Source organism: Glutamicibacter nicotianae, from assembly GCF_006539525.1.
Lineage (GTDB): Bacteria > Actinomycetota > Actinomycetes > Actinomycetales > Micrococcaceae > Glutamicibacter > Glutamicibacter nicotianae.
In genome coordinates this window covers 171016-228686 of record NZ_BJNE01000001.1, presented here as the reverse complement: position 1 = coordinate 228686, position 57671 = coordinate 171016, and the positions used below count along the sequence as shown (strand labels likewise).

At 63.0% G+C, this 57671-nt stretch carries 48 protein-coding genes and 1 pseudogene (2 of these 49 only partly in view); 13 read left to right on the top strand and 36 right to left on the bottom strand.

The window, feature by feature from the left end; genetic code table 11:
- On the top strand, positions 1 to 829 hold the 3' portion of the coding sequence (gene qcrA / locus ANI01nite_RS01030) for a cytochrome bc1 complex Rieske iron-sulfur subunit (protein ID WP_066138349.1). It extends 221 nt beyond the left edge of the window; only the last 829 of its 1050 coding nucleotides appear in the window; its start codon lies beyond the left edge, outside the window; the stop codon is at positions 827 to 829.
- Between the two features lie 2 nt (positions 830 to 831).
- Positions 832 to 2499 (top strand): cytochrome bc1 complex cytochrome b subunit, encoded by a 1668-nt coding sequence (qcrB, locus tag ANI01nite_RS01025; protein ID WP_141355328.1) that lies wholly within the window; start codon positions 832 to 834, stop codon positions 2497 to 2499.
- A 739-nt stretch (positions 2500 to 3238) separates the two neighbouring features.
- On the opposite strand, the gene ANI01nite_RS01020 is transcribed toward qcrB, so the two are convergent.
- The 6 genes from ANI01nite_RS01020 to ANI01nite_RS00995 form a co-directional block, all read right to left on the bottom strand.
- Positions 3239 to 4021, bottom strand: coding sequence for a GntR family transcriptional regulator (locus ANI01nite_RS01020; RefSeq protein WP_038991078.1), 783 nt, complete (start codon positions 4019 to 4021; stop codon positions 3239 to 3241).
- Positions 4022 to 4134: 113 nt separating this feature from the next.
- Positions 4135 to 4536, bottom strand: coding sequence for a cytochrome c oxidase subunit 4 (locus tag ANI01nite_RS01015; RefSeq protein WP_038991079.1), 402 nt, complete (start codon positions 4534 to 4536; stop codon positions 4135 to 4137).
- Between the two features lie 2 nt (positions 4537 to 4538).
- Complete coding sequence (gene ctaD / locus ANI01nite_RS01010; protein ID WP_066138358.1) at positions 4539 to 6257, bottom strand: aa3-type cytochrome oxidase subunit I; 1719 nt, start codon at positions 6255 to 6257, stop codon at positions 4539 to 4541.
- Positions 6258 to 6259: 2 nt separating this feature from the next.
- Positions 6260 to 7141, bottom strand: a complete 882-nt coding sequence (ctaC, locus tag ANI01nite_RS01005; RefSeq protein WP_066138361.1) for an aa3-type cytochrome oxidase subunit II — start codon at positions 7139 to 7141, stop codon at positions 6260 to 6262.
- A gap of 214 nt (positions 7142 to 7355) precedes the next feature.
- A complete protein-coding gene (locus tag ANI01nite_RS01000) occupies positions 7356 to 7730 on the bottom strand; it encodes a HesB/IscA family protein (RefSeq protein ID WP_141355326.1) in 375 nt (124 codons plus the stop codon).
- Positions 7731 to 7863: 133 nt separating this feature from the next.
- Positions 7864 to 9273: a M20/M25/M40 family metallo-hydrolase gene (locus ANI01nite_RS00995; RefSeq protein WP_141355324.1), complete on the bottom strand. Its 1410-nt coding sequence runs from the start codon at positions 9271 to 9273 to the stop codon at positions 7864 to 7866.
- 69 nt (positions 9274 to 9342) lie between these two features.
- Between ANI01nite_RS00995 and ANI01nite_RS00990 the strand changes: the two genes are divergently transcribed.
- Positions 9343 to 9936 (top strand): DUF3043 domain-containing protein, encoded by a 594-nt coding sequence (locus ANI01nite_RS00990; RefSeq protein WP_038991084.1) that lies wholly within the window; start codon positions 9343 to 9345, stop codon positions 9934 to 9936.
- Between the two features lie 405 nt (positions 9937 to 10341).
- Here the strand turns inward: ANI01nite_RS00990 and ANI01nite_RS00985 are convergent, their stop codons facing one another.
- Positions 10342 to 11406 (bottom strand): quinone-dependent dihydroorotate dehydrogenase, encoded by a 1065-nt coding sequence (locus ANI01nite_RS00985; RefSeq protein ID WP_073706234.1) that lies wholly within the window; start codon positions 11404 to 11406, stop codon positions 10342 to 10344.
- Here ANI01nite_RS00985 and ANI01nite_RS00980 point away from each other — a divergent pair.
- Positions 11377 to 12504: an alpha/beta hydrolase gene (locus tag ANI01nite_RS00980; protein ID WP_170214525.1), complete on the top strand. Its 1128-nt coding sequence runs from the start codon at positions 11377 to 11379 to the stop codon at positions 12502 to 12504. The two genes, ANI01nite_RS00985 and ANI01nite_RS00980, sit on opposite strands and share 30 nt — an antisense overlap.
- A gap of 5 nt (positions 12505 to 12509) precedes the next feature.
- On the opposite strand, the gene ANI01nite_RS00975 is transcribed toward ANI01nite_RS00980, so the two are convergent.
- The 3 genes from ANI01nite_RS00975 to leuA all read right to left on the bottom strand — a co-directional run bounded on the left by ANI01nite_RS00975 (position 12510) and on the right by leuA (position 16052).
- Positions 12510 to 13316, bottom strand: coding sequence for an isoprenyl transferase (locus ANI01nite_RS00975; protein ID WP_073706233.1), 807 nt, complete (start codon positions 13314 to 13316; stop codon positions 12510 to 12512).
- Positions 13313 to 14062, bottom strand: coding sequence for a DNA repair protein RecO (gene recO, locus ANI01nite_RS00970; RefSeq protein WP_141355320.1), 750 nt, complete (start codon positions 14060 to 14062; stop codon positions 13313 to 13315). The genes ANI01nite_RS00975 and recO overlap by 4 nt, the downstream gene beginning before the upstream one ends.
- Before the next feature lie 247 nt (positions 14063 to 14309).
- A complete protein-coding gene (gene leuA, locus ANI01nite_RS00965) occupies positions 14310 to 16052 on the bottom strand; it encodes a 2-isopropylmalate synthase (protein WP_066138379.1) in 1743 nt (580 codons plus the stop codon).
- Positions 16053 to 16350: 298 nt separating this feature from the next.
- Here leuA and ANI01nite_RS00960 point away from each other — a divergent pair, with 298 nt between their 5' ends.
- A complete protein-coding gene (locus ANI01nite_RS00960; protein WP_141355318.1) occupies positions 16351 to 17523 on the top strand; it encodes an FAD-dependent monooxygenase in 1173 nt (390 codons plus the stop codon).
- Positions 17524 to 17607: 84 nt separating this feature from the next.
- Here the strand turns inward: ANI01nite_RS00960 and era are convergent, their stop codons facing one another.
- Genes era through ANI01nite_RS00940 form a run of 4 tightly spaced genes read right to left on the bottom strand, consistent with a single transcriptional unit; the run spans position 17608 to position 21352 of the window.
- Positions 17608 to 18570 carry a GTPase Era gene (era, locus tag ANI01nite_RS00955; RefSeq protein ID WP_073706229.1) on the bottom strand — a complete coding sequence of 321 codons (963 nt, stop codon included), beginning with the start codon at positions 18568 to 18570 and terminating at the stop codon, positions 17608 to 17610.
- Entirely contained in the window at positions 18563 to 19849 is a 1287-nt protein-coding gene (locus ANI01nite_RS00950; RefSeq protein WP_038991090.1) for a hemolysin family protein, read from the bottom strand. Before ANI01nite_RS00950 ends, era begins: the two co-directional genes overlap by 8 nt.
- A 4-nt stretch (positions 19850 to 19853) precedes the next feature.
- Positions 19854 to 20327, bottom strand: coding sequence for an rRNA maturation RNase YbeY (gene ybeY / locus ANI01nite_RS00945; RefSeq protein WP_038991091.1), 474 nt, complete (start codon positions 20325 to 20327; stop codon positions 19854 to 19856).
- Entirely contained in the window at positions 20324 to 21352 is a 1029-nt protein-coding gene (locus tag ANI01nite_RS00940) for a PhoH family protein (RefSeq protein ID WP_141355316.1), read from the bottom strand. The genes ybeY and ANI01nite_RS00940 overlap by 4 nt, the downstream gene beginning before the upstream one ends.
- A gap of 310 nt (positions 21353 to 21662) precedes the next feature.
- Here ANI01nite_RS00940 and ANI01nite_RS00935 point away from each other — a divergent pair, with 310 nt between their 5' ends.
- Positions 21663 to 22574 carry a GerMN domain-containing protein gene (locus ANI01nite_RS00935; RefSeq protein WP_141355314.1) on the top strand — a complete coding sequence of 304 codons (912 nt, stop codon included), beginning with the start codon at positions 21663 to 21665 and terminating at the stop codon, positions 22572 to 22574.
- Between the two features lie 351 nt (positions 22575 to 22925).
- On the opposite strand, the gene ANI01nite_RS00930 is transcribed toward ANI01nite_RS00935, so the two are convergent.
- The 3 genes from ANI01nite_RS00930 to hrcA all read right to left on the bottom strand — a co-directional run bounded on the left by ANI01nite_RS00930 (position 22926) and on the right by hrcA (position 25907).
- Positions 22926 to 23699 carry a 16S rRNA (uracil(1498)-N(3))-methyltransferase gene (locus ANI01nite_RS00930; RefSeq protein ID WP_141355312.1) on the bottom strand — a complete coding sequence of 258 codons (774 nt, stop codon included), beginning with the start codon at positions 23697 to 23699 and terminating at the stop codon, positions 22926 to 22928.
- Between the two features lie 3 nt (positions 23700 to 23702).
- A complete protein-coding gene (gene dnaJ, locus ANI01nite_RS00925; RefSeq protein ID WP_038991094.1) occupies positions 23703 to 24827 on the bottom strand; it encodes a molecular chaperone DnaJ in 1125 nt (374 codons plus the stop codon).
- Between the two features lie 66 nt (positions 24828 to 24893).
- Complete coding sequence (hrcA, locus tag ANI01nite_RS00920; protein ID WP_141355311.1) at positions 24894 to 25907, bottom strand: heat-inducible transcriptional repressor HrcA; 1014 nt, start codon at positions 25905 to 25907, stop codon at positions 24894 to 24896.
- Positions 25908 to 26034: 127 nt separating this feature from the next.
- Between hrcA and ANI01nite_RS00915 the strand changes: the two genes are divergently transcribed.
- Both ANI01nite_RS00915 and ANI01nite_RS00910 read left to right on the top strand, forming a co-directional pair.
- The gene (locus tag ANI01nite_RS00915) at positions 26035 to 26904 is read left to right on the top strand and encodes a DUF3097 domain-containing protein (protein ID WP_141355310.1); all 870 of its coding nucleotides are present in this window, start codon (positions 26035 to 26037) and stop codon (positions 26902 to 26904) included.
- A gap of 91 nt (positions 26905 to 26995) precedes the next feature.
- Positions 26996 to 27397, top strand: a complete 402-nt coding sequence (locus ANI01nite_RS00910) for a DUF4870 domain-containing protein (RefSeq protein ID WP_038991097.1) — start codon at positions 26996 to 26998, stop codon at positions 27395 to 27397.
- A gap of 16 nt (positions 27398 to 27413) precedes the next feature.
- Here ANI01nite_RS00910 and hemW read toward each other — a convergent pair whose 3' ends face one another.
- Complete coding sequence (gene hemW / locus ANI01nite_RS00905; RefSeq protein WP_141355309.1) at positions 27414 to 28643, bottom strand: radical SAM family heme chaperone HemW; 1230 nt, start codon at positions 28641 to 28643, stop codon at positions 27414 to 27416.
- Complete coding sequence (gene lepA, locus ANI01nite_RS00900; protein WP_038991100.1) at positions 28644 to 30491, bottom strand: translation elongation factor 4; 1848 nt, start codon at positions 30489 to 30491, stop codon at positions 28644 to 28646.
- 112 nt (positions 30492 to 30603) lie between these two features.
- Here lepA and ANI01nite_RS00895 point away from each other — a divergent pair, with 112 nt between their 5' ends.
- Both ANI01nite_RS00895 and rpsT read left to right on the top strand, forming a co-directional pair.
- Positions 30604 to 31173, top strand: coding sequence for a type II toxin-antitoxin system PemK/MazF family toxin (locus tag ANI01nite_RS00895; RefSeq protein ID WP_141355308.1), 570 nt, complete (start codon positions 30604 to 30606; stop codon positions 31171 to 31173).
- A 170-nt stretch (positions 31174 to 31343) separates the two neighbouring features.
- Positions 31344 to 31604 (top strand): 30S ribosomal protein S20, encoded by a 261-nt coding sequence (rpsT, locus tag ANI01nite_RS00890; RefSeq protein WP_038991103.1) that lies wholly within the window; start codon positions 31344 to 31346, stop codon positions 31602 to 31604.
- Positions 31605 to 31781: 177 nt separating this feature from the next.
- Here rpsT and holA read toward each other — a convergent pair whose 3' ends face one another.
- Genes holA through leuS form a run of 5 tightly spaced genes read right to left on the bottom strand, consistent with a single transcriptional unit; the run spans position 31782 to position 39173 of the window.
- Positions 31782 to 32774 (bottom strand): DNA polymerase III subunit delta, encoded by a 993-nt coding sequence (gene holA / locus ANI01nite_RS00885; protein ID WP_073706221.1) that lies wholly within the window; start codon positions 32772 to 32774, stop codon positions 31782 to 31784.
- Positions 32775 to 32808: 34 nt separating this feature from the next.
- Complete coding sequence (locus ANI01nite_RS00880; RefSeq protein ID WP_141355307.1) at positions 32809 to 35076, bottom strand: ComEC/Rec2 family competence protein; 2268 nt, start codon at positions 35074 to 35076, stop codon at positions 32809 to 32811.
- Positions 35073 to 35720 carry a ComEA family DNA-binding protein gene (locus tag ANI01nite_RS00875; RefSeq protein ID WP_141355306.1) on the bottom strand — a complete coding sequence of 216 codons (648 nt, stop codon included), beginning with the start codon at positions 35718 to 35720 and terminating at the stop codon, positions 35073 to 35075. The genes ANI01nite_RS00880 and ANI01nite_RS00875 overlap by 4 nt, the downstream gene beginning before the upstream one ends.
- A 15-nt stretch (positions 35721 to 35735) precedes the next feature.
- Positions 35736 to 36674, bottom strand: a complete 939-nt coding sequence (locus tag ANI01nite_RS00870; protein ID WP_073706219.1) for a DegV family protein — start codon at positions 36672 to 36674, stop codon at positions 35736 to 35738.
- Between the two features lie 9 nt (positions 36675 to 36683).
- Positions 36684 to 39173 (bottom strand): leucine--tRNA ligase, encoded by a 2490-nt coding sequence (leuS, locus tag ANI01nite_RS00865; RefSeq protein ID WP_141355305.1) that lies wholly within the window; start codon positions 39171 to 39173, stop codon positions 36684 to 36686.
- A gap of 287 nt (positions 39174 to 39460) precedes the next feature.
- Here leuS and ANI01nite_RS00860 point away from each other — a divergent pair, with 287 nt between their 5' ends.
- Positions 39461 to 41335 (top strand): hypothetical protein, encoded by a 1875-nt coding sequence (locus ANI01nite_RS00860; RefSeq protein ID WP_141355304.1) that lies wholly within the window; start codon positions 39461 to 39463, stop codon positions 41333 to 41335.
- 113 nt (positions 41336 to 41448) lie between these two features.
- On the opposite strand, the gene glpK is transcribed toward ANI01nite_RS00860, so the two are convergent.
- Genes glpK through ANI01nite_RS00845 form a run of 3 tightly spaced genes read right to left on the bottom strand, consistent with a single transcriptional unit; the run spans position 41449 to position 45454 of the window.
- On the bottom strand, positions 41449 to 42969 hold the full coding sequence (glpK, locus tag ANI01nite_RS00855) for a glycerol kinase GlpK (protein ID WP_141355303.1): 1521 nt from the start codon (positions 42967 to 42969) through the stop codon (positions 41449 to 41451).
- 17 nt (positions 42970 to 42986) lie between these two features.
- Entirely contained in the window at positions 42987 to 43715 is a 729-nt protein-coding gene (locus ANI01nite_RS00850) for an MIP/aquaporin family protein (RefSeq protein ID WP_141355801.1), read from the bottom strand.
- 59 nt (positions 43716 to 43774) lie between these two features.
- Positions 43775 to 45454, bottom strand: coding sequence for a glycerol-3-phosphate dehydrogenase/oxidase (locus ANI01nite_RS00845; RefSeq protein ID WP_141355302.1), 1680 nt, complete (start codon positions 45452 to 45454; stop codon positions 43775 to 43777).
- A 160-nt stretch (positions 45455 to 45614) separates the two neighbouring features.
- Between ANI01nite_RS00845 and ANI01nite_RS00840 the strand changes: the two genes are divergently transcribed.
- Both ANI01nite_RS00840 and ANI01nite_RS00835 read left to right on the top strand, forming a co-directional pair.
- Positions 45615 to 46568 carry a sugar-binding transcriptional regulator gene (locus ANI01nite_RS00840; protein ID WP_307723192.1) on the top strand — a complete coding sequence of 318 codons (954 nt, stop codon included), beginning with the start codon at positions 45615 to 45617 and terminating at the stop codon, positions 46566 to 46568.
- Between the two features lie 10 nt (positions 46569 to 46578).
- Complete coding sequence (locus tag ANI01nite_RS00835) at positions 46579 to 47454, top strand: alpha/beta fold hydrolase (protein WP_141355301.1); 876 nt, start codon at positions 46579 to 46581, stop codon at positions 47452 to 47454.
- A gap of 15 nt (positions 47455 to 47469) precedes the next feature.
- Here the strand turns inward: ANI01nite_RS00835 and ANI01nite_RS00830 are convergent, their stop codons facing one another.
- From ANI01nite_RS00830 to carA, 9 genes and pseudogenes are all read right to left on the bottom strand, one after another.
- The gene (locus ANI01nite_RS00830; protein WP_141355300.1) at positions 47470 to 49431 is read right to left on the bottom strand and encodes a primosomal protein N' family DNA-binding protein; all 1962 of its coding nucleotides are present in this window, start codon (positions 49429 to 49431) and stop codon (positions 47470 to 47472) included.
- Between the two features lie 5 nt (positions 49432 to 49436).
- The gene (gene metK / locus ANI01nite_RS00825) at positions 49437 to 50642 is read right to left on the bottom strand and encodes a methionine adenosyltransferase (RefSeq protein ID WP_038991113.1); all 1206 of its coding nucleotides are present in this window, start codon (positions 50640 to 50642) and stop codon (positions 49437 to 49439) included.
- A 76-nt stretch (positions 50643 to 50718) separates the two neighbouring features.
- Positions 50719 to 51954 (bottom strand): annotated as a pseudogene (gene coaBC, locus ANI01nite_RS00820) (bifunctional phosphopantothenoylcysteine decarboxylase/phosphopantothenate--cysteine ligase CoaBC); the annotation flags it as partial.
- 87 nt (positions 51955 to 52041) lie between these two features.
- Positions 52042 to 52302: a DNA-directed RNA polymerase subunit omega gene (gene rpoZ / locus ANI01nite_RS00815; protein ID WP_038991115.1), complete on the bottom strand. Its 261-nt coding sequence runs from the start codon at positions 52300 to 52302 to the stop codon at positions 52042 to 52044.
- 8 nt (positions 52303 to 52310) lie between these two features.
- On the bottom strand, positions 52311 to 52877 hold the full coding sequence (gene gmk, locus ANI01nite_RS00810; protein ID WP_066138462.1) for a guanylate kinase: 567 nt from the start codon (positions 52875 to 52877) through the stop codon (positions 52311 to 52313).
- A gap of 3 nt (positions 52878 to 52880) precedes the next feature.
- Positions 52881 to 53216 (bottom strand): integration host factor, actinobacterial type, encoded by a 336-nt coding sequence (gene mihF / locus ANI01nite_RS00805; RefSeq protein ID WP_013349055.1) that lies wholly within the window; start codon positions 53214 to 53216, stop codon positions 52881 to 52883.
- A gap of 147 nt (positions 53217 to 53363) precedes the next feature.
- Positions 53364 to 54206, bottom strand: coding sequence for an orotidine-5'-phosphate decarboxylase (pyrF, locus tag ANI01nite_RS00800; protein WP_141355298.1), 843 nt, complete (start codon positions 54204 to 54206; stop codon positions 53364 to 53366).
- Positions 54199 to 57477 carry a carbamoyl-phosphate synthase large subunit gene (gene carB / locus ANI01nite_RS00795; protein ID WP_141355297.1) on the bottom strand — a complete coding sequence of 1093 codons (3279 nt, stop codon included), beginning with the start codon at positions 57475 to 57477 and terminating at the stop codon, positions 54199 to 54201. Before carB ends, pyrF begins: the two co-directional genes overlap by 8 nt.
- Positions 57477 to 57671, bottom strand: partial view of a glutamine-hydrolyzing carbamoyl-phosphate synthase small subunit gene (gene carA, locus ANI01nite_RS00790; protein ID WP_066138470.1) — the 3' portion only. Its footprint extends 975 nt past the window's final position; the window shows 195 of its 1170 coding nt (coding positions 976–1170); its start codon lies beyond the right edge, outside the window; the stop codon is at positions 57477 to 57479. The genes carB and carA overlap by 1 nt, the downstream gene beginning before the upstream one ends.

The window sequence follows — 57671 nt, the reverse complement described above, 5'->3', positions numbered from 1 at the left end:
GGGCCGCCTAGGCGAGATGACCTTCGCTGAACTGCGTGTGCAGAACGCTGCACTGGGACTGGGCACCGCCTTCGCGATGCTTGGTATCGGTGTGGGTATTGTTCACTGGGCCAAGACCCTGATGCCGGATCACGAGCTCATGGAAATGCGCCACGAGATCCGCTCGGAAGAAGATCGCCAGGATGCCGTCGAGATCATCGATACCGTTATCGAGGAATCCGGCATCAAGCGTCGTCCGCTGATCCGCAATACCCTGATCGGCGCCATTGCCTTGGCTCCAATCCCGGCAATCTTCATGTTCCGCGACCTGGATCGCACCGGCAACACCGCGAGCCAGATGATCGATTCCCTGCGCCACACCATGTGGGACAAGGGCGTCCGTCTGACCCGCGACCCATCCGGTACCCCGATCAAGGCTTCGGACGTGCAGATCGGTTCTGCTTTCCACGTGATCCCAGAAGGCCTGAACGAGGCCGAGCACCCGCTGAACGAAAAGGCCAAGGCCGTCGTTCTGCTGATGCGCATGGATCCAGCGGAAATGCAGATCTCCGAGGGGCGTGAAACCTGGAACGTCGACGGCATCGTCGCGTACTCCAAGATTTGCACCCACGTTGGTTGCCCGATTGCTCTGTACGAGCAGCACACCCACCACTTGCTGTGCCCATGCCACCAGTCGACCTTTGACCTGACGCAGGAATGCAAGGTCATCTTCGGCCCGGCTGGCCACGCACTGCCGCAGCTGCCAATCACCGTGGACTCCGAGGGCTACCTGGTCGCCCAGAGTGACTTCCACGAGCCAGTTGGCCCATCGTACTGGGAGCGTGGTTAATCATGGCTACTAACGAGTACCAAGCATCGACCGCTACCGGTCGCATCGCGAACTTCGTGGACTCCCGCGTTGGCGCGTCGGGCATCGTCAAGGAATTCGGTCGCAAGATCTTCCCTGACCACTGGTCGTTCATGTTCGGTGAAGTGGCGATGTACACCTTCGTGCTGCTGCTGCTCTCCGGCACCTTCCTGACCTTCTTCTTCGATCCGTCGATGGCGCACGTCACCTACAACGGTTCGTATGTACCGATGAAGGGCATCGGCATGTCGACGGCTATGGCCTCGACCATGGAGATCTCCTTCGACGTGCGCGGCGGCCTGTTCATGCGCCAGGTGCACCACTGGTCGGCACTGCTGTTTGTTGCTTCCCTCTCCGTGCACATGCTGCGCGTATTCTTCACCGGCGCATTCCGTCGCCCACGTGAACTGAACTGGGTTGTTGGCGGCGTGCTGCTGATCATGGGTCTGGCTGCCGGTTTCACCGGCTACTCCCTGCCGGATGACCTGCTGTCCGGTAACGGCCTGCGCATTATCGATGGCGTCATGAAGGCTCTGCCAATCGTGGGCACCTACCTGTCGATGTTCTTCTTCGGCGGAGAGTTCCCAGGCGATACGGTGATCCCGCGTCTGTACTCGCTGCACATCATGATCGTTCCTGCGATCATCATCCTGCTGATTGTGATCCACCTGTTCATGGTTGTGACCCACAAGCACACCCAGTACCCAGGCCCAGGCCGCACCAACGACAACGTTGTTGGCTTCCCTGTTGGCCCGGTCTACGCAGCGAAGGCCGGTGGATTCTTCTTCATCGTCTTCGGCATCGTGGCATTGATTGCTGGCCTGTTCCAGATCAACCCGGTATGGAACTACGGGCCTTACGACCCATCCCCTGTATCGGCTGGTACCCAGCCGGACTGGTACATCGGCTTCGTTGATGGCGCTCTGCGCCTGATGCCTGGTGTGCTTGGCAACTTCAGCTTCGAATGGATCATTCCATTCCCATGGGGCGACAACACCCTGGTGCTGTCCGTCCTGCTGCCAGCATTGGTTCCTGCCGGCGCACTGTTCGCAGTGATGTTCGCCTGGCCATGGATCGAACGCTGGGTCACCAAGGATGACCGCGAGCACCACCTGCTCGACCGTCCACGCAACGCTCCATTCCGTACGGCTATGGGTGTTGCCGGTGTGATCTTCTACAGCGTGATGTGGGCAGCTGCATCCTCTGACTTGATCGCAACGCACTTCCACGTGGCGCTGAATGACGTGACCTACTGGTTGCGCGCGCTGTTCTTCCTCGGCCCGATCCTGGGCTTCTGGCTGACTCGCCGTATCTGCCTGTCGCTGCAGCGCAAGGATCGCGAGATCGTCCTGCACGGCCGCGAAGCTGGCATCATCCAGATGTCGCCTGAGGGTGGCTTCTCGGAGAAGCACGAGGAAATTGATGTCTACAAGCGTTACCTGCTGACCAACTACGTTGATCGCCAGTACATCCCGGCTCAGCCTGATGCAGCAGGACACGTCTCCGGTTCGGAGAAGCGTCGTGCGGCACTGTCGAAGTTCTTCTTCGAAGACCGCGTCGCCCCGGTAACCCCATCGGAGCTGGAAGCTGCTCATGCATCCCACGGCCACCATGAGGTCGAAGGCGACAAGCAGGACTCGATCACTAAGTAATAGCGACTCGAGTTAGTCACAAAGGGAGGGACACACCGCAAGGTGTGTCCCTCCCTTCGTTAACCCATCTTTCCTGCGGCCTTGTGTGCACCAGAGCGCCAGCCAATGCCGCGAACATGAGGTCGGGGCCATCCACGGATCTCCCAGTCGATTAGAAGGGCTTCTGGCGCTGTGCCAGCATGCGATGCCGGGGCCAGCAAGGCCTTGCTCTCCCGCCAGGTTCGCAAAAGGCGTTGGGTTACCGGGTGCGGCCAAGAACCTGCTGCGATGGTTGATTCAACCTGTGCGCGTAGGCTCCATTGCTCTTCACCCGCGAGGAAGCGGAATGCCGTCTGCAGATGAATCTGGGAGGCCACCAGCCAGCCGCAATTCCGGATCGGAGCCGCTCACGACTGTGGTTGCTCAAGCTGGTTGCTGCCCAGGCAAGAGTCCAGCTCCAGGAAGCGATCTAGGCCTATTCCCTGCAGCAGCCAACTTGCTGCGTCTCTCCCCTGACACACTTTCAAGAGATCAAGGCCGGCACCGTCGTTGGAATAGTTGATGAGGACCTGGAGATGGCGTTTTGGAGGTTGGGTTGTTGCGATGGATGACGGTCGCCGCCGTGCTTGCGCGGATAGGCCAGTGTGCAGTGGTGCTGCTGACCGTCAACGTGCAGTTCTGTTGGCCATCAGTGGGCATTATTCATGGCCGCTGTTGGGCAGAAACCAATTTCCTTGACACCCGAGTCGCAAGCCTAGGCTCAGAAGGTGTCCGTGTAGCGTGGCGTGCGAGTACCGACTCGCTGCAATGGAACGAACAGCTTGTAGCGGTCCGACCGGTAGAGCGAGACAGAATAGTCGGCCAACCGATCGCCGATGTAGGCGTAGCGCGTGATCTGCAGGAGCGGGAAGCCGGGGTCTACGCCCAAGAGCACCGCTTGCCTCTTGCTGGCTGCAGTGCTTTCCACTTGATCCTCGCCCCATTCAAGCAAGATGCCGTAGCGCTCGTGCAAGGCTTGATATAGCTTGGACGGCGGCTCGCCGTCCACGAAACCCGGCACGAGATCAGCGGGCATATAGTTCTCGTCCAGGCTCATGGGAATGCCATCGGCGAGCAGCAGGCGCTTGAACTGGACGACTGCTGTGCCCTCCTCCACCATCAGCTGCGCCGCAAGGCTGGCGTTGGCCTTGATCTCCGCGAATTCGAGTACGTGGGCATCGGGAACCATGCCGCGGCGCATCATGTCCTCGGAGTAGGAGTGCAGGCGGACACGGAGATCCAGTTTCTCGGGCACGACGAAGGTCCCAATTCCGACTACCCGCTTGAGCACCTGTTCATCGACCAGCGCGTCGATGGCTTGCCGGATGGTTTTGCGGGCCACGCCGAAGTGCTCAGCCAGCACGCGTTCGGGTGGCAGCTTGTAGCCGGGTTTGCAGGCTTCGCGCGCATGGGTCTTGAGAATCTCGCGGATCTGCCGGTACTTGCTTTGCTTGCTCTGCGGATCAAGGTGCGCCTGAACGTGTGGCTGCGGTGCGTGGCGCATGCTGCATCTCCTCGAACTGGATATCCCGAGGGCCAATTGCCTTCGAAGAACTGTTATTAAAAGACTAACGGGGTGGCAAGCAAAAGTGCTTGCCACCCCGTCAGGGTTACTGCTTAGTGAGCGTGATCGCCACGGCTGTATTCGTAAACCCAGCCGGTCACACCAACGACGGCCAAGCCGGCGCCGATGAAGAAGACCCACCAGCCGACAGCCAGGCCAAGGAAGCCAACAGCTGCCGCGGATGCCAGGACCAATGGCCACCAGCTCCATGGGGAGAACATTCCGATATCGCCCGCGTTCTCGTGGATTTCGCCATCCACACGGTCCTCCGGCCGGTTGCCAACGCGCTTAGCGGTGAACAGCAAGTAGCCGCCTACCATTGCCGAGAGTCCAACCAGCATGATCAAGGCCAGCAATCCGACCCATTCTTCCCAGTTGGTCATGTAACCGTAGACAATTGCTACCGGGGTGAAGAAGAAGACGCCACCCAGGAAAATCCAGGATTCAACTTTCATCGTTATACGTCCTTCTGGTCAGCCGAGCCGAAGATCTTCGCAACCGGAGTTTCGGGGGTAACCCGTCCGCTCAGTTCCGGGTGGTGCAGATCCAGTGCTGGACGCTCCGAACGGATGCGAGGGATGGAGTGGAAGTTGTGACGTGGTGGAGGGCAAGAGGTTGCCCACTCCAGCGATGCGCCGAAGCCCCATGGATCGTCAACTTCAACCTTCTTGGCGTTTCGGTGGGTTACCCACACGTTCCAGAAGAATGGAATCATCGATGCACCCAGGATGAATGCGAAGACGGTCGATACCTGGTTCATGGTGGTGAAGCCATCTTCAGGCATGTAGTCGGCGTAGCGACGTGGCATGCCCATGACGCCCAGCCAGTGCTGGATCAGGAAAGTGCCGTGGAAGCCGATGAACAGCAACCAGAAGTGGATCTTGCCAAGGCGCTCGTTGAGCATCTTGCCGGTCCACTTTGGCCACCAGAAGTAGAAGCCAGCGAACATCGCGAACACGACGGTACCGAAGACGACGTAGTGGAAGTGGGCCACAACGAAGTAGGTATCCGATACGTGGAAGTCCAGGGACGGAGCCGACAGGATGATGCCGGTCAGGCCGCCGAACAGGAAGGTGATCATGAAGCCCATGCTCCAGAGCATGGGGGTTTCGAAGGTGATCGAGCCGCGCCACAGGGTACCGATCCAGTTGAAGAACTTCACACCGGTTGGAACCGCGATCAGCATGGTCATGAAGCCGAAGAATGGCAGCATGACCGAGCCGGTGACGTACATGTGGTGTGCCCACACGGAAACCGACAGGGCGGCAATTGCGATGGTCGCGAAGACCAGGCCCTTGTAGCCGAAGATCGGCTTGCGGGAGAACACTGGGAAGATCTCAGAGACGATGCCGAAGAACGGCAAGGCAATGATGTATACCTCAGGGTGGCCGAAGAACCAGAACAGGTGCTGCCAGAGTACGGCACCGCCATTGTCCGGATCGAAGATGTGAGCGCCGAAGCGGCGGTCTGCACCCAGTGCGAACAGGGCAGCTGCCAGCGGCGGGAAGGCCATCAGGACCAGCAACGAGGTGATCAGGGTGTTCCACGAGAAGATCGACATGCGCCACATGGTCATGCCAGGCGCGCGCAGGCAGATGATGGTGGTGATGAAGTTGACGGCGCCAAGGATGGTACCGAAGCCCGACAGTGCAAGGCCGAAGACCCAGAGGTCGCCGCCGATGCCTGGCGAGAAGGTGGTGTTCGACAGCGGTGCGTACGCGAACCAACCGAAGCTAGCTGCACCCTGAGGGGTGAGGTAGCCGGCCAGGGCGATAATCGAGCCCAGCGAGAAGAACCAGAATGCCAAGGCGTTCAGACGTGGGAAGGCCACATCCGGCGAGCCGATCTGCAGAGGCATCATGACGTTGGCGAAACCAGCGAACAGCGGGGTTGCGAACATCAGGAGCATGACGGTGCCGTGCATGGTGAACAGCTGGTTGTACTGTTCCTTGGTCTGCAGGATCTGCATGCCTGGTTCGAACAGCTCTGCACGAATCAGCAGCGCCATCAGGCCGCCGATGCAGAACAGGATGAACGAGCTGATCAGGTACATGTACCCGATCTTCTTGTGGTCGGTCGAAGTGATGTAGTCGACGAACAGACGACCCTTAGACTTCGGCACTACGGCTGGGGCAATCGACTTTACGTCGTCAGTCGCATATTCGAACGTTGTCATGATTACTCTCCTTCCCCGTGCTCTACTACTACGCCGTTTACAGCATTTGGCTGACGGTCGTATTCTTCACCAATGTGGCCATCTTCCATCTTCGCCAGCTGAGCCTTGAACTCGGACTCGCTGACAACCTCGACGTTGAAGAGCATCTCCGAGTGGTACTCGCCGCAAAGCTCGGCGCACTTGCCGTCGTAGCTGCCTTCAACCTGCGGAGTCAGGTAGATGTAGTTGGTCTTGCCTGGGATCATGTCCAGCTTCTGCAAGAAGGCTGGGACCCAGAAGGAGTGGATGACATCGCGGCTATTGAGCTCAAGGGTTACCGACTTGCCTGCTGGCAGGTACAAGGTTGGCAGTTCTTCGCGAACGCCTTCCGAGCCATCGGTGTTCAAGTGAGCCTGTTCGCCGGCAAAGTACTTCTCGGTGCCCTGGTAGCTGTAGTTGAAGTCCCAGGCCCATTGCTTGGCTCGGACGTCCACTACAACCTCAGAATCAACAGGAGCGTTGATCTGCTTTTCCAGGTTGTTGTTGAAGCTAAAGAAGACTAGAACAAGGACCAAAGGAATGGCCGTGTAGAAGATCTCCAATGGCAGGTTGTAGCTCAGCTGACGCGGGTAACCCGTATCGTTCTTGCGGCGACGGTAGGCAATGACGCACCAGAGCATCAATCCCCAGGTCAATACGCCGATGACAATAACAGCGATCCACGAGTTAACCCAGAAATCCTGGATTGCCCCGGTGTGGTTGGTGGTATCGCGCTCCACGTTTGGGAGCCAACCGCGTTTTGCCTCCGCTGTACATCCCGTCAGCAGCAATGCGCCAGTGCCGACTAAAGCCAGTACTTTGGCTTTAGCGGACCCGCGACTGCCGGTTCGGTCTTGCGAACTCACAGACGGCCCTTCCTCTTTGTTGGTGCAGAATGTGGTCTTCATAAGTCACCTCGTGGTTTAAACGAGTTGCACGGTGAGGTGGCTCACGAAGGGAAACATAGTTTTACTACTTAATGTAGAGCTTACCCTCTTTGGGGTCAGAATGCCGAAAAACGCCGCTGTACTAACGAGAAATTTCTTCAACGTTTTAACAGCGGCGTTAGTTCCCTACGGTCTAGTGGAAGGAATCTCCACACGCGCAGGAGCCGGATGCGGCGGGGTTGTCGATGGTGAAGCCCTGCTTCGAGATGGTGTCCTCGAAATCAATGGATGCGCCAGCAAGATAAGGCACGCTCATCTTGTCGACGATGACTTCAACGCCGTCGAAGTCGCGCACAGCGTCGCCATCGAGCATGCGCTCATCGAAATAAAGCTGGTAGATCAGGCCCGAGCAGCCTCCTGGCTGCACTGCGATGCGGAGACGAAGATCATCCCGACCTTCCTGCTCCAGAAGCGAGCGAACTTTGGCCGCTGCCACGTCGGAAATTTCTACCTCGTGGGTTGGAACCTCGGTTGGGTCGCCCTTGGTCTGGTCAACAGATGCAGTCATGATTTTCCTCCCATACTGCTCGACGCGGTACCAAGCCCCAGATTTGTTCTGGAGCTGGCACCTCTGTTCTTACTTCTATCCTACGTCGCTACGCTGAAGATTTCTCCCCTTGCGTCTCTCCGTATGACACGCTTCATAGTCCCTCGGCGTTGATCCTTGCCAGCATCAGTGCTTCAGCTTCAATGGCGTGCTTGAAGTCGCCCAGGTGCAGCGACTCGTTGGCTGAATGCGCGCGCGAATCAGGATCCTCGACGCCAGTGACGAGAATCTGGGCCTGCGGGAAGACTTCCAGCAAATCTGCAATGAATGGAATTGATCCACCCAGCCCCATATTCACTGGTACAACACCCCAAGCTTGTTCCAGTGCCCAGCGCGCAGTGTCATTAGCTGAAGCATCCAAATCGGCCTTGTAGGCGTTGCCCGCTTCCGTAGCCACAAATTCAACTTCGGCGCCACGCAGGTCAATGCTCTTGACATGTGATTCAAGGGCCTTGAGCGCGTCGGCCGGGTCCTGCCCTGGCGCCAGCCGCATCGATACCTTGAAGCGAGTTGCCGGCAGCAAGGTATTCGATGAGTGGTCAACGCTTGGGATATCCATTCCAATCACGCTCAGTGCTGGTTTATTCCATAAGCGGTCGGTGATTTTCCCGGATCCAGCGAGCTGGAAGGAATCCAGTACGCCGGAATCCTTGCGGAACTCGGCTTCATCGAAATCGACTTCGGCAGCGTCGTTGGCGACCAATCCCGCAACGGCCACGGAGCCATCGTCATTGTGGAAACTGGAAATCAGCTTGGCAGCCAGGATGGGGCCATCGAGAACTGGGCCGCCGAACATGCCAGAATGGACCGCATGGTTCAGCGAGCGGACGGTGATCTCTGCCGCGCACATGCCGCGCAATGAACTGGTCAGCGCCGGAGTTCCAACTGACCAGTTGGACGAGTCGGCAACGACGATAACGTCTGCCGCCAGCTTTTCCAGATGCGCTTCCAAGAAGTTGCGGAAGGAAGGAGAGCCTGCTTCTTCTTCGCCTTCGAAGAAGTAGGTTACGCCAACGCCGAAGTCGCTGACGAGATCCAGCACGGCGCGCATCGCAGCGATGTGCACCATGATGCCCGCCTTGTCGTCGGCAGCGCCGCGTCCGAACAGCCGGTCCCCTACCCTCGTGGCTTCGAAGACCGGGGTATTCCAGTCTGCCTCGTTGCCTGGGGGCTGGACGTCGTGGTGCGCGTAGAGCAGCACGGTCGGCTTCCCGGGGGCCGCCTTGCGCTGCGCGACAACGGCAGGTGCGCCCATAGCGCCATTCTGCGCTGGTTCGCGCAGGATTTCCACGGTCTCCATGCCAGCCGACTTCGCCAATTCGGCAGCGGCAGCAGCTGATTTTTCCAGGTTCTGCGGGTCGAAGGATTCCCATGCGATGCTTGGGATCGCGACCAGGGAGGTGAGCTCTTCGAGGATCTTCTCGAAGTTCGTTTCGATGTGGCTCTTGAGCGCGGCAATATCGACACCGTTAGCAGCGGCGTCGAAGGTAGTATTTTCGGTCATGTCTTCAGCCTAGCAATTCCACGGGTATCGAATGTCACGCCGTTGTCGAATCCCGGCTAAGATGGAGGGGTGTTTGGACGTAAGAAGGATGAACCTCAATCCCCCGTAAATGTGGAGCCTGCTCAGCAGGCCCCGGAATCCACCGACGGCCGCAAGACCGGTCCAACGCCCAAGCGCAGTGCGCAGCAGGCGAACCGGCAACGCCCGTTGGTTCCTACTGATCGCAAGGCCGCGAAAGAGGCTGAACGTCAACGACGCATCGAAGCCCAGAACCGTTTACGCTTGGCGAACGAAACTGGCGATGAACGCTACCTGATGCCGCGCGATAAGGGCGAGCAGAAGCGCTACACCCGGAATTTCATTGACTCCCGCTGGATGTTCGGCGAGTTCATGATGTTCATCATCCTGGCCTTCTTGGTCATCTCGCTGGTATTCCAGAGCAATCTGCAGGTTCAGATGTTCGTGCAGCTGGCCCTGTGGGTCGTGATCGCATTGATCATCGTCGAGGCCATCGTGACTTCCATAATCTTGAAGAAGCGCTTGACTGCCAAGTTCGGCCACATGGAGAAGGGCGTACGCATGTACGCTGCGATGCGCGGCATGCAGTTCCGCAAATTGCGCCTGCCGAAGCCGCAGGTCAAGCGCGGCGAAATTATCGACTAGTCGATCCAGCTAGACCACTGAGGGGCAAGCTCGCATGAGCTTGCCCCTTTTCTAATCGAATTCCTCGATGTGGTACAGGGTTATAACTTTGTGAACGTGACTACAAGAAGAATGGAGATCTTCAACTACCGGGCAGTTCCAGCAGGAAATTTTCCATACAGCCTTGTATCTGGAGGTGAGTCTCGTGCTTGTGGACGCGGATACAAGGATTCCTGGAGCCTGTCGCTCTAAATTGCCAGCTTCTCCCCTGCCTCCCTGGCTCTGGATTCACCACGTGCGCGAGATAGCACACGAGGTCATTGTCGGGCCAGCTTCGCAGTAGCTGAACGAGCTTAAAGCTGTACGGCCCCGATTGTGAAAATCGAGGCCGTACCAGAGTGATGAGGGGCTTGCCCGCCCAACGCTCTAGAGCATGCGCTCCAGATCCTTGTTGATGGAACGTGCCCAGAACGGACCCTCGTAGAGGAATGCAGTGTAGCCCTGCACCAAGTCCGCGCCCGCGTCCAGGCGTTCCTTCACATCCGTGGCATTCTCCACGCCGCCGACGGAAATCAACGCCATTTCGGCAGGAACCAATGAACGCAGCTGGCGAAGAACCTCAAGCGATCGCTGCTTGAGCGGAGCCCCTGATAGTCCGCCGGCACCAATTTCTTCAACCTTGGCGGCATCGCTATTCAAGTTCTCGCGACCGATAGTCGTGTTGGTGGCAATGATGCCATCGAGTTCAAGTTCGATGGCCAAGCGCGCGACATCGGCAACGTCCTCATCGCTCAAGTCGGGAGCGATCTTAACCAGCAGCGGGATGTGCCGGCCTGCAACCTTGTCAGCCAGCTGGCCAACTTCCGAAAGCAGCGGGCGAAGAGAATCGACGCTCTGCAGCAGGCGAAGTCCTGGGGTGTTCGGGCTTGAAACGTTCACCACCAGGTAATCCGCGTGGATCGCCAGCTGGCGAGTGGAGGACAGGTAATCCGCGACCGCATCCTCCAACTCCACGACCTTGGTCTTGCCGATATTCACGCCAATCACCGGACGGGTTCCAGCGTAATCAGACTTGAGCTCCTGGCGGGCACCGGCGACGCGGGCAGCCACGCGCTCGGCACCTTCATTGTTGAAGCCCATGCGGTTGATAACCGCGCGGTCGTCAACCAGACGGAAAAGCCTTGGTTGCGGATTGCCGGGCTGGGCCTGTCCGGTAACCGTTCCGATTTCAACGTGGCCGAAACCTATGTCGCTCAACGCCAAGATGCCGGTGGCTCCCTTGTCGAAACCGGCAGCCAATCCAAATGGCGATGGGAAGTCGATACCCATCACGGTGCGATTCAGTTTGGGTGCCGGGGCGAAGAATTTGCGTGCTGCCTTGGTGAGCCCTGCACGTTGCGCAATCTTGATCGCGTTGAAGGCAAAATGGTGAGCCTGTTCAGGATCCATCTTGGTGAAGACGTGCTTGAAGACCAGTGGGTATATGCGCATAGACCCATTTTCCCGCGAAGAGGCCGAAACAGACAACTTGAGGTGGGTAGTATTCAAGATATGAAGCACTTCGTCGTCCCAGAAAGCAGCAACTGGCCCGACTTCATATCTTCCACCTGCCCGGGGCAATGGGTTGAAGATCCGCTGGGACCCGATTTCGAGCACCAAACCCTGGATTTCGGAACCGATGCCGAAGGCCCGGCGGTGGCAACGCTGATTCGGTACCGCCCGGCAGGATTCCGGCAACGTCTCGGGCGCAAGGCGCAGGGAATCGTGCTGAGCGTGCACGGCTGGAGCGACTATTTCTACAACCGTGAACTGGCTGCTTTCTGGCATCACCACGGATACCACTTCTACGCACTGGATCTGCGCAGGCATGGTCGCAGCTTGAGAGCAGAACATGCCTTGCCCGGATACGTTGACGACTTGGCGGACTTCGACGAAGAGCTTGAAGCGACTTTGGAACTGCTGCGCAAGGAGCATCCGCGCCTGCCAGTAGTGGCCCAAGGGCACTCGACCGGCGGACTGATTCTTAGCTTATGGATTGCCCGCCGGCAACCAGAGATCAAGGCTCTGGTGCTGAATGCTCCATGGCTCGAATTCCAGGGAACAGCCTTCTTGCGCATTCCCATTCATGGCCTGATGGAAGCGATCACCCGCACGAATCCGCGCCGGAAGCTCAGCGGGCCAGAATTCGACCATTACTGGCAATCACTGAGTACCGACAGCCACGGCCAGTGGGATGTTCATCGACTGTGGCGGCCAAGAGTCGCTTTTCCGAATACCGCGGGATGGCTGAAAACGATCTTCGATGGCCATGCACTAGTAGCCAAAGGGCTGAAACTCCAGCAGCCGATCTTCGTGCTCACCTCGGACCGGACCCACATCGGCACGACCTACTCCCCCGATATGCAGCATTGCGATTCGGTACTGGACGTTCAGCAGACGCGCCTGCGGGCGATGAAGCTGGGCAGTTTCGTCACCCTGTCCGAAATTCCCGGAGCAATGCACGATGTGTTCACCTCCGGTGAACCGGCCAGAGCCGCGGCGTATCGCGACTTGAGCCTTTGGCTGCGGATGGTGGGCACAGCGCGCTGAACGTCCTACCCCTGGGGCTTGTCGACGGCTCCGCCGTAGCGGCGATCGCGCTTTGCGTATTCTTCCACCGCGGCATACAGCGTCCGCCGGTCGACATCCGGCCACAACTGGTCCAGGAAGACCATCTCCGCGTAGGCCGACTGCCACAGCAGGAAGTTGCTGGTGCGCTGCTCGCCACTGGTCCGCAGGAAGAGATCCACATCTGGGAGTTCTGGCGCATGCAGGTACTTGGCAATGGTCTTTTCGCCAACGGAACTGGCGCGAAGCTTGCCGGCAGCGACATCTTGGGCAATTTGGCTGACTGCGTCGCCAAGTTCTGCCCGACCGCCATAGTTCACGCACATGGTCAGCTGGCATCCCAAGTTGTCCTTGGTCAGCTCTTCGGCTTCTTTGAGCTCGTTGATCACTGACTTCCAGAGCTTGGGCTCCCGGCCCGACCAGCGAATGCGCACGCCCCAAGAATTCAACGTATCGCGTTGGCGGCGCAGGACATCACGCGAAAAGCCCATCAGGAAGCGGACTTCCTCTGGGCTGCGCTTCCAGTTTTCCGTGGAGAACGCATAGACCGAAACATATTTGACACCCAACTCCACGGCGCCTGCCATCACATCGAGCAGCGCGGCTTCGCCTGCACGATGCCCCTCGGTACGCGGCAGTCCGCGCTGGTTGGCCCACCGCCCATTGCCGTCCATGACAATCGCCACGTGCTCAGGGATGAGCTCCTGGGGAATGGCCGGCACCTGTGGATTCTCCGGATGCGCAAAGGGAGCAACGGGGCCTCGGCGGCCGGTGATCTTTGGAAGCTTCTTCAATTTCTCTCCACAAGACGTAGGGAATTCACTGCACGCTCTAGGTGCCATTGCAAGTAATTGGCCACGATATCTGCTGCCTGCTTGCGCGCACGGGGTCCTGCCTGTGCCACGGTGGACCAGTCCCCCTCCAATAGGGCCTGCAGATATTCGATGGTAATGGGGTGCGGGGATAATGACCCGGAAGGGCGGCATTCGGCGCAAACCACGCCGCCAAGCTGGACGTGCAGTGCTTGATGCGGGCCAGGCTTGCCGCAGCGCACGCAATTGGTGAATGACGGTGCCCAACCAGCGACCGACAGCGCCCGCAGAATATAGGAATCGAGCACGGCCCCGGAACCGACCCTCTGCTTGGAGAGCAGCGCGATCGCACCGTGGAAGAGCTGATATTGCTGGAGCGTTGAATCGCTGTCCGTCTCGAGCAGCCTTTCGGCGATCTCCGACATGGCGTTGGCCACCGTATAGCTCGGGTAATCCATGACCAGCAGCTGGCCGTAGGGGTTGCGCAGCTGGGCCTGCGAGACGATATCGAGGTTCCGGCCCATCACCAGCAGGGCATTGACTTCCATGAAAGGTTCCAGCGTTGCGCCCATCCTCGACGAGGTCCGGCGTACGCCCTTGGCCACGGCACGGACAATTCCGTTGGGGGTCAGCAGCGTGATGATCCGGTCGGCTTCACCCAGCTTATGGGTGCGCAAGACCAGACCACGGGTGTGGTAGCTCTTGGAAGCGAAACCTGATCTGGACACAGACAGTATTCTCCCACTTCAACTGCCAAAGTTCTGAATCGCTTGAATACCAGGAGTTCCGATTCGCCGGCGGACATGGCAGTTGCACGAGCAAACCGGCATCTACCGGGCCCGAATCCAAAGGGTTCGAGGCACACCTCGACTTGAACCGGGCAGAAAGGCCGAGAACGCCGTGCAGGACTAAACGCCACGGCCAGCTGAGTGGGCTGGCCGTGGCGTTTTGCTGGCGGCAGGTTCTGCCGGCTGCCTACTTGCTGTCGCGGATTGCGCGGTTGACCGCAGAGACCACGGCCTTCAGCGCCGCGATGTTGGTATTGGTGTCCAGGCCGATGCCCCAGAGGATGCGGTCGCCCACGGCGCATTCGACGAAGGCCGCGGCGCGGGCGTTGCCGCCTTCGCTCATGGCATGCTCGGAGTAGTCCAGCACGCGCAGATCCACGCCATCGTCGTTGAGCAGCTTGACCAGTGCGGAGACCGGACCGTTGCCCTGGGCGCTGCGCTCATGGGCCACGCCGTCGATGATCAGCTTGGTATCCAGGCGGAAGCTGCCATCCTCTGCCGAAGCCGCGGTGGCCGAAGCGATCTGGTAGTAGCCCCACGAGTTCATTCCCGAATCCTCGCTGACCGGCAGGTACTCGTCCTGGAAGACATCCCAGATATGCTGCGAGGAGATCTCGCCGCCCTCGGTATCCGTCTTGCGCTGGATGACGCCGGAGAACTCGATCTGCGCGCGGCGCGGCAGATCCAGGTTGTAGTCGTTCTTCAGCAAGTAGGCCACGCCGCCCTTGCCGGATTGCGAATTGACCCGGATCACTGCTTCGTAGGAGCGGCCGATATCCTTCGGATCGACAGGCAGGTACGGAACAGCCCAGACCAGGTCATTGATGTCCTTGCCTTCAGCCGAAGCCTTGGCTTCCATCGCTTCCAGGCCCTTCTTGATCGCATCCTGGTGCGAGCCGGAGAAGGCGGTGAACACCAGGTCGCCGCCGTACGGGCTGCGCTCGGGCACCGGCAGCTGGTTGCAGTACTCGACGGTGCGGCGGATGTGGTCCATGTCGGAGAAGTCGATCTGCGGGTCCACGCCCTGGCCGAACATGTTCATGCCCAGGGTCACCAGGTCCACGTTGCCGGTGCGTTCGCCGTTGCCGAACAGGCAGCCTTCGATGCGGTCCGCGCCGGCCAGGTAGCCCAGCTCCGCGGCGGCCACGCCGGTGCCGCGGTCGTTGTGCGGGTGCAGCGAGAGGATGATCGAGTCGCGGTTGGCCAGGTTGCGGTGCATCCACTCGATGGAGTCCGCGTACACGTTCGGGGTGGCCATTTCCACGGTGGCCGGCAGGTTCAGGATCATCTTGTTCTCCGGGCTGGCCTCCAGCACTTCGGCGACCGCCTCGGAGATGCGCTTGGCGAATTCCAGCTCGGTGCCGGTGTAGGACTCCGGCGAGTATTCGTAGGTGATCTTGGTGCCGGTCAGCTGTTCCTCGTACTTCTTGCACAGCCGCGCGCCGTTGACGGCGATGTCCACGATGCCGTCCTCGTCCTGGCGGAAGACGACCTCGCGCTGCAGGATCGAGGTGGAGTTGTACAGGTGCACGATGGCCTGCTTGGCGCCTTCCAGCGCCTGGTAGGTGCGCTCGATCAGGTGTTCGCGCGACTGGGTGAGCACCTGGATGGTGACGTCCTCGGGGATGCGGTTCTGCTCGATGAGCTGGCGCACGAAGTCGAAGTCGGTCTGCGAGGCGGACGGGAAGCCGACCTCGATCTCCTTGAAGCCCATCTGCACCAGCAGGTCGAACATCTTGTGCTTGCGTTCGGGGCTCATCGGGTCGATCAGCGCCTGGTTGCCGTCGCGCAGGTCGACCGCGCACCAGCGCGGGGCCTTGGTGATGTACTTGTCAGGCCAGGTGCGATCGGGCAGATTGACCTCGATCTGGTCCTGGAATGGAACATACTTGTGGATTGGCATGTTCGAAGATTTCTGCATGTTCTGCATTTCTTTGGGTCCCCTAGACAAAAATAGTGCTTACTTTGTGGGGCCAGACAAGAGCTACTCCGCGACGAGGGGTCGGCCTGTAGACCACTAGCGGTCCTTTGGATCCTCGCAGCGGCTGAGTAGTAGTAGAAGCTCGAAATGCACGAGATGAGCATAGCACCACGCTGTGCAGGCAGGTGAAACTTGTGTCACCTCCGTGTCACATATTGGACAGGCCGCTGGTGCGCTGCGGTGGACAGGATGATGGCGCCGGCGAAGAATGGGTTCCACCACACCACACGCCAAAGGAGGTTGGTTGATGAGGGCGATTATCGTTGGCGCTGGAATCGCCGGACTGGTCGCGGCCAGGCAATTGGGCTTGGCCGGCTGGGAGGTGCTGGTGCTTGAGCGATCGGATGCCCCGCGCCCGGACGGCTACATGATGGACTTCTTCGGTCCGGGCATTGAAGCGTCCGAGCGCATCGGACTGCTGCCCTATCTCGCCGAGGCCGCCTACCGCGTGCAGGCCGCGCAATATGTGGACCCTCGGGGCAAGCCGACAGCGTCGCTGGATTATTCGAAGTTCTCCGATCTCGCCGGCGGCAGGGTGCTCACCTTGCTGCGCCCGGACATGGAAGCGGCCGCGCGAGCCGCGCTCCAGGATGCCGATCCGTCGCGGGTCCAGCTGCGCTACGGGGTTCATATCGACCAGCTGGACATCCATGGCCAGCGGGCACAGATCCGCATCAAGGGGCACAACCAGCCGGAGCTTGCGGATCTGCTGGTCGGGGCCGACGGCATCCATTCAACGGTCCGGGCAAGGTTCTTCGGTCCGGAAGGGGCGTTCCTGCGCCCCTTGGGAATGCGGGCGGCAGCCTTCATCATCCGGGATCCCGAGCTGAACCGGCGCTTCAAGAACCGCTTCGTGCTCACCGATACGGTTGACCGCACCGCGGGAATCTATGGGCTGCGCAGCGACGAGGTGGCATCTTTCCTGGTCTATCGCCATGAACACGGGGCGCCCCTCGGGCCGGCCCGCGATCGGCTGCGCAGCATTTTCGCCGGTTGCGGCGCGCAGGTGGACCGGCTGCTGATGCAATGCCCGGATGACCCCTATGACGATGCCGTCGCGCAGGTGGTGATGGATTCCTGGCATGCCGGCCCGGTGGTGCTGATCGGGGATGCGGCGGCCTCGGTCTCGCTGCTGGCCGGCCAGGGCGGGGCGATGGCCGTGTGCGCCGCGGCCGCCCTGGGCGATGCGGTGGGCAGTGCCACCGAACCGGGGCAGTTGCCGCCCGCCCTCGCACGGTACGAGAAGGCGATGCGGCCGAAGATCGACACGGCCCAGGCTTCGGGGCGGCGTGCGGCCAACAGCTTCCTGCCGCGAAACCAGCTGGCCCTGCGGATGCGGAGATTCATTATCAACTCCACGCGTCTGCCCGGCGTGGATCGGCTGGTGGCCCGCCAGATCGTCAACCGCCTGGCCAAGTAGGAGGCTGCCTATCCAGCGCGTCCCCAAGACCGGCGCGGTCCTGGGGACGAAGTTGGGCGTTGGCCCGGTGCGGCGGCGCGCGGCCTAGAAGCCCAGGCGCCCGAGCTGCTTTGGGTCGCGCTGCCAGTCCTTGGCGACCTTCACATGCAGGTCAAGGTAGACCTTGGTGCCCAGCAGCTTCTCGATGCCGCGGCGGGCATTGGTTCCGACCTCGCGCAGCCGCGAACCGCCACGGCCGATGATGATGGCCTTCTGGCTGGAGCGCTCGACGAACAGCGAAACGTGGATGTCGATCAGCGGGTTGTTTTCGCTGCGTCCTTCGCGCGGCACCATTTCCTCGACGACCACTGCCAGTGAGTGCGGCAATTCGTCGCGCACGCCTTCCAGCGCGGCTTCGCGGATCAGCTCGGCAACCATCTTGGCTTCCGGCTCGTCGGTCAGCTCGCCATCCGGGTACAGCGGAGGGCCTGCCGGCAGGTGCTCGACCAGCACATTGGCCACCTCTTCGACCTGGAATTCCTTGACCGCGGAGACTGGCACGATCGCGGCGAACCCCTGTTCGCCGAAGTTCTGCGTGCCCATTTCGGCGACGGCGATCAGCTGCTGCGCGAGCTGCTCGCGGTCCACCAGGTCGGCCTTGGTGACCAGCGCGATGATCGGCTTGCGCTGCAGCTGCGCCAGCTGCGTGGCGATGTAGCGGTCGCCCGGGCCGATCTTCTCGTTGGCCGGGATGCAGAAGCCGATCGCGTCCACCTCGGAGAGGGTCTCGGCGACCAGGTCGTTCAGGCGCTGGCCGAGCAGGGTGCGCGGACGGTGCAGGCCGGGGGTGTCGACCAGGATCAGCTGCGCGTCCTCGCGGTGCACGATGCCGCGGATGGTGTGGCGGGTCGTCTGCGGCTTGGCGGAGGTGATGGCCACCTTCTGGCCCACCAGCGCGTTGGTCAGCGTGGACTTGCCGGCGTTCGGGCGGCCTACGAAGGAAGTGAAGCCGGAGCGGAAGCCCTCGGGCCATCCGCTGGAGGCGAGCAGGTTCTGGTTTTCACTCATCTGAGGAATCCTCGTCGTTCTCAATATGGTCGGATGCGTCTGTTTCCAGGCGCTCTACATGGATTTTGCCGATACGGTTGCGGCGGCCGGCGAGGGCCACCACGGTCAGGCGCAGGCCGTGCACATCAGCGGTGGAACCGAGTACCGGCACCGATTCCAGGGCCTTGGAGAGCAGGCCGGCGACGGTATCGACGTCCTCTTCCTCGATGTGCATGCCGAAGTGGTCGGCCACATCGTCAATGGATGCGGCGGCCACGGCGAAGATCGAACCGTCGGGGTTCTCGATCAGTTCGGCCCGGGAACGATCATACTCGTCGTCGATCTCGCCCACGATTTCCTCCAGCAGGTCCTCGAGGGTCACCAGGCCCGCGGTGCCGCCGTATTCGTCGATGACGACTGCCAGGTGGATTGACTCCTGCTGCAGTTCCTGCATCAGCTCTGCCGCGGACTTCGATTCGGGAACGAAGCGGACCTTGCGCGCCAGGTCGGCCAGGGACTGCGCCTGCTGCAGGCCGTGGATCTCGCGGATCAGGTCCTTGAGGTAGATGATCCCCTGGATGTCATCGGTATCCTCGCCGATCAGCGGGATGCGGGAGAAGCCGGAGGCGATGAACAGGTCCATGGCGCTGTGGAATGAATGATCAGCATCCAGCACCACCATGTCGGTGCGCGGCACCATCACCGAGCGGACGCTGGTCTCCTCCAGGTCGATCACCGAGGAGATCAGTTCGGCCGATTCCTCGTCCAGATCCTCGCCTTCGGAGGCGCGATCCACCAGATCGCGCAGGCGTTCCTTGCCCAGGTAGCCTTCGCCGTCCGCGCCGCCGGGGCTCAGCGCCTTGGCGATGGATGCCAGCCAGTTGGTGACCGGACCCAGGACCAAGCGCAGGAAGCGAACCAGGGTGGCCGTGGACTGAACGACCGTCTGCGCGTTGGAGCGCCCATAGCGCCGCGGGGACACGCTGACCAGGACGAAGCCCAGGGCAGCCATGGCAATCGTCGAGATCATCCCGATCAGCCACACATTCTCGATCCACTGCGAAACGAGCAGGGCCACGGCGACCGCCGAAGCGGTCTCGAACCAGATGCGCCAGAACTTCACCGCCTGGGCATGGCTTTCTGCCTCATCCAGGATCGCGGAAAGCGCCTTGGAGTTCGATTCGGCGCGCAGGCGTTCGGCCGCGTGCCGGGATAACGCATAGAAGGCCGAGTCGACTGCGGTCAGCACGGCCGAGAAGGCCATGAAAACCAGGGCCAGGACCAGCAAGACGATTTCCACCGGGCTATTCCACCGTTTCCTTCGGTGCTGGGCGGCCGGTGTAGGACTCCAGCAGCTTGCGCTGCAGTGCGAACATCTCTTCCTTTTCTGCTGGTTCCATGTGGTCGAAGCCCATCAGGTGCAGCAGGCCGTGGGTGGTCAGCAGCAGGATCTCGTCGTGCGTGCTGTGCCCGCCGGCCTTGGCCTGCGCTTCGGCGACCGAAGGGCAGATCACGATGTCGCCAAGGATGCCGTTCTCCCCTGGCGCGCCGGCGGTGCCGGGACGCAGCTCATCCATCGGGAAGCTCATTACGTCGGTAGGGCCTTCGAGGTCCATCCACTCGACATGCAGGGCGCTCATGGCGTCCTCGTCGATGAAAACGATGGACACTTCGGTTTCCGGGTGCAGGAACATGGCCCGCATCACCGATTCGGCCAAGGCGTTGACGTCCTTGAGATCGACGTCGTACTCGGTTTCGTTATTTACTTCGATGCTCATTTGCTGCGGCGTCCCCGGTTGTGTTCTTTGCGTCGGGTGTCATCCCAACGGTCGTAGGCTGTGACGATGTCGGCAATCAGGCGGTGGCGCACCACATCCGAAGAGTCGAGCCGGCAGATGCTGATGTCGTCGATGCCGTCGAGGACATCGCTGGCCATGCGCAACCCGGAGGTGGCATTGTTCGGCAAATCCACCTGGGTGACATCGCCGGTCACTACCATCTTCGAGCCGAACCCCAGGCGGGTGAGGAACATCTTCATCTGCTCGGTGGTGGTGTTCTGCGCTTCGTCCAGGATCACGAAGGCGTCATTGAGCGTGCGGCCGCGCATATAGGCCAGCGGAGCGACCTCGATGGTTCCGGCTTCCAGCAGCTGCGGAATGGTTTCCGGATTGACCATGTCGTGCAGGGCGTCGTAGAGCGGACGCAGGTACGGGTCGATCTTCTCGGTCAACGAGCCGGGCAAGAAGCCCAGCTTCTCCCCCGCCTCAACCGCAGGACGGGTCAGGATGATGCGGTTGACCTGCTTGTCCTGCAGGGCGGCGACGGCCATGGCCATGGCCAGGAAGGTCTTTCCGGTGCCGGCCGGGCCGATGCCGAAGGTGATGGTCGAATCCTCGATGGCGTCGACATAGCTCTTCTGGTTCACGGTCTTGGGCCGGATGGAGCGTCCGCGTCCCGAGAGGATCTTCAAGCCCAGGACGTCGGTGGGCGCATCCGGGTTGCCGGCGCTGAGCATCTTGATGATCTGCTCGATGGTTTCGGCGCTCATGCGCGAGCCGCGGGTGGCCAGCGAACGCGCTTCCTCGGTGACTCGCTGGGCCTTGCGGACTTGCTGCGGGTCGCCGGCCAGGGCCAGGGCTTGGCCGTTGGGGCGGAAGCTGACCTGCGGGTAGGCCCCGGAGAGGATCCGCAATAGCTCGTCATTGGGGCCCAGCGTGGCAATCATGAGCTCAGCCGTATCAAAACTGATGGTGAGCGACGCGGATCCGTTCTCCGTTGTCGTTTTATTCTGTTCAACCTGCATGCAGTGCGCGGCGCCCCTTTGCGAGCTTCGTAGTGTTCGAGAATTGTTGTGCTTGCCATTCTATCGAGTCGCAGGCCATTCCGGAGAAAATTCAGGTCTCAGCGTAAGCAGGAATACCTGAAAGTACTCTTGAATGATGCTAATAAGAGCAAGTGGTGAACATATAGATTTGATTACGGATTAGTAAGTTGGGGCATTTTTAGCCAGTTAGCCGCCTCGAATATGGCAAGCTTGAGAGCGGTTCCGCAACTGCCGCGGACCGAAACAGCAATAAATCACCACGGATTGGTTCGCAGTGCAATCAAGGATCTTGCGGAAGATTCCACGTCGATTCGGCGTTTTGGGAATCACCGCCGCTCTCGTCGTCGCCGCAGGCTGCGGTTTGACGAATCGCGAGAGCTCCTATGAGATGCCTTCGACCCCCGCGGCCGCATCGCTGAACCTGCCGAGCGCCACCGACGCTGGCGAGGATGTCGGCATGGCCGCCAGCCTGCCGGTCTACTGGCTGGAAAACACGGACACCGGCGTGTACCTGTACCGCGAATACATCCAGGACACCCGCCATCAGGAACCCATTGGCGATGCGATCTGGACGCTGCTCACGGCAGACCCGATGAAGCCGAAGCGCTATACCCACCTGAAGCCAACCGATGAAATCGGCGTTTCCATCAGCAACGCGAATGTCATCACGTTGGATCTTCCGGCTAAGGTGTTCAGCGCCCGCCTGGATCAGGGACTTTCCGAACGGGCCATCCAGCAGCTCGTGTTCACCGCCACGGCAGCCGCCGCCAACTCTGGCCTGGTTGTCGGCGACACCGCCCCAACGGTCCGCATCCTGGTGGACGGACAAGCCAACGCAACGGTCTTCGACGGCTTCCGGCTCAAGGATGTCTACGCACGCGATGCCGAGTTCATTGCACCGATCTGGATTATTGATCCGCAATTCGGCGCAACCTTGAAAAGCGGCTCGATCAAGATCAATGGCCGAACCACGCAGTTCGACATCGGCACCTTCTACTCCCTGCAGCGCAAGGACGCCGACGGCAAGCTCACGGTGATCACCGCCCAGAAGCAGGTCAATCCCGGACAGATCAAGGACGACGGTTCCTTCACCCTGACCACCGATCTGCGTGCAGGATCCTACCGGCTGACTTTCTGGGGACTTGAAACTGGATCAGAGCATCTGGCCGGCAAGGTCATCAGCGACTTCCGCGTCGAGTAGCGTACCGCCACTGTTGCCGGCCGGTTCCCGGTTTCCTGCAGCGGCCCTGACGTGGTTGCAAAAGACCTCGAAAGGCAACGATCCCTGTCCCGCGAACAGCAACTAATGGCGCGATAGCGCCGAATTTTTCCGCTTCAGGCTGCCTGCGAAACTGCCTTCACAACCATGGGATGCACTGCGGCGAACGAAGATCCTGCACGTCGAGCCGGATGGCGGTCGCCTGGGCCATGCCAGGTCGAGGTGCAAGAAACTTGTGCGCCCGCCAAAAGCAGAATTGCTCCGTACAAGCCGAGCGCAGGCGCGCCCTAGGCTTGCACGGAGCACTTTCGATGCTCGCAAGATTGCATGAAGCTAGATCTCGCCGATCAGATGGCGGATCAAGACTAATGCCGCCGGACCGGCGGTCGAAGCGCGCAGCACGTGCTGGCCGAGCAGGGCTGCATGCGCACCGGCATCCACGAAGGACTGCAGTTCCGTGTCCGAGATGCCGCCTTCCGGCCCGACGATCATGATGACCTCCTGGCCGGGCTGCGCCTCGGCGAGCCACGACTGCACGTGCCGCGCGACCGAATCCACAGCCTGCTCATGCAGGACCAGCACCAGAGAGCCGCGATCGGCATCAGCGGCAATGGCCTTGGCGAGCTCCTTGGAACCCATCGGGTCCAGTACCTCTGGCTCATAGGCGCGGCGCGACTGCTTCTGCGCAGAACGCACCTGCGCACGCCACTTGGCCATGGCCTTCTCGACCTTCGCCGCGTTCCAGCGCACGATCGACCGGTCGGCCTGCCAGGGGCGCACAGCCAGGGCTCCAAGCTCGACGGCGGCCTCAACGGCCTGCAGGTCGCGGTCACCCTTGGAAAGGGCCTGGACCAGGGTGACCGGGTGGTCGCTGACGGCTTCCTCGGTGCGCCGCAGGACCTTGACGCGCAGCAGGTCCTTGGCGGTGGCGACGACCTCCACGGTCAGGCGCAGCCCCTTGCCATCGAGCAGGTCCAGGTGCTCGCCGGCGGCGGCCCGCTTGACGGTGACCGCGTGGTGCGCCTCGGGGCCGTCCAATTCAAGGAAGTCCCCGACCGAGGCATCCTGGCCCTGCTGGGCGTCGATGACGAAGCTGTGGTTGCTCATGGCCTAGCGCTGGTTCAGCTTGTCGCGCAGGCGGGAGAACATGCCGCCGGAATGCTCGACACGGCCGGCCGTCATTTCCTCGCCACGCAGCTTGGCCAGCTGCTCGAGCAGCTCGCGCTGCGCAGAGTCCAGCTTTGTCGGGGTCTCCACCTGCAGGTGCACGATGATGTCCCCGCGCTTGCCTCCGCGCAGGCGCGGCACGCCGAGGCCCGGCAGGGTCACGGTGTCGCCATCCTGGGCGCCCGGCTCGACATTGATGGCCTGCTCGCCGTCGAAGGTTTCCAGCTTCAGCTCGCAGCCCAAGGCCGCGGCGGTCATCGGCAGGCTCATCTTGGCGTGCAGGTCGGTGCCGGAGCGTTCGAACACCTTGTGGCGGCGCACGTCGACCTCGACGAACAGGTTGCCGTTCGGGCCGCCGCCCGGGCCGGCTTCGCCCTGGCCGCGCAGCTGGATGCGGGTGCCGGAGTCGACGCCTGCAGGAACGTTCAGCGACTTGGAGACATGCTCGCGCACGCGGCCTTCGCCGTTGCACTCCAGGCAAGGGTCCGGGATGGTGGTGCCGAAACCGCGGCAGGCGGCGCAGGTTTCCACGGTCATCATCTGGCCCAGGAAGGAACGCACCGGACGCTGCACCTGGCCTGCGCCATGGCAGATGTCGCAGGTGACCGGGCTGGTGCCCTCGCGGGTGCACGAGCCGTTACAGGTCTTGCAGGTGACGGCGGTTTCCATCTCCAGCGGGTAAACGGTGCCCTTGACCGCGTCCTCTAGGTCGATGGTGATGGTGATCAGCGCGTCGCGGCCCGGCTGGGTGCGCGATGCCGGGCCCTGGGCCTGGCCGCCCCCGAAGAACTGCTCGAAGATGTCGCCGAAGCCGCCAAAGCCCTGGCCGCCGCCGCCGAAGCCCGGGTGGCCGTTGCCGTTCTCATCGCCGGTGGCGTCGTAGTTGGCGCGCTTGGTCTGGTCGGAAAGGACTTCGTAGGCGCGGGTGACCAGCTTGAACTGCTCTGCAGCTTCATCGCTCGGGTTCACATCCGGGTGCAGCTTACGTGCCAGCTTCCGGTAGGCACTCTTGATTTCCTGCGGGGTCGCGTCCTTGGCTACACCCAGGGTCTCGTAATGCGAGCTCACGTTATTCGCCGTGTCCTTTCCTAAGACTCTTAAACTTCATTCGTGCCGGGCTGGCGCCCAGCGAGGCTAGTTAGCCAAAATCTTCGACAGGTACCGTGCCACCGCACGAACCGAGGCCATGGAGGTCGGATAGTTCATCCGGGTGGGGCCCAGGACCCCGAGCTTGTTGCGCACATCGGCGCCATAGGTCGTCGCGACCACTGCTGCATCCGAGAGCTGGCCATAGTGGTGCTCGGTGCCGATCGCCACGGCCACCCCGCGAGAATCGGCTTCCAGCTCGGAGAAGAGCTTGAGCAGCACCACCTGCTCTTCGAGCGCCTCGAGCACCGGGGTGATGCTCAGCGGGAAGTCCCCCTCCACGCGGGCGAGGTTGGCGGTGCCGGCCATGATGATGCGCTGGGCATTGGCTGCTTGGGCCATTTCTTCCAGCGCGCCGATCACATGCTCCACCAACGGGTCGGCCTGCTGTGCCGGGCTGAGCTCCATGCGGCCGAGCCGGCCGGCCAGCTCCGCCAGCTGCACTCCCCCGAAATTATTGAGCAGCCACGACTTCAGCTCGCCCAGCTCGTCATCGCTGTAGGAACGCTTGACCGGCATCATCCGCTGGTCCACCGTGCCGTTGGAGGCGATCATCACCATCAGCACCTGGGTTGGGCCCAAGCCCACCAGGTCGAGGTTCTTCAATGAAGCGGTGTCATAGTGCGGCACCTGGATCATCGCCACCTGGTTGGTCAATCGTGCCAGCAGGCGCACGGTGCTCTTGAGCATCTCGTCGAGGTCCGTGGAATTATCCAGGATCTTGTTGATGGCGTCGCGTTCGGCCCGCGACAGCGGCTTCAGTTCGCCGATCTCGTCCACGAAGCGGCGGTAGCCCTTTTCGGTGGGAATGCGTCCGGAGGAAGTATGCGGAGCGGCAATCAGCCCCTCCTCTTCCAGCAAAGCCATGTCATTGCGGATCGTCGCGGCGCTGACGCCGAGGTTGTGGCGGTCGAGGAGCGCTTTGGAACCCACCGGCTCACGGGATTGGACGTAGTCCTCCACGATGGCACGCAGAACGTCCAAGCGTCGTGGCTCCGACATGACAGCACCTCCTTGGATTCCCTGTGCCCGGCTTTGGCACTCTAACCTCTCAAGTGCCAAGTCTAATACGTTCAGCTGTTGCTAGCATTGGATTTCGAGCGTATTCGATCACAGCGAAAGGCAGTACGTGGCTAATTACTCCTGGGGACCACGAGATCTCAGTGCACCGGCACATCGAAAACTCCGCCAGGTCCCCGTGGAACGTGGCATGATCCTGGAAGATGCCACCTCAGGTTGGGTGGGAGAAGTCATCCGTACCGAAAAGTCCGGCGGCATGCGCGTGATCATGCTCGAAGACCGCCACGGCAAGAGCCGTTCCTTCCAAGCCGGCTTCGGGTTCCTCCTCGAAGGCGAACCGGTGGAAATTGTCGAGCCCGTCGCCAAGGCCGCGGCGCCGAAGAACCTGGTTTCCGCTTCGGGTTCGCGTGCCGTAGCGGGGCTGAAGGCCCGGGAGGCCAGGGCCAGCCGCATCTGGGTTGAAGGCAAGCACGATGCCGAGCTGGTGGAAAAAGTCTGGGGACACGACTTGCGTGTCGAAGGCATTGTTGTCGAACCGCTGCATGGCGTTGACGATCTGGCCGGAGCCATCCGCGACTTCGCCCCGTCGCCGCAGCGTCGTCTGGGAATCCTGGTCGACCACTTGGTCGCTGGCAGCAAGGAATCGCGTATTGTCGCCGAGGCGATGCAGGTTCCCGGTGCCGCCGATAACGTGCTGATCCTCGGCCACCCCTACGTTGACGTGTGGCAGGCGATCAAGCCTGCGACCCTGGGCATCAAGGCGTGGCCGGTCATCCCCAAGGGGGTCGACTGGAAAACCGGAGTGCTCAAGGCCTTTGGCTGGCCGCACGCTACGGCAGAGGATATCGGCATCGGATGGCAACGGCTGCTGTCCACGGTGCAGCATTACGGGCAGCTTGAACCGCAGCTGCTGGGCCGAATAGAAGAATTGATCGATTTTCTCACGACCGAAGATTACGGTTTCCTAACGATTGACTAATAGTTGGAGATTAGTCGGCGAATCTCCCCGTCCGCTCAGCCGCGGTCGCTATGATAAGAGGAACCACACTTAAGCAAGACAAGGATTAATAGTGACATCACGCCAGACGAAGCCATCGGAGAATTCCCGCTTCGAAGGTTCCCAGACCTCTGCGCTGCCGCTGACTCCTTCAGAAGACCGCCAGTGGGCCACGATGGCCCACTTCGGCGCCATCTTGGGTTGTGTTCCATCGGCAATCGTCTTCGCCGTATTCCGTGACCGCGGCCCATTCACGGCACAGGAATCCAAGGAAGCGTTCAATTTCACGTTCCCGCTGACCATTCTGGCCATCGTGTTCAACGTGCTGATGATCTTGCCGGTGATCGGCTGGCTTTTTGCCGTTCTGGCCGTGGCCCTGTGGGTCTACATGACGGTCTCCGGCGCCCTTGCCGCCATCCAGGCCAACAAGGGACGCCCCTACCGCTATCGATTCAATCTGAGGCTGATGAAGTAGCGCCAGCTACCCAGCCTCAGAAATCAAGCAGTTCACGCACCACGAGGTCGGCCAGGAGCCGGCCTCGCTGCGTTAACACCAAGGTCCCGGAGAATGCTGCCTTGGCATCAATCAGCTCGTCTGCGATCAATCCGGCAATCTTCTTGCGCCCGGTCTCATCGAGCTCGCTGATCTGCATTCCAGAGCTCAAGCGGGTGAGCAGCATGGTGCGTTCCAGCTGCACGGCTTGGGCATCCGGGTACTCGCGGCCATGTCCCGGTGAAATTCCGGCGTCGATCCGCTGCTGATAGGCGGCTGGATGCTTCACATTCCACCAGCGCAGTCCGCCAACGTGCGAATGCGCGCCGGGGCCTGCACCCCACCAGTCGCCGCCCTTCCAGTAGGCGATGTTGTGCTGGCACGCATTGGCCGGGGTCTTGGCCCAATTGCTGACCTCGTACCAGGAGAATCCGGCCGCGGCAAACATCTCATCGGCCATCTGGTACTTTTCGGCATGATCGTCATCGTCGATGTTCGGCACCTGGCCGCGGCGGATCTGGGCCGCGAGCTTGGTGCCCTCCTCGATGATCAGCGCGTAGGCCGAAATATGATCAGGCTCGTAGCTCAGCGCGGCTTCGATGCTGGTGCGCCAATCCTCAAGGCTTTCCCCCGGGGTGCCATAAATCAGATCGACACTGACATCCAGGCCGGCCTCGCGCGCCCAGACAACCGCTTGCGGAACCCGCTTCGGATCATGGGTGCGCTCCAGCACCTTGAGCACATGCGGCACCGCCGACTGCATGCCGAAGGACACCCGGGTGAAACCGCCATCGGCCAGCTCCTGCAGGCTCTCGCGGGTTACCGAATCAGGGTTGGCCTCGGTGGTGATTTCTGCACCTGGCTTCAGGCCGAATTCGTCGCGGATCCTGCCGAGCACCGAAACCAGGTCGCCGGCGGGCAGCAATGTGGGAGTGCCTCCTCCGAAGAAGACGGTCTCGATTTCGCGATCCGGCTGGCCCGAACGGTCCATCACCTCGCGGGCGAAGCTGATTTCCTTGCTGACGGTGGCAGCGTAGGTCGCTTGGCTGGAGCCGGAGCCCAGCTCCGTGGCGGTGTAGGTGTTGAAATCGCAGTAGCCGCAACGGACGGTGCAAAACGGGATATGCACATAAAAGGACATGGTCCGCTCCTGTGCCTCATGCGCGCATGAGGCAGGGAGCAGACCATCGGCCGGAGCCGGATCGCCGTCAGGCAGAACTGATGGCATTTACTTCTTTTTCGGCTCGTCGGTGGACAGCGCTGCAATGAAGGCCTCTTGCGGGACCTCCACGCGGCCGACCATCTTCATGCGCTTCTTGCCTTCCTTCTGCTTTTCCAGCAGCTTGCGCTTGCGGCTGATGTCGCCGCCGTAGCACTTGGCGAGCACGTCCTTGCGGATGGCGCGGATGTTCTCGCGGGCAATGATGCGCGAACCGATCGCGGCCTGGATCGGCACTTCGAACTGCTGGCGCGGGATCAGCTCGCGCAGCTTCGTGGTCATCATGGTGCCGTAGGCGTAGGCCTTGTCGCGGTGGGTGATCGCGGAGAATGCGTCCACCTGGTCGCCCTGGAGCAGGATGTCGACCTTGACCAGGTCTGCCACCTGCTCGCCGTCGGCCTTCCAGTCCAGCGAAGCGTAGCCGCGGGTCTTGGACTTGAGCTGGTCGAAGAAGTCGAACACGATCTCGGCCAGCGGCAGGTGGTAGCGCATTTCCACGCGGTCCTCGGAGAGGTAGTCCATCCCGCGCATGGTGCCGCGGCGGGACTGGCACAGCTCCATGACCGCACCAATGAATTCGCTCGGCGCCAGGATGGTGGCGGCGACCATCGGCTCATGCACCTCGAGGATCTTCCCATCGGGGAATTCCGAAGGGTTGGTCACCGTCATCATCTGCTTGTCTTCGCCCATGACCTCATACACCACGTTCGGCGCGGTGGAAATCAGGTCCAGGTTGAATTCGGATTCCAGGCGCTGGCGGGTGATTTCCAGGTGCAGCAGGCCCAGGAAGCCCACGCGGAAGCCGAAGCCCAGTGCGACGGACGTTTCCGGCTCGTAGGTCAGTGCGGCATCGTTGAGCTGCAGCTTGTCCAGCGCATCACGCAGTGCCGGGTAGTCGGTCCCGTCCATCGGGTACAGGCCGGAGAAGACCATCGGCTTGGCTTCTTCGTAGCCGCCCAGGGATTCGCTGGCAGGCTTGAGCGAGTTGGTGACGGTATCGCCGACCTTGGACTGGCGCACGTCCTTCACGCCGGTGATCAGGTAGCCTACCTCGCCGACGCCCAGGCCCTTGGTGGGCTCGGGGTTCGGCGAGGATACGCCGATTTCCAGCAGCTCGTGGGTGGTGCCGGTGGACATCATCTGGATCTTCTCGCGAGGAGTGAGCTTGCCGTCGACCACTCGGACGTAGGTGACCACGCCGCGGTAGGTGTCATAGACGGAGTCGAAGATCATCGCACGGGCCGGCGCGTCGGCTTCGCCGACCGGCGGCGGCAGCTGCTTGATGACTTCGTCGAGCAGCGCCTCGACGCCTTCGCCGGTCTTGCCCGAAACCTTCAGCACGTCTTCGGGCTCGCAACCGATCAGGTTGGCGATCTCGGCGGCGTACTTCTCCGGCTGCGCGTTAGGCAGGTCGATCTTGTTCAGCACCGGGATGATCGTCAGATCGCCCTCAATCGCCAGATACAGATTCGCCAGGGTCTGGGCTTCGATGCCCTGGGCGGCGTCGACCAGCAGGATCGCGCCTTCGCAGGCGGCCAGCGAACGCGAGACTTCATAGGTGAAGTCGACGTGCCCCGGGGTATCGATCATGTTCAGCGCGTACGTCGTGCCGTCCTCGGCGGCCCAGGGCATGCGCACGGCCTGGGACTTGATGGTGATGCCGCGTTCGCGCTCGATGTCCATGCGGTCGAGGTACTGGGCCTTCATGTCGCGGGCAGCAACAACGCCGGTCAGCTGCAGCATCCGGTCGGCCAGGGTCGACTTGCCGTGGTCGATATGGGCAATAATGCAGAAATTACGGATGAGCGACGGATCGGTCGCGGCAGGCACCTGGGCGGTGCGGGCCAATGGAGACACCTAAACAGACCTCACTAGCTGACTAAAGGACATAGTTGGATTAGCCTCCATTCTGTCATGATTTCCGCGTCATCACATATTTCGACAGCCTCGAACTGGTAGTTTGTCGTGCATGGCACTGAATCCGCAGAAGATATTTAGCATCGTCATGCGCGCGATCAAGGAAATCAACAAGATCCGCGCGAATTCGACCGGCAGTTCCCCCGCTCGCAACCGCCCGAACGGTTGGACTCGGAGTGCTAGTGGAGAATCTCCAGCAGCATCCACCGTGCAGCATGTGCCAAGGGCTGCCGGATACCCGGGCGATTACCGTGGCAAGGTTCACTACGAGTACAACCCGTCCAAGGATGGCAATGCTGATCCAGGCGAGATCGTTTGGACCTGGGTTCCTTATGAAGAAGACTATTCGAGAGGCAAAGATCGACCGGTGCTGATTGTTGGACGCGATAGCGGTTGGCTGCTCGGGCTCATGCTAACCAGCAAGGACCGGAATAATCCGGGTCACCGCGATCGGAATTACATGGATATTGGTACCGGGGACTGGGACCGCGAGCGTCGCCCTAGTGAGGTCAAGCTTGATCGCATCATTCGAGTAGACGAACGGGGTGTTCGCCGCGAAGGCGCCATTCTGGACCGCGAACTCTTCTCGAATGTGGTGAACGCCCTAAACGAACTCGCGTAGGCACTCGTTGCCGGGCTCTGTATCTGATAGAGTTAATCCTTGTGTGTTGCGCAGGTTGGGCAACACGCCCCCTTCGGGTCGCCATAGGTGCCCCACACCGCTCAGTCGATGGCCTGGAGGATGAACCCTCTACCGACCGTATAAAACGATAAACGAGAGAGTTTATTAAAGTGGCTAACATCAAGTCCCAGAAGAAGCGTAACCTGACCAACGAGAAGGCACGTCTGCGTAACGTAGCTGTCCGTTCCGAGGTCAAGACCGTGATCCGCAACGTCAACGAGGCAATTGCCGCCGGCGACAAGGACAAGGCAACCGAGGCGCTGCGCCTGGCTGGCAAGAAGCTCGACAAGGCTGTAAGCAAGGGTGTTCTGCACAAGAACAACGCTGCTAACCGCAAGTCGGCCATCGCCAAGAAGGTTAACGCCCTCTAAGCCGAGCTTAGACTTCATCAACTCCCCCGCGCTCATCGAGTGCGGGGGTTTTGTTTTGCCCGAAACTGCTTTTCGCGGCTTTCCCGGATCAGGGACGCGTGGCAGGCTTCGCGGAAGCGGCCGCAGTGGGTGCGCGCACGAATGCATCGTGCGCGCACCCACTGGATCTGAACGGGCTCAGCGTCCAGGTGCCTTGCCGGCAATAAACATGATGGCGTGTTCCAGGGCATATCCGGGTGAACGGCTGCCGCCCTTGACCATGCGGTCGGTATTCGCGATTTCCTCGACGCACAGGGCCAGATCGCCGCGCTTCCAGCCGCGAGCCTGCTGCTGCGCCTGCTGCACCTGCCACGGAGCCATCCCCAATTCGGAGGCCAGGGCAGCAGCAGGTTCATTCACGCCGGCGACCTTGGCGATCTGGCGGACCTTCATCGCCAAGGTGGCAACAATGGGAATCGGGTCGGTTCCGGTACCCAGCGCGTGGCGCAAGGTGCGCAGCGCGAGCTGGGCATTGCCCGAAATCGCCGCATCGGCCACCTTGAACGCGGTCGCTTCGACCCGGCCCCCGTAGTACTTGTCAACGGTATCCTGGTCAATCGTTCCCGTGGTGTCGGCGATCAGCTGGGAGCAGCTCGAACCGAGCTCTGCCAGCGAATTGCCGACTGCGGCAACAAGGGCCTTGACCGCGTCATTGGTAATCCGGCGCTTGGCTGCCTTGAATTCGGACTGGACGAAGTCGATCTTCTCGGAGTCCTTCTTCACCGGCTGGCAGTTGACGACCACCGCTCCGGCGGCCTTGATCGCGTCGATCAGCTTCTTGCCGCGGGTACCGCCCGAATAGTGCATGATCAGCACATTCTCGGGTGCCTGGTCCTTCAGATAGGCCATCGCATCCTTGAGGAAGTACTCGTTCATGTGCGCCAGTTCGTGGACCTCGACCAGATTGGCGGTGGAGAACAGCGAGGAGCTGGTGGCCATGAGCAGCTCTCCCGGCTCGTACTTGGCCGCGTCAAGACGCGTGTGCTGGATGTCGTCCCGCTGGCCGGCTTGGGAGCGCAGCAGCTCGAAGGCGCGTGAAGCGAGGTAATCTTCTGAACCGGTCAACAGGATCAGCGGTTGCGGGCGCAGTTCCCGCCATGAGATTCCCGGATTTGCTTGGGCGCGTGCCATCGAGCTCCTTAGTGCATCGGTCGATATATTGATCCTACCGAACCGGAGTACCCAGGGAGGTACCACGGATGCCCTGGCCGGTAAATGTGAGCAGTACGGTACCGGATTGGTCGGTGCGCAGCACTGTCGCGCCGATCCGCTTCGCCATTTCCAATGTTTCCGGGTGCGGGTGGCCATAGGAATTGTTCTTCCCGGCCGAGACCAGCAGGATCTGCGGATGGATCCGCTCAATGATCCGTGTGCCGCCGTTGCGCGCGCCATGGTGCGAAGCCTTCAAGATCGCGGCATGGCCTTGCGGATGCAGCCGCAGCAGGCGATCCATGGCTTCGGTCTCCATATCCCCGGCCGCAAAGAAATCGACGGCACCACTCGGGGTGGAAAAGCTGAACCGGATGACCAGCGACGTGTCGTTGGGCTCGGCGTATTGCGCGTAACGCGCCTCGGGACCCACGACTTCGAAGCTCACCTCCCCCGCAGTCTGCTGCGTACCAGGCTCCAGCACCCGAGCCCCGGGCCAGAGTTCCAGATCGAATCCGGTCGAGACCAGGCGGTCCCCGATCCGAACTTTCGACTCCTCCAGTTCCCGGATGGCGCCGAAATGGTCGCTGTGCGTATGCGTGATGAAGACCTTGCCCAGGGTGGTGATGCCGAGCCGGTCCAGGCACAGCAGCAAACCGCTATCTGGCGGCCCGGTATCGATCAGCCAGCCGTCGGCATCCCCCAGATTGATGACGAACGCATCGCCCTGCCCCACATCGCACATGGCGATGCTCCAATCCGTGGCAACATCTTCCCGATAGAACAGGGTTGCAGGCACAATGAGCGCCACGGCGAAGACCATGATCGCGCCCAGCACGCCGAGCGAGACCTGGCGCACGCGCAGCCGCTCGGTTTCGCGGCCCAGCACCAGCAGCGAGCACAGCGCAAGCGACAGCATGACCGCCAGCAGAATTCCCGGCAGCCCTGCGGGCCATGGACGGGCAGCACCCGGCAGCCCGGAGACGGCATGGGCAACCTTGCCGATGGCTTCGGCTGGAAGTCCGGGCACCCAGATCAGCACCGATTCGAATCCCGGCCATGGGGTGCACAGCAGCAGGCAGATCATGCCGAGCGCGGTAATCAACGGCAGCAACGGCGCCACCAGGAGATTCGCGGGCAGCGAGTACAGGCTGAAATCCGAATTCAATGCGATCACCACCGGCAGGCAGGTGAATTGCGCGGCGCAGCAGATGGCGGTCAGCTGCGCCAGCCAGGCCGGCATGATGTGGAGCAGGATTTCGGTCAGCGCCGACGAGAGCATGATGATGCCCAAGGTCGCCAGCACCGACAGGGCAAAGGCCGGTTCGGCGCCCAGGCTTCGATCGATAGCCAGCAAGGCCGTTCCGCTCACGCACAGGATCCCCAATGAGCCCTGGCCGCGGCCGAGCAGCACCGAAACCGCCGCAATGCTGCCCATCAGGCTGGCGCGCAGCACGCTGGGATCCGGCCCGGCAAACCAGGCGAAAAGCCCGACCACGCCAATCATCAGGATCGCGCTGGGGACGCGCGGAACCGAGAACAGCCGGAACAGCACCAGGACGATGGCCCCGATCAGGGCGATATTCGAGCCGCTCACGGCGGTGAGATGACTCAGCCCGCTGGATCTCATCGCCTCGCCCAGTGCTTCATCCTGCCCGGAGCGGTCGCCGTAGAGCATGCCGGGCAGCAGCGCCTGCGCGTTGCCGGGCAGGTCGCTCAGGCTGAGGGTGAAGCGTTCCTTGAGCAGGTCGGCGGCCGTCGGTTCCGCCCAAGAACTGACCTGCGGCTCGCTGGCGGCCTGCGCCCACCAGTCGAAGGATCCGGCATCCGCGGCGTCCAGATCGAGGATGGCCTCGAACTGCCCGGCGTTGGCAGGCAGCCCGAAATCCACGCTCAGGTAGACCGGCACCTGGCATGCCACCCATTGGCCATCGTTCCAGTAGCGCTGGATTTCCGCCCGGCCCGCGGTGCTTCCCTGGCCCTGCGCGCTGGCCAGGTCCTCGAAACGCACGACCGCGCGCCGCTGCTGCTCGGGAGCGCCGGGCAGCTGGCATTGGGGGTCGGTGAACGACAGGCTGCTGACCGCGACCATTCCCAGCAGCAGGATGATCGGACCGGTGAACCACGGTGCGGCGTAGGCGCGGTCGTGCCGGGGACGCAGGAGCAGGAACAGCAGAAAGGCGAGCAGCGCCGACAGCAGCCACAGCAGCCAGGCCGGGAGGCTGAAATAGGCGGCGGTCCAGGCACCGGCCAGCAGCCACAGGCCCCGGAAATCGGTGTTCACGGGACCACCAGCTCGCTCAGCTGCCCCAGCAGCGCCGGGCCGATGCCGGAGACGGCATCCAGCTCCTCTACGGAGGTGAAGGGGCCGTTCTCGGTGCGGAAGTCGATGATCCTGCCGGCCAGGGCCGGGCCGATCCCCGGAAGCTCCTGCAGGGTCTGCGCATCGGCGGTGTTCAGCGAGATCTTCCCGCCGGCCGTGGCGCTCGGGGCGGCTGGGAGGTCCCTGCCGGTCTCGGTGCCGGGAAGGATGACCTGCTGGCCGTCGACCAGCTTGGCTGCCAGGTTCACCAGCTGCGCCTGGGCGCCCTTGGCCAGCCCGCCGGCGGCCTCGACCGCATCGGTGATCCGCGAATCCGCGGGCAGCGTGTAGACGCCGGGCTTCTTCACCGCGCCGACCACATGGACCGTGACCTCGGGACCGGACGGGCTCGGGGACAGCTGGTCCCCCGGAGCCGTCGCGGAGGGATCGGACACCAGCGGAACCGTTTCAAGCTCCTGGGCTACCGGCGGTGGCGCCAGCAGGATGGAGATCGCGATCCAGGCGAGCACCACGATGACCAGCACCAGCACGGCCACGCGCGAGATCGCAAACCTCAAGCGGCCGGGACGTGGCGCGTACTTGCTGAAGAAGTCGTGGCGGCCCATGGGCCACAGTCTGGGCTATGGCGCCGGCGGGTTGTCCAGGATCGATTCCGGCTGTGGATTCAGCGGCGCGACGCAGACCGCGATCACGCCCATGCCGGTATGCGCGGCCAGCACCGCTGGCAGCGACTCGACCACGACCGGCGCAGCGCTGAACGGGGCCAGTTCGGTGGCGATCTCCTCGGCCAGTTCCTCGGCGCCGAAATGCATCACCCCCAGGCGCACCTCGCCCTTCGCGCCACGGGCATCGCGCAAGGCCAGCGAGACCAGCCGCGCGGTGGCGCGCGCGAAGGAGCGGGGCTTTTCCAGGGCGGCGATCGCGCCATCGGCAATACCGAGGATCGGCTTGAAGTTCAGCAGGCTGCCGAGAACCGAGGACAGTGCGCTGATCCGGCCGCCGCGGCGCAGCTGCTCCAGGCTGGGCACCGCGAAGTACACGGAATTGGCGGTGGCGGTGCCGGCGATCTGCTCGAGCATTTCCAGCGGGGCACCGGCGTCGCGCGCAGCCAGCACATCGGCCACGGCGAAGCCCTGGGGCAGGCAAACGGTACGCGTGTCGACCACCGCGATCGGCGCGTCGAAGCCGCGCGCGGCCAGGCGGGCGGCATCCACGGTGCCCGACAGCGCCCCGGACATGTGGATCGAGATGACCGATTCGCACCCGGCCTCCAGCAGCTGCCGGTAGGCGCGTTCGAACTCGCCTGGTGCCGGGCGGGAGGTCTTCACCGCCTTGCCCATGGCCAGGCCCATCATCAGCGCCTGCAGGTCTTCGCCCTGCACATGGTTGTCCACGATGATCGGGATCGGCACCTGGATGAAATCCGCATGCCGCGCGAAGGCCTCTGGCAGGCAGGAGGCCGAATCGGAGACCACCCCGATGCGGGTACGAGAAAGCCCGCGCGGGGCCAGCCACTTGGGCAGCCAGCCCGCGCGCGAGCTTTTCTGGCGTTCAGTCATGAGCCGAGCTTACGGGGCGGGGACCACGTTCACCAGCTTCGGCGCACGCACGATGACCTTCAGCGGCTCCTTGCCATCGAGCATCCGGATCACCGACTCGTGGGCCAGCGCCTGCTCGCGCAGCTCGTCCTCGGTAATGTCCACGGATACTTCCAGGCGCGCGCGCACCTTGCCCTTGATCTGCACGACCGCGGTGATGGTGTCATCGACCAGCAGGGACTCATCGACCTGCGGCCACGCGCTGGTGACCACGCTCGGGGCGTAGCCCAGCGCTTCCCACATGTCCTCGGCGGTGTACGGGGCGAACATGCTCAGCAGCTGGGCGAGAACCGTAGCGGCCTCGCGCACTGCCGGGTCGGCGGCGCCGGCACCGGAGTCGATGGTCTTGCGGGTGGCGTTGACCAGCTCCATGGCCTTGGCGATCACCACGTTGAACTTGCCCGAGTCCAGCAGCTGCGCGGCCTCGTGCACGGTGCGGTGGGTGATCTGGCGCAGCGCCTTGTCCCCTGCCGCGTAGTCCACGCCTGGTTCGCTGGCCACGTCCTGGGCAATGCGCCAGGCGCGGGCCAGGAACTTCTGCGAGCCCGATGGCGAGACGTCGGCCCAGTCCACGTCGTCCTCCGGAGGGGAGGCGAACACCATGGTCAGGCGCACCGCGTCGACGCCGAACTTGTCCAGCTGCTCGCCAAGATCCACGCCGTTGCCCAGCGACTTGCTCATCGCCTTGCCGCCGTTGAGCACCTGGCCCTGGTTCAGCAGCGCGCTGAACGGCTCGGTCGCGTCGATCAGGCCCAAATCGTGGATGACCTTTGTGAAGAAGCGCGAGTAGAGCAGGTGCAGGATCGCATGCTCGACGCCGCCGACGTACTGGCCGACCGGCATCCAGTCGCGCACCGCCTTCGGGTCGAACGGCCCTTCGGCATAGTTCGGGGAGACGAAGCGCAGGAAGTACCAGGACGAATCCACGAAGGTGTCCATGGTGTCGGTGTCGCGCTTGGCCGCGCCGCCGCACTTCGGGCAGGGAACGTTGACCCAGTCCTCGGCCGCGGCCAGCGGGCTGGTGCCCTTCGGGGCGAGCTGCTCGCCGCGCAGATTATCCGGCAGGCGCACCGGCAGCTGGTCCTCGGGAACCGGCACCTCGCCGCAGTCCGCGCAGTGGATGATCGGGATAGGGGTGCCCCAGAAGCGCTGGCGGCTCAGCAGCCAGTCGCGCAGGCGGAAGTTCACGGTGTGCTTGCCGGTGCCGGCAGCTTCCACGATTTCGATGGCGCGGGCGATCGCTTCGGCCTTGCCCAGCCCGTCCAGCTGCCCGGAGTTCACCAGCTGGCCCTCGCCGGCGGTGGCGATGCCGGTGGCGTTCGGGTCCTCTTCCCCGGTGTCGACGACCACGCGCACCGGCAAATCGAAGGTGCGGGCGAAGTCGAGGTCGCGCTGGTCGTGCGCGGGCACGGCCATGATCGCGCCGGTGCCGTAGTCGGCCAGCACGTAGTCGGCGGCCCAGATCGGCAGCTTCTCCCCCGACAGCGGGTTGATCCCGTAGCGCCCGGTGAACACGCCGGTCTTCTCGCGCTCGGTGGACTGGCGCTCGATTTCGCTCAGCGCCTTGACCTGCTCCTGGTAGGCTTCCAGCGCTTCGCGGTGCTCAGCGGTGACCAGTTCGCCGGCCAGGTCGGCATCGGCGGCGACGACCATGAAGGTCGCGCCGTACAGGGTGTCCGGGCGGGTGGTGAAGACCGGGATCTTCACCGCCGGCTGATCCTCGTGCGCCTCGATCTCGAAGGTGACCTCGGCGCCTTCGGAGCGGCCGATCCAGTTCTTCTGCATCAGCAGCACGCGCTCGGGCCAGTGGCCCTTGAGCTGGTCCATGTCCTCAAGCAGGCGGTCGGCGTAGTCGGTGATCTTGAAGTACCACTGGTTCAGCGACTTCTTGGTCACTGCGGTGCCGCAGCGTTCGCACGCGCCGTTGACGACCTGCTCGTTGGCCAGCACGGTCTGGTCCTTCGGGCACCAGTTCACCGGGTGGTCCTTGCGGTAGGCCAGGCCCTTCTCGTAGAACTTGTTGAACAGCCACTGGGTCCAGCGGTAGTACTCCGGATCGGAGGTGTGCAGGCGGCGCGACCAGTCCGCGGAAATCGCGTAGCGCTTGAAGCTGGCGGCCTGGGTGTCGATGTTCTTGTAGGTCCACTCCGCAGGGTGCGCATTGCGCTTGATCGCGGCGTTCTCCGCCGGAAGGCCGAACGAGTCCCAGCCGATCGGGTGCATCACGTCATAGCCGCGCAGGCGCCAGTAGCGTGCGACGACGTCGCCCATGGCGAAGGCCTCGGCGTGGCCCATGTGCAAATCGCCCGAGGGGTAGGGGAACATGTCCAGCACGTAGCGGCGTTCGCGGCTGCCGTCATCGGCGGGCTTGAACACCTGTAGCTCGTCCCACACCGGAAGCCACTTGGACTCGATGTCCTTGAAGTCGTAGGTCCTGGGTTCGTTCGTCGATGATGTCACGCTGCTCTTCTCACACGCTTTGCGGAAAAATTTCCGATAGGAAAATTTGCTCTTGGTTCCAGACACAACAAAAGCCCCCAAATTTCCACTCGGGGGCACGGCCATCGGGCCGCGCTTACACTAGGTTGCGCTTAGGATTCATATCGCGATTCTATCGCATCTGTCCTGCCCACGCGCGCATCGGTGAAGCGCAAGATTGTTCACAACCGCCAACGGGCCGCCCGCGCTTATCCACAATTGGCGGCTACGCCGACGCGCAGGCCGATCCAGCGCCCGATCATGGAGCCATGAACGCCCCTGCCCTGATCGCCGCTCTGCGCACCGCATGCCAGGTCCCGCTGCACCTCGGACCTGCATTATCCGGCGCCATGCTGCTGCGCCTGGGCTACCTCTGCCTGGCCCTGTACACGACCCTGGGCAAGCTGGTGCACGGCTCGGGCGACCCGCGCCTGGTCCTGGCGCATCTGCAGCTGGCCGAACGCTTCGCCCAGCAGGTCCATGGCGACCAGCTATCCGGCGCGCTGCAGGCCGAAGCCACCGGCGCCCACGCGTTGTCCCTGGAGGGCTATGCCGCGCTGCGGGTGCCCGCCGATGATCCCGAAGCCATCAGCGATGACCTGTTTGCCGGGGAGCCGGGCATCGTGCCGGGGCGCTGCTGCTACAAGGACACCGCTGAGCTGCTGGCCGCCTGGCTGGGGCTGGGCTACTTCGAAGCCCGGCAGCGCCTGGCCGACGCGCACCTGCTCATCGGGCGCCGCGCCCCCGATGGCGGCATCTGCGCGCCGCGCTTCCCCCAACTGGCAGGGCTCTATGCCAAGGGCACTGGCGACCGCCGGGCCATCGCCTCGGCCGCACGGCGCCTAGACCGGCTCGAACCGCAGGACACCACCTTTGACGGCGTGCCCCTGAAATTGCAAGCCTACGGCACCGATGGCCGCACCCTGGATGAATCCGCGGCCGAAGCGCTGGGCGACCTGGGCCCACGGGCAGCGCAGAAGCGGATCAGCGCCGAGATCAGGACCTACAAGGAACTGCATGGCAAAAAACTGCCGCCGCGACTGGGCTTCTTCATCGGCCCTGTGAAGGACGGCGTGCATTTCTTCTCGCTGCGCACCGATGCCAGCGACGCGCAGCTGCTGAATTCGATGGCCGCCCAGGCCGGAAATCCGCGGACCAAGTCAGGCCGCGCCGACCGCGAAGCCGAACAGCAGCGCACGCCGGAATCGGGCTCCGGCACCGGAAACCCCGATGACCAGGATCAGGAACCCCTAACCGGCCACGATTCCACGGCCAGCCAGGACTCGGGTGCCGAGCCGCAGCCATCAACTGAACCAGAAACGGCACCGCAGGCGCCTTTCTGGCTGCGCAGCGAACACCCCATGCCGCCGTGGGCCGAAGACGAAGCAGAACCCGGCAACGGGTGTGCTCCGGAGCCCGGAAACACCGAAGCGCATGCAGATGGCGATGCGGCACACGACGAGCTGCGAAGCGACGAGGCCACTGAACAGCCGGATCTGCACCGCCGCCGGCTCAATGCATTCATGGCGTTGCTGCGAGCCCCCTTCACCGGCGGAAAAAGGAAGGTCGTCACCCCGAAATTCGTGGTCTACCTGTGGCTCGCAGACTTGCAAAACCTGGCCGATGCGCATGGCATGACCGCCAACGGCGTCGATATCCCGCCCGGCGAGCTGCGGCAGCAACTGGCCAGGGCGAACATCATCCCGATCGTGCTCGGAGGCAACAGCCAAGTGCTGGATATGGGGCGCAAGATGCGCTATCACAAGGGTGCGATCCGCGAAGCCATCATGGCCCGGGACCGAGGCTGCATCGTGCCTGACTGCACCGCGCCCCCGGACCAGGTCGAAACCGACCACTACCTGAAACCCTGGTCTGACGGCGGGGAAACCAGCGTCTGGTCAGGGGCCGGACTGTGCACGGGCGATCACCACAAGCGCCACGCCGGGCAGATCACGGTGATCGATGTCGACGGGCTGCCGCACGTGCTCATGCCGGAGCATGTCGATCCGGAACGAATACCGCGCCGCAATACCTATTGGGGTGCCCGGCAGGCAGGCGAATCCCCCACCCGCCACGCACCTGCCGCACCGGACACCGAGCCGCCGGGCAAGGAAGAAACCCCTGATGCAGGGCGGGAAACCTGAGCGGCCCAAGGTGTTGACAGGGCCGTCTTAAACGGGCAGCGCCCGAACCACGCCAATGGGCGGTTCGGGCGCTGCCGGTGTCCGGAACGGTTCCGGCCAAGCCGCAGTCGGGCTCAGGCCTTGGTATCTTCGTCGACCCAGTCGAAGGTACGGGTGACAGCCTTCTTCCACAGGCGCAGGCTGCGCTCGCGCGACTCCTCATCCATGGTCGGCTCCCAACGCTTGTCCTCGGCCCAGTTCTGCTCCAGCTCGCCCAGATCCTTCCAGAAGCCAACGGCCAAGCCAGCGGCGTAAGCCGCACCCAGCGCGGTGGTCTCGGTGACCTGCGGGCGAACCACTGGCACGCCGAGGATGTCGGCCTGGAACTGCATCAGGGCTTCGTTGGCCACCATGCCGCCGTCGACCTTCAGTTCGGTCAACGGAACCTCAGCGTCGGCGTTGACCGCGTCCAGTACTTCTCGCGTCTGGAATGCGGTGGACTCGAGCGCCGCACGGGCAATGTGGTTCTTGTTAGCATAGCGGGTCAGGCCGACGATCGCGCCGCGGGCATCCGAACGCCAATAGGGAGCGAACAAGCCAGAGAAAGCCGGAACGATATATACGCCGCCGTTATCCTCAACCTGGGCCGCCAGCTGTTCGACCTCCGGGGCGGTGGCGATCATGCCGATGTTGTCGCGCAGCCACTGGATCAGGGAACCGGCAACGGCGATGGAACCTTCCAGGGCATACACCGGTGCGCTCTCGCCCAGCTTGTACGCCATGGTGGTCAGCAGGCCGTTGGTCGAATTCACGATCTCCGTGCCGGTGTTGAAGATCAGGAAGCAGCCGGTGCCATAGGTATTCTTCGCGGTGCCCGCGGTGAATGCGGCCTGGCCGAAGGTTGCCGCCTGCTGGTCGCCCAGGATACCGGCAACCGGCACCTCGCGCAGCAACTGGTTCGTGTGCACCGTGCCGTACACCTCCGAAGACGAACGGATCTCCGGCATCATGGACAGCGGCACGCCGAAATCGGCCAGGATCTTCTCGTCCCATTGGAGGGTCTTCAGGTCCATGAACAGCGTGCGCGACGCGTTGGTCACGTCGGTAACGTGCACACCGCCGTCCACGCCGCCGGTCAGGTTCCACAGCACCCAGCTGTCGGTGGTGCCGAACAGCAGGTCGCCTGCTTCTGCACGTTCCCTCGCGCCTTCGACATTGTCCAGGATCCACTTGATCTTGGTGCCCGAGAAGTAGGTTGCCAGCGGCAAGCCGACAGTCTGCTTGTAGCGTTCCAGGCCGCCATCACCCGCCAGCTCGTCGACGATGTCCTGGGTACGGGTGTCCTGCCAGACAATCGCGTTGTAAACGGCTTCGCCGGTGTTCTTGTCCCACACCACCGTGGTTTCGCGCTGGTTGGTGATGCCGACGACCTCGATGTCGTGACGGGTCAGGTTGGCCTTGGACAAGGCCTGGCCGATCACTTCGCGCACATTGGTCCAGATTTCGGCTGGATCATGTTCGACCCATCCGGCGGCCGGGAAGATCTGCTCGTGCTCCTTCTGCCCTACCGAGTGGACCTCACCGGCATGGGTGAAGACGATTGCACGGGAACTGGTGGTGCCTTGGTCAATGGCAATAACGAATTTTTCACTCATGATTCACTACTCTCTTTCTAGAACATTGCCGCGGCAAGCGCGCCGCCGAGGATACCGCCGATTGCTGGGCCAGCAAGTGGAACCCAGGAGTAAGCCCAGTCCGAACCGCCCTTGCCCTTGATTGGCAGCAACTGGTGCGCCAAGCGTGGGGCAAGGTCACGGAATGGGTTGATGGCGTAGCCGGTGGCTCCACCCAGGGACAGGCCGATGGCAACAACCAGCAATGCTACGGCCAGTGGGCCCAGCTGGTGCGGAGTCTTGCCCAGGCCAGCGATCACGAAGACCAAAATGAAGGTACCGAAGATCTCGGTGACCACGTTCCATCCGTAGGAGCGGATAGCCGGGCCGGTTGCGAAGACGCCCAGCTGGTTCCCGGCATTCTGCGGGTCATCAAGGTGCTTCTTGTAGGCCAGCCAGACGCCCACGGCACCAAGGAATGCGCCGATGAACTGCGCCAGGAAATACAGCAAGGTGGTGGCCAAGGTGATGGCAACTCCCGGAGCGTATTCGGTGACGTCGCTATTGACCATCAGGCCCAAGGTCACCGCAGGGTTCAGGTGCGCACCGGAAATACCGGCAACCCACACGCCGCAGTAAACAGCAAAGCCCCAGCCGAAGCTGATGGACAACCAGCCAGCGGCGCTACCTAATGTGCCTTTCAAGGCGACATTGGCGCAGACGCCGCCACCCATCAGCAATAGTACGAAGGTGCCGAGCATCTCGGCGAAAAACACGTGAGTGGACATCATTGACCTCTTAGGTGATTTCAACTGCCGGCAGCAATTTGCCGCCGGCCAAGAGCAGATTAATCCAGGAGAACTCCGTGGGCATCTGCAAGGACCGAGACAGAATGGTCGATCTCGGCTTGGATCTGGGACTTGTCCCAGCCCATCGGATCAGCGAGGCAGTTAGCGACCTCGATCACCAAATTCTTTGTTACCAGGCCACGGAAGGCCAGATTGGTGCGGCGGATGAAAACGTCGATCAAGCGGCCGACCTGCTCGTAGTTGGCCATGTAGGCCAATTCTTCGCAGCTCAGTTCCTTGGTGTGCTCCAGCAGGGTCTCGTTCTCGCCGATGGCCTCGAGCAGCGCGTCGGCGCCGGTTCCATAGCGTTCAAGCAGAATGCGCAGGCGTTCGCGTCCGGCACGGCTTTCACGTGCTGCGAACCAGGCGGCAACTTCGCCGTCGTTGCGAGGGAAGTTCTTGCCGCCGCCGATGGCCACCCCGGCGGTGGACTTCACTTCGCGGGCGCCCAGGAATTCCAGGGCCTTACCGCCCAGGTTTTCGCTCAGTGCGCGGAACGTGGTCCACTTGCCGCCGATCAGCGAAAGCATGGTGGTGGTGTCTGTCAGGCGGGTTTCCTTGATCTGGTAGTCACGGGACACGAACCCTGGAGCGGTATCGTCGTGGCTGGGGAGCGGGCGGACGCCGGAGAACTTGTAGACGATCTGCTCTTCGGTGGCCTTGATGCCCGGGAAGACGTGGTGCACCAAGTCGAAGAAGTACTCCACTTCCTCATCGGTGCATACCGCTGGTTCGTTCATGTCGTGCTCGAGGTCCGTGGTGCCTACCAGCACGCGGCCGAGCATCGGGTAAATCAGCACGATGCGGCCATCTTCATGTTCGAAGAAGATCTCGCGGCCGCCGGTAGCGGCAAGCAGTTCCGGGTGGTCCAGCACGATGTGCGATCCCTTGGTGCCGCCGGTCCACTTGGTTTCGCGTCCCAGATCCTTGTTGGTCATGTCGACCCATGCGCCGGTTGCGTTGATGATGACCTCGGCGTCGAAGTCGAATTCTTCGCCGGAGAGCACGTCGCGCAGCTTCGCGGTGCCTGATTCGACTCCGGTCAGCTCGACGTAGTTGCTGGCGCGGGCCTGGTCGTTGGCGTTCAGCCCTTCGCGCAGCACGTCCAGGGTCAGCCGCTCCGGGTTGTGCACCGAAGCGTCGAAGTAGGTGGCGGTGTACCTGACATCGTCGCGCAGTGCTGGAAGGTCTTGGCGGGCAGCCTTCCCGGCCTTGAAGTTGTGCCATGGGGTGTTGCGTCCGCCGATGCCAGCGAACACGTCATACATGATCAGGCCGGCCTTGATCAGCGCTGCGCCGCGTTCGGTCGGCTTGCCCGACTTGTGGGTCAAGAAGCGCATTGGCGCGCTGAGCATGCCGGAAAACGTGGAGAAAATGGGGATGGTGGTCTGCAGCGGCTTCACGTAGTGCGGTGCGATTTCCAGCAGCGAGTTGCGTTCCTGCACGGATTCGTGGACCAGGCGGAACTCGCCGTTTTCGAGGTAGCGGATTCCGCCGTGGATCATGTGAGAGCTGGCACCGGAGGCGCCCTGGCAGTAGTCGCCCCGCTCGACCAGGGCGACATCGATCCCCTGCATGGCCAGGTAGCGGAAAGTGGCGACGCCGTTGATGCCGCCGCCAACAACCAGAACCTTCGCCTGCGGACGTTCACGCAGTTTGGCTAGCTGTTCCCGAATCACGATTTGTGCCCCTTGTGTAATAAATGGATGAGTCTGAAGCTAGTCTTGTTACAGAACGGCAAAGCGGTCAAACAAAATGCACAAACGTGCAGAAGTGGTCTGAATCATGATGAAATCCTCCCCCCGGGGCACCTACAAACGGGCAACGAATGGCACATCCGTGCACAGCACTCCCAAGGCCAAGGACGCGCTGCGCGCCGCCCAGCTGTACTACCTGCAGGACATGAAGATGGAAGCGATCGCCAAAGAGCTGGGAACCTCGCGTTCGACGGTCTCCCGCTTGCTCTCCCACGCTAAGCGCACCGGCATGGTCTCGATCAGCATCTCGCCCAGCGCCAACATGTCGGCGCTGCTGGGCAACCAGCTCTCCGAGCACTACGGGATAAGCTTCAACGTCGTGCCCACCGACGGCAACATGGACGACTCCGAATTGCTTTCCCGCGTCGCTGCGCACGCCGCCTATCTGCTCGGCGGCATGGTCTCCTCCTCGATGACCGTGGGCGTCGCATGGGGGTCGACGATGCAGGCGGTGTCCATGGCCCTGGGCTCGCACCCCACCCATGACACGAAAATCGTGCAGCTCAACGGGGCGGCAAACCCGGTGACCAGCGGAGTGCGCTACGCCAGCGACATCCTCACGCGTTTCGGCCAGGCCTTCACCGCACGCACCGAGCAGTTCCCGGTCCCGGCCTTCTTCGACCGGGCATCCACCCGCGAAGCCATGTGGCAGGAGACGTCGATCCAACGGGTGCTGCAGGTGCAGAAGGAGATGAACCTCGCGGTGTTCTCGCTGGGCTCGGCCGGTTCCGCTGTCGTCTCGCAGGTGTACCGCGGCGGCTACTTGACCAAAGACGAAGCCCAGGAACTGAACGAGATCGGTGTGGTCGGCGACGTGGCCACGGTGTTCTTCGACAAGAACGGCACCAGCTCGAATATTTCGCTCAATGCCCGTTCCACCGGGCCAGCCCTCGATGCACTGCGCAAGGTGCCGACACGGTTCTGCGTGGTTGCAGGGCGCGGCAAGCTGCAGGCGGTGCGCGGTGCGCTTAAAGGCGGGTTGATCACCGATCTGGTGATCGACGAGGGCACGGCCCTGGCGCTGCTGGACGGGTAGGGTTAAAGCCATGGCCCCCCGACAGCAGCTAGCGACCACCCACCATTTCAACGGCGCCGAAATCCGCGTCTACACCCACCCGGCCCAGAAGCCCTCGCGCGGCGTGATCTACGCGGTGCACGGATTCCGCGGAGACCACCACGGGCTGGCGCGCATCGTCTCGCATCTGCCGCACTACACGGTGGTCGTCCCCGACCTGCCGGGTTTCGGCTCCTCGACGTCGATGCTGGATCTGGACCACGATGTCGACGGGTATGCGGCGGTGCTCAACCAGCTGGCCGAAGAACTGCAGCTGGGTCCTTCGGTGCACCTGCTGGGGCATTCCTTCGGATCGATCGTGGCCGCCAAGCTGGCCACCGTGCGCAGCTTCGCCTCGTTGCTCTTGCTGAATCCGATCTCGGAGCTTGCCTTGGAATCCGACCAGGCGCTGCTGTCCAAGCTGGCCAGCGGCTACTACGAGGCATGCGCCAGGATTCCGGCGGGCATCGGCGAAGCGCTGCTGCGATCCAGGCTGTTCAGCGATGCGATGAGCCTGGTGATGACCAAGAGCAAGGACCCGGACATCCGGGCCTACGTGCGCGAGCAGCACCGCGCCTATTTCGGCGGCTTCCATTCGCGCGCGACCCTGGCCCAGTCCTACCGCGCGTCGATCAGCTCGACCGTCGGGGACTGCTCCCCTGCCCTGGGACTGCCCACGCTAATGGTCGCCGGGAGGGAAGACGAATTGGGCACCCCGCAGACGCAGGAAACGCTGCGGGCCAGCTTCGCCGACGCGCAGCTGGTGATGCTCGAGAACGTCGGGCACCTGATCCACTATGAAAAGGCCCCGGAAACCGCGAAGGCCATCGACCGCTTCCTGCAGCAGCTGGCAGCTGGCCGACACTAGCGCCGCGGCACGTTCCTAGAGCGCGTCGTCCGGATCGATGGCGATCGCCACGACCGGGTCCTTGGCCGCGGACATGGTTGCGCGCAGGTGGCGCAGCGCCGTGGTCACCGCAGTTCCGTCGGCGTAGGAGAAGAAGAGCACGTAGCGGTGCTGGGCCGGCGGCCCGTCAATCACCGTCGGACCATGGATTTGCACGCGCGCACGGGTCTCGGGATCCAGGTTGGCGACCAGCCGTTCGGCTCCCAGGCCCGAAATGACCGCGCTGCGCACCGCCGGAGGCAGCCCCACCTCGCGGCGCTCGGCCAATTCGCGTTCGGCAAAGCTCGCCGGGTCGTAGCGCACCAGCGCGGCCCCGGCAGGGCTCGGATTGCCGGTCAGCACCACGACTCCGTCAGCCCGCGCCATGGAGGCGGCGGTGAACCATCGGGCGATGACTTCCTCGGCGTTGCGCAGCGAATCGTGGGCCATCATCCTGTCGGCATCGAGCAGCAGCACCGCGGCGTACCCGGATTCGGCAAACGGTTCGACCCCAGGGGTTGCGACGACCAGCGCCGGCTTGTCGCCGATCCTGTCCACCGGCTTTGCTCCGGTGGAAGAAATAACGCTGACCTTGGGAAAGGCCAGGCCGAGTTCTTCGGCGGTGCGGTCGGCGCCGATGCTGGCCGCCCGGATCCGCGGCGAGGCGCAGTGCGCGCAGCGGTAGTCGTGGTACTGCTCCCCGCACCAGCGGCAGGCCACATGCGAGCCCTTGCCGGCAATGTGCAGCGGGCCCTGGCAGGCGGGGCAGCGCGCAGGGGTCCGGCAATCCTGGCAGGCCAGAGCCGGCATGAACCCGGTGCGCGCCACCTGCACCAGCACCGGACCGGTTTCCAGCGCCTTGGTGGCTTCGCGCCAAGCCAGCGACGGGATGCGGGCCCTAGCCAGCACCGGGTCGCGCTCCAGCTCGAAATCATTGGTGGTGGCCACGACGCGGGCGGTGTGCGCACGCAGCAGCTCGCGCGGCACCTTCAGCTCGATGGCCCAGCCGGTGTCCACCAGGCGCTGGGCTTCGACCGAGCGCGATGGCGCGGCGATCAGCAGGGAGATGCCTGCCTGGGCGCTGCGCAGCAAGGCCACTTCGCGGCTGTGCTGGTAGGGCGCGCGCTGTTCGCGGTGCGAGTGGTCCGCGTCCTGCCACACGATCATCATTTCCAGCCCGGGCACGTGGCACAAGGCCGCCGAGCGGGTGCCGATCACGATCTGAACGTGCCCGCCGATGGCGCGCAGGAAGTTGCGGTAGCGCGGTGTCGGCCCGTCGTCGGCCTGCAGCCGGGCATAGGACTCGGCCCCGAAGTGCTCGTCGAGGTAGCCGCCCAGCAGGCGCAGGTCGCGGGCATCGGGCACGATCAGCAGCACCCGCTGGCCGCGCTCGATCACCGGACGGGCGGCATCCATCAGGAAGCCGGGCCAGGATCCGTGGAAATTCGGCACCCAGGTGGCCACTGCCCGCAGGGTTTCGCCACTGCCCCAGGCGGCCAGGGCCTGCTCCCCGTGCTCGTAGTGGAGCAGCTGGTTCGGCGCCTCGGGCAGCTTTGGGGCGACGGTGGCCAGGTCCTCTTTTTCGACCTTGGCGGCGCGGGCGGGCACGGCCAGGCGCACCACATCCCACAGGGTGCCGGCGTAGCGGGTGGCGACCTCCTGCGCGGCGTCCACGATAGCCGGGTACAGCGCCACCTGGGTGCTGACCAGCTTGGCCAGCGGCCTCAGCTTCATTTCCGGGGCGTAGTCCTCAAGCACGGCAACGATGAACCCGGAGAGCAGCTGCGGGCCGAAGTGCACCTTCACGCGGACTCCGGCCACTGCATCCTCCGCCATCGAGGGCGGGATCTCGTAGTCGAAGAAGCGGTCCAGATGCGGGACCGAAGAATCAATCAGCACCCGGGCAACCCGCTTGATGCGGGCCGGCTCGGGTGCTGAGATCAGGGCGTCTTGCTGCACGGTGGCTAGGCGTTGAACCAGCTGCGCAGGGCGTCGACGCGGTCCAGCTTCTCCCAAGTGAAGTCGTTGTCCTCGCGGCCGAAATGGCCGTGGGCAGCGGTCTTGCGGTAGATCGGGCGCTTGAGGTCCAGGTCCTCGATGATGCCCAGCGGACGCAGGTCGAACACCTCGTTGATGGCCTTGGTGATCTTCGCCGGGTCAACGGTCTCGGTGCCGAAGGTCTCCACGTACAGGCCCACCGGACGGGCCACGCCGATCGCGTAGGCCACCTGGACCTCGGCGCGGCGGGCCAGGCCGGCGGCGACCACATTCTTGGCCACCCAGCGCATGGCGTAGGCTGCGGAGCGGTCGACCTTCGATGGATCCTTGCCGGAGAACGCGCCGCCGCCGTGGCGGGCGAAGCCGCCGTAGGTATCGACGATGATCTTGCGTCCGGTCAACCCGGCATCGCCGACGGGGCCGCCGATGATGAACGGGCCCGAAGGATTCAGGATGATCTTCGTGTTCGAGGTATCCAGGCCCGAACGCTCCAGGATCGGAGTGACGACCTCTTCGTGCAGGTCGGCCTTCAGCGTGGCCAGCTCGTATTCGGCGGCGTGCTGGCTGGAAACGACCACGGTGTCCACCGAGACCGGCTTGTCGCCGTCGTAGCCGATGGTGACCTGGGTCTTGCCATCCGGGCGCAGCAGCGGCATGCGGCCGTTCTTGCGGACCTGGGTCAGGCGTTCGGACAGGCGGTGCGCCAGGAAGATCGAGGTAGGCATCAGCGAATCGGTTTCATCCGAGGCGTAGCCGAACATCAGGCCTTGGTCGCCGGCGCCCTGCATGTCGCGCGGGTCCTTGGCGGTGCCTTCGCGGGACTCCAGCGAGTTGAAGACGCCGTCGTGGATTTCCTGGGACTGCTGGCCGATGGACACGGACACGCCGCAGCGCGCCCCGTCGAAGCCGTTGGCCGAGGAATCGTAGCCGATGTCCAAAATGGTCTTGCGGACGATCTCTGGGATCTCCACATAGCCGTTGGTGGTCACCTCGCCGGCCACGTGCACCAGGCCGGTGGTGGTCAGCGTCTCGACGGCGACCTTCGAGTCCGGATCCTGGGCCAGCATGGCGTCGAGGATCGCGTCCGAGATCTGGTCGCAGATCTTGTCGGGGTGGCCCTCGGTCACGGATTCCGAGGTGAAAAGACGAAGTTCAGGGGTTGTTGAAGTCACCGTATAACTCTATCTGGTCTCTGGGACCGGTAAGCAGAACTAGGACATTTCGTGAACAAACACCATATGGCGCGGCTCACTTTGTTACAGCTGCATGACTTTTTGCGGCATTCGAAATCTGCTCGATGACCACGCGGGCCACCTCCAGCTTGCTGCCCGAGGCTTGCACCGCTTCGGCGTGATCGGCGAAGAGGACGTGGATGCTGTTGGTTTCCTGCCCGAAGGTCAGCGTCGCGCCCACCTCATTGACCACGAGCATTTCGCAGCCCTTGCGCTCCAGCTTGGCCTGCCCGTACTCGAGCACGCTGCCCTGCTCGTCGCCGGTCTCGGCGGCAAAGCCGACGATGAACTCCGGCAGGTCCGGGTTCTGGCTGCGGGCGGAAACCAGTTCGGCGAGGATATCGGGGTTGCGCACCAGCTCGATGACCGGTGCCGAATGCTCGTCGCGCTTCTTGATCTTCGAGTTCTCGATGCGTGCCGGACGGAAATCGGCGACCGCCGCGTTCATGATCAGCACGTCCTGGCCCGGAGCGTTTTCGAAGACCGCCTCGCGCAGCTCCAGCGCGCTTGAAGCGTGCACCAGCTTCACGCCATGCGGCGCGGGAACTTCCAGATGGGTGGCGATCAGCGTGACCTCGGCCCCGGCATCACGGGCGGCCTGCGCCAGCGCGACACCCTGGCGGCCCGAGGAGCGGTTGCCCAAGAAGCGCACCGGGTCCAGCGGTTCGCGGGTGCCCCCGGCGGTGATCAGGACCTTGGAACCAGCGAGCACCGGCTCGGAGAGCAGGTCCTGGACTGCCGCGAAGATCTCATCTGGTTCCGGAAGCCGGCCCGGTCCCGAATCCTTTCCGGTAAGCCGCCCCGAGGCAGGTTCGATCACCCGCACGCCGCGATCGCGCAGGGTCTGCACATTCGTGACGGTGGCCGGGTGCTGCCACATTTCGGTGTGCATGGCGGGGGCCATCACAACCGGAGCCCGGGTGGCCAGCAAGGTGCCGGTGAGCAGGTCGTCGGCCAGCCCTGCGGCGGCCTTGGCCAGCACATCGGCGGTAGCCGGAACAATCAATACCAGATCGGCCTGCTGGCCGAGACGCACGTGGTTGACGGTATCGACCGCTTCGAACACATTCGAGGTCACCGGATTTCCGGACAGGGCCTCCCAGGTGGCATTGCCCACGAAGTTCGCGACGTTCTGGGTGGGGATCACATCGACATGGTGGCCGGCTTCGCGCAGCAAGCGCAGCAGGAGCACGGACTTGTAGGCGGCGATGCCAGCCGAGACGCCTAGGACAATTCGCTTCACGAAGTACTTCCTCGAGGATTCGGTGCGGTGATGAGGTGGGTGGAAAAGGGGCTTAACGAAAAAGAAGGCGCCCGCTGCGGGGCGCCGACTTTTCGATTAGTCCTCGATGGCCTCGGCCGGAGTGACCTTCAGCAGGCTGTCATCCAGCTCGCGCAAGGCGATGGTCAGGGGCTTCTCGTTCAGCTTGGTTTCCACCAGCGGGCCGACGTACTCGAACAGGCCTTCGTTGAGCTGCGCGTAGTAGGCGTTGATCTGGCGTGCGCGCTTGGCCGAGTTCAGCACAATGGCGTACTTCGAGTCGTTGGTCTCAAGCAACGAGTCGATCGATGGGTTGATGATTCCCTCTGGGTTGGACACAGGACTCCCTATTTGTCGTTCTTTAGCCCCATGAGGGCTACAAGCTCTTCGGCGGCACGTGCGACATCGTCGTTGACGATGGTCACGTCGAATTCTGATTCCGCTGCAAGTTCTAGTTTAGCGGTTTCCAGGCGACGCTGCTGTTCCTCGGCCGATTCAGTGCCGCGTCCCACAAGCCGGCGCACCAATTCGTCCCACGATGGCGGGGCGAGAAAGACGAATTTTGCCTCGGGCATCGACTCCTTGACCTGGCGCGCACCCTGCAGATCGATTTCCAGCAGGACCTTCTTGCCCTGTGCCACTGCATTTTCAACCGTGGAGCGAATCGTGCCGTAGCTGTTCTGGCCATGGACGACAGCCCATTCCAGCATCTGGCCTTCCTCAACCAGGGTTTGGAAGCGCTCGGGGCCCACGAAGAAGTAGTGGACTCCATCCTGCTCCCCCGGCCGGGCGTTGCGGGTCGTTGCCGACACCGAGAGCCAGACATCTGGATAGTTATCGCGGATGTAGGTAGAGACGGTGCCCTTGCCTACTGCCGTGGGGCCGGCTAGAACAGTTACCGACGCTGCGGTCATTGACTACACTTTCGTTTTTGGCGGGCTTTGCTTGAAGTGCTCGGTGATTGCGGTGCGCTGCTTGCGTCCCAGTCCGCGCAGACGGCGGGATGGGGAAATGCCAAGTCGCTCCAGCAAGTTTGCCGCGCGTACTTCACCTACGCCCGGTACCGATTCCAGAAGGTCCATGACACGCATGCGTCCCACGGCTTCATCTTCGTATACCAAGTCTAGTACCTCGGTGATGGAAATTTTTCCGGCACTGAACTCCGCCTTGATTTCTGCACGACGAGTGCGTGCGGCGAGTGCCTTGGCGCGGGCCCGGATACGATCTTCGTCAGAGAGTTCTCGCAGTACCATCGTTCAGCCATCCTTCAGTTGTAGTGGACTAAGGCTTATGTTGAGAAACATAGCGAGGTAACGCTGCTTTTGCAAGACTAAACGCGTTGTGGCTACTAGAAACTCTAATAGCCACAACGCGCCTATGCCACTTATTCGAATTTTTTGCTAGCTAGCTGCCAGCAATTCGTCCCGGACCCTCAGGGCCTTGTCGCGGAGCGCGGTCTTGTCCGGCCCCGCTTTGAGGATGTCCCGGCTGCTCGTGCCCAGCACTTGGCCGTAGCTGGAGGCGAATGACTTGGCAATATCAGCTGCCGTGGCACCTTGCGCGCCAAGTCCCGGAGTGAGCAGCGGAGCCTTGGAGGCCGCCAGATCGATTCCGAGCCTGGCCGGCGCATCGCCGATGGTGGCACCGACGACCAAACCGACATGACCTAAATCTTCTGCACCTGAATTTTCGGCAGTGACTTGGTCAATAATCGTTTTAGCAACAGAGTTTTCTCCGCCGACATGCTGCACAGACGGCCCCTCCGGGTTGGAAGTCAGCCCGAGAACGAACACTCCCCTGCCGGTGGCAGCAGCCAAATCCAGTGCCGGACGCAGCGACTCGTAGCCCAGGTATGGGCTCAAGGTCACCGCGTCTGAGACCAGTGGGGAAGCGTCATCGAGCCATGCGGTCGCGTACGCGGCCATGGTCGAACCGATATCCCCGCGCTTGGCGTCGGCCAGCGTGAGCAGCCCGGCGGCCTTCGCGGCGCTCAAGGTGTCCTCCAGCGCGGCAAATCCCTTGGACCCGAAGCGCTCGTACAGGGCGACCTGGGGCTTGAGGATGGCCGCCGCACCGGCCATCGCTTCCACGACTGCCAGTGAGAAAGATCGCACGCCATCGGCGGTATTCTCCAGCCCCCAGGCTTCCAGCAGCGCCGGGTGCGGATCAATCCCCACGCACAGCGGGCCGGAAGCCTGCATGGCCGAACGAAGCCGCTGGCCGAATGGAATCGGCTCAGGCATTGCGTGCCGCGTTCAGGTTGGCGTCGTGCACCTGCAAGCTGGTGACATCCCACTCGTACTCGCGCAGGGCATCGATTGCCTGGACGGAGGCGTTGAATTCCGCAACGGTGGTGATCACCGGGGTGCCGACCGAGGTCGCGGCGGCGCGGATCTCGTAGCCGTCGCCACGCGCATCCGAACCCGACGGGGTGTTCAGGATCAGGCCGATCTGGCCGGCCACGATCAGGTCGACGATGGACTCCCCGCCTTCGTGCAGCTTGCCCACCACCTGGGTCGGGATGCCGTTGCGGCGCAGAACCTCGGCGGTGCCGCCGGTGGAGATGATCTCGAAGCCGTTGTCGGACAGGTGCTTGACCGGCATCACGATCGAGCGCTTGTCGCGGTTGGTGACCGAGACGAAGACCTTGCCGGCGGTGGGCAGCGGGTTGTTCGCCGCGGCCTGCGACTTGGCGAAGGCGGTGTCGAAGTACTTGTCGAAGCCCATGACCTCGCCGGTGGAGCGCATTTCAGGGCCGAGCAGCGAGTCGACGACCTTGCCTTCCGGGGTGCGGAAGCGGGCGAACGGCATGACAGCTTCCTTCACGGCGATGGCCGCGGCTTCCGGCAGGTGCGCGCCGTCGCCGGTGGCCGGCAGGTAGCTGCCGCGCAGCTCGGCCAGGGTCTTGCCGACGCCGATCAGCGCGGCGACCTTGGACAGCTGCACGCCGGTGGCCTTCGAGGTGAACGGCACGGTGCGCGAAGCACGCGGGTTCGCCTCGATCACGTACAGGATGTCGCTGGCCAGCGCGAACTGGATGTTGATCAGGCCGCGCACGCCCACGCCTTCGGCGATCGCCCGGGTGGCCTGCTTCACGCGCTCGCGCACGTCAGGGCCCAGGGTGATCGGAGGCAGGGTGCAGGCCGAGTCGCCCGAGTGGATGCCGGCTTCCTCGATGTGCTCCATGATGCCGCCGACGTACAGGTCGGTGCCGTCGAACAGGGCGTCGACGTCGATCTCGATCGCGTCTTCCAGGAAGCGGTCCACCAGTACCGGGTGGTCCACGGTGATCTCGGTGGCGTTGGTGATGTAGCGCTCGAGGTTGGCCTCGTCGTACACGATCTCCATGCCGCGGCCGCCCAGCACGTAGGACGGCCGGACCAGCACCGGGTAGCCGATGGAGTCGGCGATGGCCTTGGCCTCGGCGAAGGACACGGCGGTGCCGTTCTTCGGCGCGACGAGCCCGGCGTTATCCAGCACCTGCTGGAAGGCGCCGCGGTGCTCGGCCAGGTCGATGGCTTCCGGCGAGGTGCCCAGGATCGGCACGCCGGCGGCCTTCAGCTCGGCGGCGAGCTTCAGCGGGGTCTGGCCGCCGAGCTGGACGAATACGCCCAGCACGCCGCCGGTTTCCTCTTCGGCGTGGATGACCTCGAGCACGTCTTCCAGGGTCAGCGGCTCGAAGTAGAGACGGTCGGAGATGTCGTAGTCGGTGGAGACGGTCTCCGGGTTGCAGTTGACCATCACGGTCTCGTAGCCCTCGGCGCGCAGCGCCATCACCGCGTGCACGCAGGAGTAGTCGAACTCGATGCCCTGGCCGATGCGGTTCGGACCCGAGCCGAGGATGATGACCGACTTCTTCTCGTGGGCCGCCACCTCGGTCTCCTCGTCGTACGAGGAGTACATGTACGGGGTGAAGGCCTCGAACTCGGCGGCGCAGGTGTCAACGGTCTTGTAGACCGGGCGCACGCCCAGCGCGTGGCGGATGCCGCGGATCACCGACTCGGACTTGCCGGTGAGCTGGGCCAGCTGCGCATCGGAGAAGCCGTGGCGCTTGGCTTCGCGCAGCACGTGCTCGGGCAGGTGCTTGTTCGCGGCCACCAGCTGCGCGACCTCGTTGATCAGCTGCAGCTGGTCCAGGTACCACGGGTCGATCGCGGTGGTCTCGAACAGCTTCTCGATGGACACGCCGGAGAACAGCAGGCGCTGGACCAGCGAGAGGCGTTCGGTCGAGCCCTTCACGATCGAGGCCAGCACTGCTTCGTGCTCGGCTTCCGGGATCGGCTCGAAGGACAGCTCGGAGCCCTTCTGCTCCAGAGAGCGCAGCGCCTTCTGCAGCGCTTCGGTGAAATTGCGGCCCAGGGCCATCGCTTCGCCGACCGACTTCATGGTGGTGGTCAGGGTCTTGTCCGCGGCCGGGAACTTTTCGAAGGCGAAGCGCGGGACCTTCACGACCACGTAGTCCAGGGCCGGCTCGAAGGAAGCCGGGGTCTTCTTGGTAATGTCGTTCGGGATCTCATCCAGGGTGTAGCCCACGGCCAGCTTGGTGGCGATCTTCGCGATCGCGAAGCCGGTGGCCTTGGAAGCCAGCGCGGAGGAACGCGAAACGCGCGGGTTCATCTCGATGACCACGACGCGGCCGGTGGCCGGGTCGATGGCGAACTGGATGTTGCAGCCGCCGGTGTCCACGCCGACTTCGCGGATGACCGCGATGGAGATGTCGCGCAGCTTCTGGTATTCGCGGTCGGTCAGGGTCATCGCCGGGGCGACGGTAATCGAGTCGCCGGTGTGCACGCCGACCGGGTCGAAGTTCTCGATGGAGCACACGACCACGACGTTGTCGTTCTTGTCGCGCATCATCTCCAGCTCGTACTCCTTCCAGCCCAGGATCGACTCCTCAAGGAGCACCTCGGTGGTTGGCGAGTACTGCAGGCCGGCGCCGGCGATGCGGCGCAGGTCCTCCGGGTTGTAGGCCATGCCCGAGCCCAGGCCGCCCATGGTGAACGACGGGCGCACGACCACCGGGTAGTTCAGCTCCTCGACGGCGGCGAAGGCCTCGTCCAGGGTGTGCACGATGACCGAGCGGGCCGATTCGGCGCCGCAGCGCTCGACGACGCCCTTGAACTTCTCGCGGTCCTCGCCCAGCTCGATGGCTTCGATGTTCGCGCCGATCAGCTCGACGTCGTACTTCTGGAGGGCGCCGGACTTGTCCAGCGCGATCGCGGTGTTCAGCGCGGTCTGCCCGCCCAGGGTCGGCAGGATCGCATCCGGACGTTCCTTGGCAATGATCTTCTCGACGACCTCGGGGGTGATCGGCTCGACGTAGGTGGCGTCGGCGAATTCCGGGTCGGTCATGATGGTGGCCGGGTTGGAGTTGACCAGGATGACCCGCAGGCCCTCCTCCTTCAGCACGCGCAGGGCCTGGGTGCCGGAATAGTCGAACTCGGCGGCCTGGCCGATGACGATCGGACCCGAACCGATGACGAGAACTGATTTCAGATCGGTGCGCTTAGGCATTACTTGCTGTCCTTTTCTGCGGCGGAATCCAACGCGGTCATGAAGCGGTCAAAGAGGTAGGCGGCATCGTGGGGGCCGGATGCGGCCTCTGGGTGGTACTGCACGGAGAAGGCCGGGATGTCCAGGCAGGACAGGCCCTCGACCACGTGGTCGTTCAGCGAGTAGTGCGAGACCTCGACCTTGCCGAAGCGCTC

Bases quoted from the DNA above. Each gene is read 5' to 3' on its own strand.
- mihF (WP_013349055.1), bottom strand. From the start codon at position 53,216: ATGGTACTGCGAGAACTCTCTGACGAAGATCGTATCCGGGCCCGCGCC.
- holA (WP_073706221.1), bottom strand. From the start codon at position 32,774: ATGGCACGCGCCCAAGCAAATCCGGGAATCTCATGGCGGGAACTGCGC.
- ANI01nite_RS00995 (WP_141355324.1), bottom strand. From the start codon at position 9,273: ATGACCGAAAATACTACCTTCGACGCCGCTGCTAACGGTGTCGATATT.
- hrcA (WP_141355311.1), bottom strand. From the start codon at position 25,907: ATGTCGGAGCCACGACGCTTGGACGTTCTGCGTGCCATCGTGGAGGAC.
- glpK (WP_141355303.1), bottom strand. From the start codon at position 42,969: ATGAGTGAAAAATTCGTTATTGCCATTGACCAAGGCACCACCAGTTCC.
- gmk (WP_066138462.1), bottom strand. From the start codon at position 52,877: ATGACCGCAGCGTCGGTAACTGTTCTAGCCGGCCCCACGGCAGTAGGC.
- ANI01nite_RS00875 (WP_141355306.1), bottom strand. From the start codon at position 35,720: ATGGGCCGCCACGACTTCTTCAGCAAGTACGCGCCACGTCCCGGCCGC.
- ANI01nite_RS00835 (WP_141355301.1), top strand. From the start codon at position 46,579: ATGGCCCCCCGACAGCAGCTAGCGACCACCCACCATTTCAACGGCGCC.
- hemW (WP_141355309.1), bottom strand. From the start codon at position 28,643: ATGCCATCAGTTCTGCCTGACGGCGATCCGGCTCCGGCCGATGGTCTG.
- era (WP_073706229.1), bottom strand. From the start codon at position 18,570: ATGAGTGAAAACCAGAACCTGCTCGCCTCCAGCGGATGGCCCGAGGGC.
- ANI01nite_RS00895 (WP_141355308.1), top strand. From the start codon at position 30,604: ATGGCACTGAATCCGCAGAAGATATTTAGCATCGTCATGCGCGCGATC.
- ANI01nite_RS00940 (WP_141355316.1), bottom strand. From the start codon at position 21,352: ATGCAGGTTGAACAGAATAAAACGACAACGGAGAACGGATCCGCGTCG.
- ANI01nite_RS00960 (WP_141355318.1), top strand. From the start codon at position 16,351: ATGAGGGCGATTATCGTTGGCGCTGGAATCGCCGGACTGGTCGCGGCC.
- ANI01nite_RS00985 (WP_073706234.1), bottom strand. From the start codon at position 11,406: ATGCGCATATACCCACTGGTCTTCAAGCACGTCTTCACCAAGATGGAT.
- ANI01nite_RS00930 (WP_141355312.1), bottom strand. From the start codon at position 23,699: ATGAGCAACCACAGCTTCGTCATCGACGCCCAGCAGGGCCAGGATGCC.
- ANI01nite_RS00850 (WP_141355801.1), bottom strand. From the start codon at position 43,715: ATGTCCACTCACGTGTTTTTCGCCGAGATGCTCGGCACCTTCGTACTA.
- ANI01nite_RS01000 (WP_141355326.1), bottom strand. From the start codon at position 7,730: ATGACTGCATCTGTTGACCAGACCAAGGGCGACCCAACCGAGGTTCCA.
- ANI01nite_RS01015 (WP_038991079.1), bottom strand. From the start codon at position 4,536: ATGAAAGTTGAATCCTGGATTTTCCTGGGTGGCGTCTTCTTCTTCACC.
- ANI01nite_RS01020 (WP_038991078.1), bottom strand. From the start codon at position 4,021: ATGCGCCACGCACCGCAGCCACACGTTCAGGCGCACCTTGATCCGCAG.
- ybeY (WP_038991091.1), bottom strand. From the start codon at position 20,327: ATGAGCATCGAAGTAAATAACGAAACCGAGTACGACGTCGATCTCAAG.
- ANI01nite_RS00870 (WP_073706219.1), bottom strand. From the start codon at position 36,674: ATGACTGAACGCCAGAAAAGCTCGCGCGCGGGCTGGCTGCCCAAGTGG.
- ANI01nite_RS00860 (WP_141355304.1), top strand. From the start codon at position 39,461: ATGAACGCCCCTGCCCTGATCGCCGCTCTGCGCACCGCATGCCAGGTC.
- ctaD (WP_066138358.1), bottom strand. From the start codon at position 6,257: ATGACAACGTTCGAATATGCGACTGACGACGTAAAGTCGATTGCCCCA.
- pyrF (WP_141355298.1), bottom strand. From the start codon at position 54,206: ATGCCTGAGCCGATTCCATTCGGCCAGCGGCTTCGTTCGGCCATGCAG.
- qcrB (WP_141355328.1), top strand. From the start codon at position 832: ATGGCTACTAACGAGTACCAAGCATCGACCGCTACCGGTCGCATCGCG.
- carB (WP_141355297.1), bottom strand. From the start codon at position 57,477: ATGCCTAAGCGCACCGATCTGAAATCAGTTCTCGTCATCGGTTCGGGT.
- leuA (WP_066138379.1), bottom strand. From the start codon at position 16,052: ATGCAGAACATGCAGAAATCTTCGAACATGCCAATCCACAAGTATGTT.